Below are 51226 nucleotides of genomic sequence, written 5' to 3' on the forward strand. Positions count from 1 at the left end.
AAACTCAAGAGAAACTATGAAAGCGTCATAGCAATGGCCTGCGCTTTTCTGTGGCTACCAATGTGAAACGGGAACAGACCCTAGGGGGCTGGATCGACATCACCGAGCGTAAGCTGCTGGAACAGCAGCTCGAGGAAGCGGTACGCCTGGCGGCTCAGACCAACGAGACCAAAAGCGTCTTTCTGGCCAGCATGAGCCACGAAATCCGCACACCGATGGGGGCGATCATCGGTTTGCTGGAGCTGGAATGCGAGCACGCCTTGCGTCGGGGCGAGGCACCGTCGCAAGGCCTGCAGGTGGCTCATCGTTCCGCCACGGAGCTGGTGGCGCTGATTGGCGAAAGCCTGGACCTTGCCAGAATCGAAGCCGGTGGCATGCAGTTATCATTGGTCGTCACGCCTCTGCAGACTTTTTTCGAGGGCGTTCTCGCGCTTTTTTCAGCTCAGGCCCGGGACAAAGGCCTGGAGTTGCGACTGGAATTTGCTGAACAGGCGCGTGGTGACTACTGGCTCGACCCGCTGAGGTTGCGTCAGGTCGTGCACAACGTGTTGGGCAATGCCTTGAAATTCACCCGGCAAGGGGCGGTGGTCGTGAAGGTTGAGGTATCAGATGACTCGCCAGACTCTTCACGGGTACGCATCGGCATCATGGACAGCGGCGTGGGCATTGAGCCGGCGCGTCAGCAGCAGATATTTCAGCCGTTCACACAGGCCGCCGCCGACACGGCTGCACACTACGGAGGCAGTGGCCTGGGGCTGAGCATCACCCGGCAACTGGTGGAGCTGATGAAGGGCGATATCAGCCTGCAAAGCGAACCCGGCACGGGTACGCGGGTCACCATCGACGTGCCGCTGGCCAGGGTGACAAAACCGCTTTCGCCGCCTGCCGAGGACCTGGATACAACGCTGGCTGCCACCCCGGATACGCGCAGTCTGCACCTGCTGGTGGTCGATGACATGTCGGCCAATCGACTGGTGTTGACCCGGCAGCTCGAGTTCCTGGGGCATCGGGTGGTGCCTGTCGAAGGCGGTGAGGCGGCGCTGTCGATCTGGCGCAACGAGCACTTCGATGCGCTCATCACCGATTGCAACATGCCAGGCATCAGCGGGTATGCATTGACCGAAGCCATTCGCCAGATAGAAGAGACGGAGCAACGCCAGCGCTGTCCGGTGATTGGCTGTACCGCCAATGCGATGACTGACGAGGCTGCGCGATGTGAGCAGGCCGGCATGGACGGGCTGCTGATCAAACCGCTTTCACTGGCACGTCTGGCCCGGGAGCTGGCGGATAGGGTGCGTGAGCCAACCTTCGACATACGCACGCTGCAAAACATGACGCGCGCCAATCCGGAGCAGATGCAGCGCTTGTTGAGCGAACTGTGGAAGAACCTGCGTCATGAGCATGCCTTGCTGGAGCCCGCCGTGACGGCAAATGACTGGAAGACCATGAGCGCCAGCCTGCATCGGCTCAAGGGTGCGGCCAGTCTGATTGATGCGGTGCCTCTGGCCAGAGCGTGCGCGGCGCTGGACGACAGTGTTCGGCAGCAGCGCATGAGCGATGTGCAGGAGCGCTGGCTGGCGCTGGAGAACGCGATGACCGGATTGCGCGCTGATATCGAAATGCAATTGGTGGCAGTGCCTGAAACTGCGCGCCCTCGCGATTGAGTCCTGCAGAAAAGTATCGTGATCGCCAACGCTTTTTAAGACACGTCTTATGGGGCATGTCTGCACAAGGGACTAAAGTAAATGTATTGCTGTCCCGATGGCTCCGATTCCGTAGGCGCGACTGTGCACTCACTCAAGGTTCTGATTCTCGAAGATCACCCGTTCCAGTTGATGGCGCTGCACCAGATGCTCAACGCCAATCAGGTATTCGATGTGCTGGCTGCTGACAACGTCGAGGCTGCGAAGCAGTCCTTGCACAGCCGCGGTCCTGTCGATATCGCTATCTGCGACCTGCAGATGGACGGGCCTGACGGTCTGGAGCTGATTCGCTTTTTGGCTGAAAGCGGGCAGGCGAGGGCGCTGATCATCCTCAGTGCTTCCGCTGCGTGTGTGCTGGAGGGCGTCGCGCAACTGGCGCTCAATCAAGGGCTGACCGTGCTGGGTTATCTGCAGAAGCCCGCTTCGGCCACCGCCCTGTGCGAACTGCTCAAGGCCTACGGGCCGAGTCGTGCCGAGCTTGCGTCGCCGACGCCGGCAACGCACGCTCCGGGCGCGCTGTCTGCACGGGAGTTGTTTGCCGTGACAGGCAGCGGCCCTCAGGACGCAGCGGGCGCCCCCTCTGTCGCCGAGCAGTGGATTGCCTATTTTCAACCCAAGGTTAGCCTGCAAGGCGAGGTACTCGGCGTCGAGGCTCTGGTTCGCTGGCAGCACCCCGTGCATGGCCTGCTGGCACCTGGGCGTTTCATGGCGACCATAGAAGCCGAAGGCCTGACCGTCGCGTTGACCTGGCGTGTGCTGGATCAGGCACTGCGCTTGTCTGCGTACGTCATGCAAACACAGGGAACGGCGCTGCCAGTCGCCGTCAACATTGATCCTCAGGTGCTGCAATGCGCGGATTTCGCCGAGCAGATCATGCAGGCGCTGGACCGTCATGACGTACCGGCAAGTGCCCTGACGCTGGAAATTCTCGAGCAGGATGCCGCCCGACCTGAAACCTGGCAACTCGAAGCGCTGTTGAGGTTGTGCATGCTGGGCTGCAAATTGTCCATCGACGACTTCGGTATGGGCGCTTCGAACATCGAACGGCTTTTGCAGTTGCCGTTCAGCGAACTGAAAATACCCACCGAGTTCGTGCGCGGCATGGCTGACGATGTGCGCAAATCTGCGGTGGTGGCCGGGGCCATGCTCATGGCGCAGCGGCTGTCCATGTCAGTGGTGGTGGAAGGCGTCGAGACGATTGACGACTTCCACAGTTTGCTGGCGCTGGGCAATCCTGCGGTTCAGGGGTATTTCATTGCCCGTCCAATGGCCGCTTCAGACTTCCTGCGCTGGGTCGCCGAGCGTGATGATTCCCGTCTGCAAGATGGATTGACGGGCGCCGGGGCTCAGGACATGCCGCTTTCCTGCAAATAGATAAACAGTGCGGCGTCGTTGGCCAGGCCGAGCTTGCGCATGGCACCGACTTTCTGCGCGCTGACAGTCTGTTTGCTGCGATTGAGTTGCGCCGCGATCTGGCCAACCGTATGGCCTGCCGAGAGCAGGCGTAACACTTCCAGCTCTCTTGGGGACAAGCGTTCGGCCGCCAGCAGCGCATCAGGCCCGTATTGCTGTGCCTCTCGCAAAACCCGGCGCACGGAATCGGCGACAAAAACTTCCCCGCGCAACGCGCCCCTGACCGCAGCAGGCAGTTCTCCGGCCAGGCTGGCTTTGCTCAACAGGCCACGCACGCCGAGGTCGAACATGGACTGAAAAAGACCAGCATTGCTCAACGTCGTCACGACAATCACCGGCAGTACCGGAAAATCCCGACGCACACGCTGCAGCAGGCGCAGGCCGTCATTCTGACGCTCGACGGGCATCATGAAGTCAGTCACCAGCACATCGCATGTGTGGCTTGCGAGTGCCTGCAGCAGTGCGTCCGGATTGCCGGCTTCGGCAACCACGTGCGCCAGGTCGTCCTGTTCCAGTACCACGCGCAGGCCAATCAGGAAAATAGGGTGGTCGTCAGCCACGATGACGCGCAACGGTCGATCAGTGGAATCGCTCAAGACCGGGCTCCATCAGAAAGGGCTGTCGGGTATTGCAGACGATGAGAGCGTTTAACACAGCGATCATGATCATAGGCATCTTGTAGGACGCGTGGCTAATTTATGTCGGTTTTTCCTACAACCCCGCTTTTTCTGGTCGCCGGCCTCAGGTTTTTTCCTTGTCACATTCAGCAGGCATGCTCGAAATAACACACGGGTGCTGCGATCAGACGATAAACAGAACTTTCTCTTATCGCCAACGGTCATTAATTAGCACCTTTGCATTCAAACTGTTGAGTGGTGATCCGGATGGAAAATATCAGCTTACTGCTAAGCGAAGCGCTGGCGCCCTATCAGGCCAGTATTGGTCCGGCGGGTTCTCGGGGCGAACGTTTGGTGACTCTGAAAGATAAAGCGGGTGCCCGTGTGATCGAGCGTGAATTTGGCGCTGATCAACTGAGCGACAAACGTCAGCTGACCGACGTGGTAGACGGTCTGCGCCGGGACCTGATGGTCGCAGAAGGGCGGATCGAGCCGTGTGTCATCGCTGCAATGCGTAATGCTGCGATCAGTCGCCCGTTCGTCGGTGTTCCGTCTTTTGCTTAACAGTTGCTTAACCGCCGTCAACGGTATTTGAACCAGGGGAGACAGTTGTACTCATATTGATTACGTCAGGCTTGATCAAGTGTGCTCCGCTGATCAGGGGCTGACGAAATTACCGTCATGGTCATGTTGACCCCGGACAGCCGCCCCTCTGTTCGGGGTTTCTTTTTGCCAGATCAGTGCTGCTGGAACAGCGCCTTGACGTCTTCCAGATAGCTCGCCCGCTGGGAGGGGTCCAGCCATTGAGCATAAAAGTCCATCAGGTTGCTTTCACGCAGCTCGCGCATTTGCTGATTGATCTTTGCGATGGCCTGCTCGCCTTCGGGCGTATGGCTGCAGCTGATGTAGATGAATTGATAGGCCGGATTGCCCTGAACCGGTAAAAAACTCAACTCATCCGGTGATATGCCTTGCTGCATAGCCTGGTAGCGCGCTTCCGGCCAGAAACTGATAAAGGCCTGCAAACGGCCCAGGCGCTCCATTTGTAGAAGGCTGCCAGTGGCATCGTTACCGTAGTGCTCGATCAGATCGTTTTCGTTGACGCCTTGCAGCGTGTGGTCGATCAGCTCCCCATAACTGCGTTCGGCAACCACGCCCAATGTGATGGCATTGCTGGCCATCAGCGCCGCAAAGTCGATTTTGCCATCCGCCATATAGGGCTCGAACGTCGACATTTCTTCTTTGCGTACAATCAGGCCACTGCTGATTATGGCCACGATAGGGATCGAGAAAAGCAGGGTTTTGGCCCTTTCGGCGGTCCATAACATCGTGGGGTCGCAGTTCAGTGACGAGGCGTCGTTGAGCATTTGCAGGCTTCTGGCCCGATTGACCCGCATCAACACATGATCGTATTCGGGCATTCGTGCGGTCAGCAGAGGCATGAGCTGATCGATGGCACCTTGCCCGCGCATCGCCCCGGAGAAAATTGTCGAAGGTGGTATGTCGCGCATCAGCCAGGTCAGCGTCTCCTTTGCCTGGCTGGCACACGACAGGGCCACCAGCGACAGGGCGAGCATCAATCGAGCCGTTGTGCAGTGCGAGGCAGGAGGGGGCATTCGCGGGTGTCATCCTCGAAAAGGGGTCAACAATCTGAAGTGGGGAGGCAGGTCTTTGAGTGGCGCTGCGCCAGTGGCGTCACATTCAAATACCCCGTCAACCCCTTGCCGGGAGTCCGGTTGCTCGCTGCAGATGCCTGCATGGGCTAATTTGTATCAGGATTTTGTTTCAGACTATCGATTTTTCTGTTCCCCGCACATCAGTGCAATCACGGCGTCTGCGTGAGCAAGTTCGTTCACAGGCCCGGCATCGGTTAGACTGGCCGTCTTCCCTCCAGACTCTAGAAGCCCGTTCATGGCCCAGCCGTCCACGACCTACAAATTCGAACTCAACCTCACCGACCTTGATCGTGGGGTTTATGAGAGCGTCAAGCAGACCATTGCCCGGCATCCTTCGGAAACCGAAGAGCGCATGACCGTGCGTTTGCTGGCCTACGCCTTCTGGTACAACGAACAACTGGCGTTCGGTCGCGGTCTGTCTGATGTAGACGAGCCCGCACTGTGGGAAAAAAGCCTGGATGATCGCGTCCTGCACTGGATCGAAGTCGGGCAGCCGGATGCCGATCGCCTGACCTGGTGTTCGCGGCGCACCGAGCGCACCAGCCTGCTTGCCTACGGCAGCCTGCGCGTCTGGGAGGGCAAGGTTATCCCGGCGATCAAGAACCTGAAAAACGTCAACATCGCGGCAGTGCCGCAGGATGTGCTGGAAGTGCTCGCCAAAGACATGCCGCGGGTCATCAAATGGGATGTGATGATCAGCGAAGGCACGGTGTTCGTGACTGACGACCGTGGTCAGCATGAAGTGCAGCTGCAATGGCTGACAGGCGAGCGCGGCTGATAAAGGCCCGCGCTGACCGCCTGCCTGCCGACAAAACGTTAATCGACACCCTCAAGAGAATCAGCTGACCCGCATGCGCATTGAACCTCGTCCGTTGCCCGACACCTTGCCGTTTCTTGGCGACCTGCCGCCCTTGCTCACACGTCTGTACGCGGCCAGAGGTGTGGCCTGTGAGGCCGAGCTGGACAAAAGCCTGGCGCGACTGATCCCCTATCAGCAGCTCAAGGGTATCGATGCAGCGGTAGACCTGCTGGTGACCGCCCTGCGTGAAGGTCAGCGCATGCTGATCGTCGGCGACTTCGATGCCGACGGCGCGACCGCCAGTACCGTCGGTGTTCTGGGCCTGCGCTTGCTGGGTGCCGCGCATGTCGATTATCTGGTGCCCAACCGCTTTGAATACGGCTACGGTCTGACCCCGGAAATCGTCGAAGTAGCGCTGCAGCGCGAGCCGCAGCTGCTGATCACCGTGGATAACGGCATCTCAAGTGTCGAGGGCGTGGCGGCGGCCAAGGCGGCAGGCTTGCAGGTGCTGGTCACCGACCACCATTTACCCGGTCACGAGCTTCCGGCGGCGGACGCCATCGTCAACCCCAATCAGCCAGGGTGTACCTTTCCCAGTAAATCGCTGGCGGGCGTGGGGGTGATCTTTTATGTGTTGATGGCCCTGCGAGCACGCTTGCGCGACACCGGCTGGTTCGATCAGCGTGCCCAGCCCAATCTGGGCGAACTGCTCGATCTGGTGGCGCTGGGCAGCGTCGCCGACGTCGTGCCGCTGGACGCCAACAACCGCATTCTGGTGCACCAGGGGCTGATGCGTATCCGTGCGGGCCGCGCCCGCCCTGGGCTGCGCGCGATTCTGGAAGTCGCACGGCGTGAGCCCTCGCGCATCACCTCAACGGACCTGGGGTTCATTCTGGGCCCGCGCCTGAACGCGGCGGGGCGTCTGGATGACATGAGCCTGGGCATCGAATGCCTGCTCTGCGACGACCCGACACAGGCTCGGGAAATGGCCGTGCAACTGGAAGAACTGAATCAGGACCGCAAGTCCATCGAGCAGGGCATGCAGCGCGAAGCACTTGCGCAGCTCAAGGACCTGCCGCTGGAGTCCATGCCGTTCGGGCTGTGCCTGTTCGATGCAGAGTGGCATCAGGGCGTCATCGGTATTCTCGCCTCGCGGCTCAAGGAGCGTTACCACCGGCCCACCATCGCGTTTGCCAGGGCCGGGGAGGGCGTGCTCAAGGGCTCGGCGCGCTCGGTGCCGGGTTTTCACATCCGTGACGCGCTGGACGCCGTGGCCGCGGGTCAGCCTCACCTGATCAGCAAGTTTGGCGGGCACGCCATGGCGGCGGGCCTCTCGCTACCCGAAGAGAACTTTCCGGCGTTTGCCGAGGCGTTCGACCTGGAGGTGCGCCGCCAACTGGACGAACAGGACCTGACCGGGCGCCTGCTGTCTGACGGTTCGCTGGCTGTCGAAGAGTTTCACCTGGAGCTGGCCCGCGCCCTGCGCAATGCCGGCCCTTGGGGGCAGCATTTTCCGGAGCCGCTGTTTCATGGTGTATTTCAGCTGGTCGAGCAACGCGTCGTGGGCGAACGACATTTGAAGATGGTGCTCAAGACCGAATGTGGCAGCGTCAAGCTGGACGGTATTGCGTTCAGCGTCGACCGCGAAATCTGGCCCAATCCCACTATTCGCTGGGTCGAGCTGGCTTATAAACTTGACCTCAACGAGTTTCGCGGCAATGAAACCGTGCAATTGATGGTGGTGCACATCGCGCCACGCTGACAATCAGCAGGAACCCCTCTCGTTATCGGGTTGTCGACAACAGACTGGCTGTTAAAACCTGTTCAGAGCGTGAACAGAGTCTGGACACCTGAATTTTCATTACGAGAGGTTGCCATGAGCCTGCTGTTAGAACCCTACACGCTGCGCCAACTGACCCTGCGCAACCGCATTGCCGTTTCACCGATGTGCCAATATTCCAGTGTCGACGGCCTGGCCAATGACTGGCATCTGGTCCACCTGGGAAGTCGCGCAGTGGGCGGTGCCGGGCTGGTCATCAGCGAAGCGATGGCCGTGACGCCGGACGGTCGGATCACGCCCGAAGACCTCGGCCTGTGGAACGATGAACAGATCGAGCCGCTGCAACGCATCACGCGCTTCATCAATGCCCAGGGCGCGGTTGCAGGCATTCAACTGGCTCATGCCGGGCGCAAGGCCAGCACCTGGCGTCCGTGGCTGGGCAAACATGGCAGCGTGCCACTGAATGAAGGTGGTTGGACGTCGGTCGGGCCATCGGCTATTGCCTTCGATCCGCAGCACACCGCACCTGTGCAACTCAGCGAAATGCAGATCAAGGAACTGATCCAGGCATTCGTCGATTCCGCACGCCGCGCCCTGACCGCAGGCTTCAAAGTGGTGGAAATTCACGCCGCGCACGGCTATCTGCTGCACCAGTTCCTGTCGCCCTTGAGCAACCAGCGCACCGACCAGTACGGCGGCTCATTCGAGAACCGGATTCGCCTGACCCTGCAAGTGACCGAAGCGGTGCGCGCGGTGTGGCCTGAAGAGCTGCCCTTGTTCGTCCGTGTGTCTGCCACCGATTGGGTGGAAGACGGCTGGAACGCCGATGAAACCGTTGAGCTGGCGCGTCGCTTGAAAGCGCTGGGCACCGACCTGATCGATGTGTCGTCGGGCGGAACGTCGGCCAATGCGGAAATCCCGGTAGGCCCGGGCTATCAGACGCGGTTTGCCGAGCGCGTGCGTAAGGAGTCCGACATTGCCACGGGCACGGTGGGCATGATTACTGATCCTGCCCAGGCAGAACATATTCTGCGTACCGGCCAGGCCGATATCATTCTGTTGGCGCGAGAACTGTTGCGTGACCCTTACTGGCCGCTGCGTGCCGATGAGGACCTGGGCGGACGCCTGGCGACGTGGCCTGCGCAGTACCAACGCGCGACCCACCGCGATCAGCCGATTCATGAGTCTGATTTGCGCGACTGATCATCAAACTGACTGCTGCCGGGATGACCGTAAGCCGAGCGCCGCAAAGCGCTCGGTTTTTTGTTACTCGCCTTCCAGTAACTCGGTCACACGCCCGATCAGTTCGGCGATGGCAAACGGTTTGGGCAGCACGTGCATACCCGGTTCCAGGGTGTCGTGGGCTAACGCAGCGTTTTCAGCGTAACCGGTCACGAACAGGACTTTCAGGTCGGGTCGCACCTCTCTGGCCGCATCGGCAACCTGACGACCATTCATGCCGCCCGGCAGGCCGACGTCGGTAATCAACAGATCGATGGCCGCCTTCGATTGCAGGACGACCAGGGCGTCAGCGCCACGTTCGGCCTGCAACACGGCATAACCCAGGTCTTCAAGCAGTTCGGCGATCAGCAGGCGTACCGCCGGTTCGTCATCGACGACCAGAATGGTCTCGTCACCCGCGCTTTGCGGCGCAATCGTCAACAGACCCTCATCCAGTGCGACCGTTTCTGCATCGCCTTCGTGCATCGGCAGCAGGATGCATATGCGTGACCCTTCCCCGAGGGTCGAGCCGATGCGCACGCCACCGCCGGATTGCCGCGCAAATCCGTAGATCATCGACAACCCCAGGCCGGTGCCCATGCCCGTCGGCTTGGTCGTGAAAAACGGGTCGAAGGCGCGGTCGATAACCTCTTTCGCCATGCCGGTGCCAGTATCGGTGACAGACAACTCCACGTACCGGCCGGGGGGCAGCTCGTATTGAGTCGCCGCAGATGCATTCAGATGGCGATTGGCAGTCTGGATCAGCAACCGGCCGCCATCAGGCATCGCATCCCTGGCATTGAGGCACAGGTTGAGCAGGGAGTTTTCCAGTTGATGCGGGTCAACCAGCGTCGACCACAGGCCGCGTGACGCAACGACCTGCATGTCGATGGCCGGGCCTACGGTGCGCCTGATCAGCTCATCCATGCCGGCGATCAGCACATCGACATCAGTGGCTTTGGGGGCCAGGGTCTGGCGGCGCGAAAAGGCCAGCAGTCGATGGGTGAGTGATGCCGCGCGCTTGGAGCCCTCCAGTGCTGCATTGATGTAGCGGTCCAGTTCGGTAAAGCGTTCCTGGCGAATCCTCGACAGCAGCAGCTCCATGTTGCCGGTCACGCCCATTAGCAGATTGTTGAAGTCATGCGCCAGGCCGCCGGTGAGCTGGCCGACGGCTTCCATTTTCTGCGACTGACGCAGCGCTTCTTCGGCAATGTGCAGGGCCTCGATCCGTTGCTTCTCGTGGGTCAGGTGTTTGCCCAGCGCGAAGATGATTCCATTGCCGGGCGCAGCGGTCCAGCCGAACCAGTGGTACGTCCCGTCCACATGTTGATAGCGGTTCTCAAACAGCGGGAGCACCTGATTCACCGTGTGTTTCAGCGCGCTCCGGGTATTGCCGACGTCGTCCGGGTGCAGCAGGGTCATGATCGAGCTGCCCACCAATTCCTCTTCCGTACGCCCGAGGATCGCCGTCCAGGCTGGATTGACGCGCAGGAATATGCCGTTGAAATCGAGTATTGCCAGCGGGTCGGGCGACATCTCCCAGAATGTGTTCAGCTCCAGCGTGCGTTGTTTCAGCCTTGCAGTCTGTTGCCGTTCCTGCCTGACCAGCTTGTCGATCAACTCCAGACGCTTGCGTTCGCTGTCGCGCAGCGCGTGGTGGTCGAGAACATGCTGAGTGGTCTCGTTGGTGATACAGAAAACCCCAGCGATAACACCGTTCTCGTCGATCACCGGCGAGAAGGAAAATGACCACCACGTCTGCTCGACTTCGCCAAAACGCGCCATGCTCAGAGGCATGTCCACGTAGCGACACGGCGTATCGGCCAGCGCATCGGCGGCCAGCGGTGCGACCTGATCCCAGACGTCAGCCCACAGCTCGGCAACCGGCGAGCCGATGGCCCCACGTTGGCGCGGGCCAAGAATGGGTGTGTAAGCGTCGTTATGGAAAAACAACAGCTCCGGTCCCCAGAGCAGGTACATCGATTCCGGCGAGTTGAGCAGCAGATTCAGGGTGCTTTTCAGCGCTGCTGGCCAGTGTTGGATTGGCCCGAGTGACGTCGGGCTCCAGTCCTTTGATCGAATAATCCCGGCCGCCTTGCTTGCACCTGCCGGAAAATCAATTGGGGATATCACGTGAGGCAAGCTCCTGACGGGCTGCTTTTGGATGCCAAGGCATTCATATGACTGTGCGTACCTGGCCAAACCATCTATGCGGGTGAGTTCTGTTCGTATCTCTGTGAACACTTCTATTGACCCTGTTTTACTGGCTCCGGTTGCACACGTTTTATCGCTATGACGGACAAGGAGATGAGCGGGCGTTACGTGGGTCTGTAACATCCGGAAGCATACTGTTAGTTGGCGACAGGCCACTTCTCTTTAACCTGCGGGTCAATGACTCATCTGACTAACCTTGTAGGAGGCTCTCTGTGAATACGCGTGGTTTACTCGATCAGTTGCTCAAGTCCGGCCAAAGCATGCTGCAGGACAAAGCCAACGGCAAATCCGGCAAGCAATCCTCGGGCAGTGATTCATTGATCAATGGTCTGGGCAGCTTGCTCGGCGGCAATAAAGGCAAAGGGTCTTCTTCGGGCGGGTTGGGTGGCTTGTTGTCTGGCGCAGGAGGTGGTGCGCTGGCCGCAGGCGCCATGAGCCTGCTGCGCGGCAAACGCTCGCGTGGCATGGGCGGCAAAGTGCTGACGTATGGTGGCCTGGCAGCGTTGGGTGTGCTGGCCTACAAGGCGTACAACAACTGGCAGGCCAGTCAGGGGCTGACCGGTCAGCGCGAACCGCAGACCATCGACCGCTTGCCCGAGGCTGAAGCCGAGCAGCATAGCCAGGCCATTCTGCGCGCGCTGGTTGCTGCGGCGAAAGCCGACGGCCATGTTGATGAGCGCGAGCGTGCGTTGATCGAGGGCGAGTTCAGCAAGCTCAATAGCGACCGGGCGTTTCAGCAGTGGCTGCAGGCCGAACTGAACAAACCGCTGGACCCAGCGGAAGTGGCCCGCGCTGCGACCACGCCTGAAATGGCAGCGGAAATGTACATCGCCAGCGTGATGATGGTCGATGACGAACATTTTATGGAGCGCGCCTACCTCGACGAGCTGGCGCGCCAATTGAAACTGGATCCGGGCCTCAAGGCCGAACTGGAGGGGCAGGTCAGAGACGCCGAGTGATCTGCAGGCCTCCGGCGCCGCGCATTCAGAGCACGATGGCTTATCCAGAGCCTGGAATGCTCTCGTGTTACCGAGACAAATCTCGGTCAAGGGTGTGTTCCAGCCCTTCGGTACTGGTCAGCTCACGGATGAGGGTGGCTTGTTGCTCTTTGAACCGGGCTTCGAACTCCTGAATCCGACTTTCGTATTCCGGATTGTCCAGGCTGATGTCACGTTGCTCGAATTCGTCGGTCAGCCGGGTCAGGTCGATTCGATAGATGCGTTCGAGTGCATCGAAGCGGCCTGCATGATTTTCCCGTAGATAACTGACCCAGAAATCCTGCTGCGCCGCGTAACGCAGGAACGGCTCGCCTTGTTCGCCGGTTTGCACGCGCAGCAGGGCCGTGTCGAGTTCGCCTGGTCGAATCCGCGCATGGACCTCGAACAGCATGTTTCCCGGTGGCACCGGCAGGTCAAGCGCGCTTGCCCAGTGCATGCGATAAGCCAGACGGACTTCCGCCTCGTCTCTGTCGCCAGCCTGTTCGCGTGCAGCGGCGTCCAGTTCGGATAACCGATAAAGCCGAACAGTCAGTTGATAAAGCATGTTGCCGCGCTGCTCCTGGACGACGTTTTGCAAGGATTGGCGAGTGAAGACCAGCACTTCCATCTGGTTGAACTCCAGAAAAATGCCGTCCGGGCAGGTATCGTTGTCGCGAAGCAGCCTGAGCGGTTCCTCTGCAATGGCATTGAGGGTCATGCGTAACTGAGGGTCCTGATTCGCGGTGGCAAGCACTCCCCAGACGCGTTCCTGTAATGCTGGTCGACTGGCCATGTTGCGGTAATCGGCGCTTTGACGCAGTGAACCGATCAGGTCCAGCAGGTTGCGTGTATGCTCGCCTGCTTCCAATTGCTCCCAGATCTGGCGTCGCTCGGCGCTTCTCTGGTCGGTTTCTTCCAGCCAAGGCTCGGCAGAAACGGGCTCCGGGGTGGAGGAGCGGCTGTCTTCGGAAAACATGTAATCCGATATTGACCCGTCGGTGTCACGGCTTTCTGTCCAGTCCATGCCGCTGAGTTCGGGCGGCAGGTCCATGTCGAAGGTGAATGCGCGTCCGTGACGCTCCGACATCTGCGCACTGCGGATGGTTGCTTCGGAAAGCGGGTTGTTCAGCAGGCTTATTTCCGTGTGCGAATGCTGGCTAACGGGATTGGCCAGAATGTTTTCCGGCAAGTCAGTGATCAGATTGCCCTCCAGCAGAAGCGCTTTCAGGGGCGACGGAATCATTTCATCAACCCAGGTTGGCCATTCGCTCAGTCCGGCATTGCTCAGCGACAGCCAGTTGAGGGCGGTGTGGTTGAGGCCGGTGAGGTCGTTAATGGCACCTACGCGATTGCCATCGAGTTCCAGGCGTTCAAGCGTCGGAATACGACTGAGAAAATCGATATGCTGTTGCTCGAGAAGCAAGCCCTGATCGTTGAGGCACAACGAACGCAGTGCTCGAAGTTCCAGCAGCGCTTCCGGCAACTGGGTCAGCGGTATCACATGGCCGCTCATTTCCAGCGAGCTCACCTCAGTCATGCGCCGCAGCAACTGGTCGAGGTCAGACGCTGTGCCGGTGACTCTGCTCAGGTACAGGTAGCGCACCTGACGACAGAAGAAGTCCGGCAAGTGTCGGGGGAAATCTTTCAGGGACACGTACTGCAACCGCAGCGGCTCGAACGTGCGCCCGATCTCGGGCAGGTTGTTGAGGCGCCAGTGGCTCCAGATGGCCTCACTGATGCGCTCTCGACTGTCCACATGTGCCTGACTCATCTGTGGAAATGTAGTGACTTCATCGGTCCAGACGATAAGGCTTGCACGCAGAGTCAGCTGTTCGCCCAGCAGCGTGTTGAGCCGTTCATCAATGGCCCTGTTGTCCCAGCCTGTGTGGCGCAGGCGGTCGAGAATGTCTTCCGGGAAGGCATCTTCCAGCTCCAGCGTGCGGATCTTGTCCAGCAGGCTTTCGTCGGTCATGTGCCAGTCGACCCTGCCGCGTCCGCTCAACGGGTAGCCCAGGCGGCCGTCGGCCAGACGCATGGGCGATCTGGAGCCTGGCTTGATTGCTTGCATGTTCAACAAGGGCGCGAGTTTCTGACGGGACAAAGGATTTTCCTGAACCAGTCTCTTGAGGTCCTGACCCTGACCCTGACCCTGACCTGCATGTGGAAAACCCAACTGGCTGCGCTGGGCATCCGGCAAGGCGTGGAGTACGGACGCATAGAGGTCGTCCAGGCCATGCAGGTACTGATCGTCAGCGTCACGGACTTCATAGCGGCTGCCATCGCTGATCAGCACTTTGCGAATCGGAGCGTCCTGCGACCCGATGCTGTCGATCAGTGCACCACTGAAATAACGATTGCGGACTTCCAGCCTGACCTGTGCTGGCCATTGCGGCAGGGCCTCAAGGCTGTGAAGGGCAAGACACTCGCTGTCGGTACTGGAAACCGACGTCAGGTAGAGCCCTTCGTAGGCACGTGCCAAACGTGTCTTTTGCAGATAAGCAGTGGCTTCCTCGGCCATTCGCAACGGTACGCGGTGATCTTTTACAAGCTGAACCCGTTCCGCAGGCGATGCGTGGCTGGCAAGCTCTTGCGCAACCATGGGAGGCAGCCCGCCAAAGGCTTTCTGGAGGGTTGGAGTGCCGTCCACATCGCCGATTTTCAGTGTGCGGTAACGGGATTCGAACAGCCAGACTCTGCTCCTTCGGGCGCTGGCAACCAGGCGGGTCCGCAGCGTGGTCAACCTCGGCGACATGCCGAGCTGGCCTGCGCCGAACTCTTCATTGAGCAGGGCTCTGATCTCGTTATTGCTTAAGCCTTCAAGCGCCTGGCGCAGCGCGTCCGGCTGGTCGGCACGAATGCGCAGAACGTTATCGGGAGCAGCCTGGCGTGCCGGGGGAAATGTACCGAGGGTGTTGCCGTCGCCATCCACCAGCGCCAGCGCACGATTGCCGGGCCAGGCGGGTTCCTGGCTCAGCAAATCCAGCTGGAGGGAGGCGTCCGCGTGGATGTCACCGGCTTCCATCTGTTCGATGACGCGATCGATTTGCTGATCCAGGTTGAACCGGCGTGCAGTGTCTTCCAGCAGGGCAGGCGCGGGTTGTTGCTCATGGAGTGCGCGGCGCATGACTGATTCGGTTGTGTCACTGACGCGCAGGATGCGTCGCGCCGCGACATCGGAAAACGCTTCGCTGGAGTACCCCAGCCGTCGAAACAGGGTCAGGCCCTCCATCTCCAGTGGCCGATCAAGTTCATGCAGCCAAGCTCCCGCGCCGTTATGCCGCAAGGTCGGCTGATAGCTGTTGGTCCGGGTAGGGTGCTCGATCAGATAATCGCCGCTGGTTGCCGCCGGTTTGACCAAATAGGTCTGCCCTTCGACAGGCAACCACTGCTTGCCTTGCCAGTTGTAGAGGCCCAGTTCGTCGGGCTGCAAACCCTTCGGCAGCACGATGTCATGGGCAAACGGTGACAGGTCCGGTTTCCACAGCCGCGTCGCGCCGTCCGGCAGCTCCACCGGCTTGAGACGGCTGACGAACTCAGGCACCTGCACGGCCGCAATACCCGGACCGCCCTTAGCGGCTGCACCCAGCGCCGACATCAGCGCAATGTTCTCTACCACGTCGAACAGGTAGGCGAAAGCTTGCTGTCTCTCTCCGTGCGCCCAGCTTTGTGCGCCGTCGTAAACTTCATGGATCAGTTGCGCCGCTGTCGCTGCCAGCATGATTTCGCCCAGCACCGGGACGACGAAGGCTGCAATATTCAGCACATTGAATGCAGTGTCCTTGAAATACTGCACGCGCTCGTCGAAGGTCTTTTGATCCTCTGCCGCAGTGGGCACGCCGTGAAACAATGCGTCGTCGCGCAGGGCAGCACGCTTGCGATCGTGCAGGTTGTCGAGCAACACGCCGCCGAGTGGGGTTTCTCTCAGGTCCAGCCGGGCGTTTCGGTCTGCTTCCTGTTCTAACCACTGGCCTTCGAAGAAACCGCCTTTCTTGACCTTGGGGTGCAGGCGTTCAAGCAATTTTCCATACAACGCACTTTGGTGTCGCGCCGGAATGAAACGCTGGAAGAAGTTCAGATAGCCGTCAACGAACATCCGGTCGCGCAATGAACTCAGGAATGCTTCAGCGGAGTCATATTCTTTGAGCGGCGCAATGGGATCGTCGGGTATATAAACGACGATTTTTTCCACCTGAGTGGCCACTTCGCGGTCTTTGCCAAACACCACAATGCCGTTCAGTTCGACATCCCATAAACGCAGCACGCTGCACTTCACGGGCAGGTTATCGAGTTGAACGTTGCGCTTGCCCGCAACAATGTCCAGTACCGCGTCATGTAGCGGCTGGCTGATCAGCCCCTTCAACGTGGCTATTTGTAACTGAAGCCTGATAGATGACGACTCCAGTTGTATGAAGTTGTCGCGGATCCTGTCGGCCGTTTCTCCTGGTGTCGCAGGCGTACTGAACGCGGATTCGAGGTGCGTCTGATACTTGCCGCCCAGGTCCAGTTCACGGCACAGCGCTGCAAACCCGGTGGGGGGGATCGCTACAGACTTGCCGGTCATCTGCATACCGATGATTTCATACGCGCACAACACGGCGGCCTTGATGCTGGAGTCCGAGTCCATCGCGCCGCTTGCTGTTTCCCAGGCCTCGAAATTCTGCAGCGCCGCCTTGAGCAGGCTCTGGGTTGCAGCTCTCAAGGCGGTGTTGGCCTGAGTCATCGGGTCTTTTGAGGCCGAAATGAACGACTGGTCGACCTTTGCCCGGCCTGCATGGAACAGCCAGGTCTGGTCAACATCCACGTCCAGGCCGAAGCGCTCCTTGATGGCCGCCGTCAGCAAGGGCCTGGCAAAGTCTTCAAGCGTGGACAGGCGATCAAGCGCCGGGCGGACCTTTTGTTCGTTGTCGCGGTGTTCGGCGTACAGGCGTTGCAATGCCGCGACCTGGTCGGGGCTGGACTCGCGTGCGCTGGCCAGCCATTGCGGCGCGGCAGCGGACGCCTTGCGCAAGACCGCATGAGTGGCGGGTTCTGCCTGAAGCAGCCAGTCAGGCGAATGGTCTTTTATAAGTTGCACGTGCGAGTTTGCCGGAGCACTGCCCGCCAAGGATGGATCTAGCATTGGACTGCCTTGTCATGAATGAATAGTCGACAAAGCTTACGTTTGTGATCCGGCCTGCAAGTGTTAACTATGTATGTACGCTCAAGTAGTGTTGGCGCTGGCCGACAAAAGGGCAGCGAGGCTCGGTTATCGGCAGGCTCATGATGTTTCATCTGTGTATGGACCGCTTGCCTGCCAATGGCTGGGCTATACTCCCGCCGCTTGGACCGTTCGTCGGTCCGCTTCTTGAACACGGCCCGACGCCGTCGTTGAACTCTTGAGGGCTGACTGTGAAGAACTGGACCTTGCGCCAACGGATTCTGGCGAGTTTTGCCGTCATCATCGCAATCATGCTGCTGATGGTGGTTGTGTCGTATTCACGACTGTTGTCCATCGAGTCCAGCGAGGAAGATGTCCGTCTTGATGCGTTGCCTGGTGTCTACTACAGCACGCTGGTGCGCAGTGCATGGGGTGAAAGTTACATTCGCACGCTGGAGCTGATTGCCGAAGGGCAGGGGCGTCCGCTGACCAAGCAGGAAAAAGACCAGTTTCAGGGCTTTGACGAAAACCTGCAGACACAGATGGACGGCTACAAAAAGTCTATCTTCACTGATGAAGACAGAGACAGCTTCGCGGCCTTTGAAAAGCGCCGCGAAGACTATTCGCGCATGCTCGCCGAGGTTCACGCCAAGTATGATCGCGGCGACTACGCCGGCGCGCGCGCCGAGTTCTATAGCGATGTAAACCCGATCTGGCTCGCCGGCCGCAAACAGCTCAATGAGCTCATCGTCGCCAACAAACAGCTGGCTGACCAGGCCACCGCCAACATTGTCAACGCCGTACTGGCTGCCAAGATCAGCATGGTCCTGTCGCTGCTGGTCGCCGTGCTGGCGGCTGCGGCCTGCGGTCTGCTGCTGATGCGTTCGATAATGGCGCCGATGCAACTGATCGTGCGGATCCTCGACATCATGCGTACCGGCGACCTGAGCACGCGCTTGAACCTGTCCCGCAAGGACGAGTTCAATGCGGTCGAAACCGGCTTCAACGACATGATGACCGACCTCACCACGCTGGTCGCTCAGGCGCAGCGTTCGTCGGTACAGGTCACCACGTCAGTTACCGAAATCGCCGCGACTTCCCGCCAGCAACAGGCCACGGCCACCGAAACCGCCGCGACCACCACCGAGATTGGCGCAACTTCGCGGGAAATTGCCGCCACCTCGCGGGACCTGGTACGCACCATGACCGAAGTCACCTCGGCGGCCGATCAGGCCTCGGTGCTGGCCGGTTCCGGCCAGCAGGGCCTGGCGCGCATGGAAGACACCATGCATCAGGTGATGGGCGCGGCCAATCTGGTCAACGCCAAGCTGGCGATCCTCAACGAGAAGGCCGGTAACATCAATCAGGTGGTCGTCACCATCGTCAAGGTGGCCGACCAGACCAATCTGCTGTCGTTGAACGCGGCCATCGAGGCCGAGAAAGCAGGTGAATACGGTCGCGGTTTTGCCGTGGTCGCCACCGAAGTGCGCCGTCTGGCCGACCAGACCGCTGTCGCCACCTACGACATCGAGCAGATGGTGCGTGAGATCCAGTCAGCGGTGTCCGCAGGCGTGATGGGCATGGACAAGTTCTCCGAAGAGGTGCGCCGCGGCATGTTCGAGGTCACTCAAGTCGGCGAACAGTTGTCGCAGATCATTCATCAGGTTCAGGCCCTGGCACCGCGTGTGCTGATGGTCAATGAAGGGATGCAGGCCCAGGCCACGGGCGCCGAGCAGATCAATCAGGCCCTGGTGCAACTGGCCGATGCCAGCAGCCAGACCGTCGACTCACTGCGTCAAGCCAGCTTCGCCATTGACGAGTTGAGTCAGGTAGCGGTCGGGCTGCGCGGTGGCGTGTCGCGTTTCAAGGTCTGACACACCCATGACGGAACAATCGCCGAGGCGCAATGGCACGCCACTGACTGCAAGCAAACTCTTTCTGCTGTTCTGTATCGGCGAAGACCGCTATGCGCTGGACGCGACCGAGATCGCTGAAATCCTGCCGCGTGTGAAGCTCAAGGCGATTGCCCGGGCACCGCACTGGGTGGCGGGAATCTTCGCCCATCGCGGCGAGATCGTGCCGGTCATTGACATCAGCGCGCTTAACTCCGGTCACCCCGCGCGCTTGCGCACCAGCACGCGTATGGTGCTGGTGCACTATCGCTATTATGATGCGCACCCGGCGCAGTTACTCGGGCTGATCCTCGAACAGGCGACCGAAACCCTGCGCTGCCCGGTCGCGCAGTTCAAGGCATACGGGCTGGACAATCGCCTGTCGCCTTATCTGGGGCCGGTTCGCGAGGACGGACAGGGCCTGCTGCAATGGATTCACGTTCAGGAGTTGTTGAGCGAGCCGGTTCGCGAGTTGCTGTACCCGGTGCCACCCATCGACCTCGACCTGCTTGAGGACGCATCATGAAAGCCGATGACTCGCGCTTTTTCAGCTTCCTCAAGGACCGTATCGGCCTGGACGTGACCTCGGTCGGCGAGGCGATCATCGAGCGCGCCTTACGTCAGCGCGCGACGGCGGCCAACTGCGCTGACAGTGACGACTATTGGTACTTGCTGATCTCGTCGCCGCAAGAGCAGCAGGCGCTGATCGAAGCAGTGATCGTACCCGAGACCTGGTTTTTTCGTTACCCTGAATCTTTCGTGACATTGGGCATGCTCGCCCGTGAGCGCATCGCAAGCCTTGCCGGCGTTCGCCCGCTGCGCATTCTCAGTCTGCCGTGCTCGACTGGCGAGGAGCCTTACTCCATCGCCATGGCGTTGTTCGATGCTGGGGTTGATGCCCGGCAGTTCAAGGTCGATGCCGTCGATATCAGCCCTGTTTCCATCGCCAAGGCCGTGCATGGCATTTACGGCAAAAACTCGTTTCGCGGCAGCGACCTCAGTTACCGCGAGCGGTTTTTCAGCGTCATCGCCGACGGGTTTGAAGTTGCCGATGAAATTCGTGCCTGCGTGAATTTTCAGCCCGGCAACCTGCTTGATCCCAAGCTGACCTCGCAGGTGCCGTATGACATCGTGTTCTGCCGCAACCTGGTTATCTATTTCGACCGGCCGACCCAGCAGCGAGTATTTGAGGTTCTCAAGCAACTGACCCGTGAAGACGGCCTGCTGTTCATCGGCCCGGCCGAGGGCAACCTGCTGGCAGGCATTGGCATGCGCTCGATCGGTATCGCACAGTCATTCGCTTATCGTCACGCACCCGCTGAAGCAGCCGCCCCGGCGCCGATGCAGTCCGCAGCGCCGATTGCCCCGCGTCCAGTCGTTGAGGCCCCCGTCAGAGCGCCGACTCCACGACCTGCCGCGCGAACGTCAGCAGCCTTTGCGCCCCTCGCCAAACCGGCCGCCGCGGCTGGCAATAGCGAGGTCTCGGCGCTGCTCGACATCATTGCCGGTCTGGCCAACGAAGGCAAAAGCGCCGAAGCGCGAGCCGCCTGCGAGCGTTACCTGCAGCAGCATGAGCCGGTTGCACAAGTGTTCTACTGGCTGGGTCTGCTCAGCGAAGTGGAAGGCGCTGTGGTTCAGGCCCAAGGGTTCTATCGCAAGGCGTTGTACCTGCAACCGCAGCACCGGGAATCGCTGGCCCAACTGGCGGCGCTGCTGGCCGCTCAGGGTGACAGTGCCGGAGCCCAGCGTTTGCAGGACCGCGCCGCACGCGGCGCGAATAAACAAGGAAACCACTGATGACGGGCCTGTCCGGTTTTTCCAGCATGACCCATGATCAAGCCCTGGACATCGATGATTGCTGGAACCGCATCGGCATTCACGGTGACCGCTCATGCCCGTTGCTGGAAGAGCATATCCATTGCCGCAATTGTGCGGTTTATTCCGCGGCGGCCACACGCTTGCTGGACCGCTATTCACTGGCTCAGGAGCATCACGAGCAGTTTCAGGGGGCGGTGTTGCAGCGCGACATCAAGACCCGCTCGATTCTTGTGTTTCGCCTCGGTGAAGAGTGGCTGGGGCTGGTTTCCAGTTGCCTGTCAGAGGTCGCTCCGTACCAGACGATTCATTCGCTGCCGCATCAGCGTTCACGTGCAATGCTGGGTGTGGCCAATGTGCGCGGCGCTCTGGTCGCGTGCATTTCGCTGGTCGAGTTGCTTGGGCTGGACAGCAACCCGGTAATTGCCCAGTCGACACGTGTGGTGCCGCGCATGTTGATTGTCGCGGTCGCAGGCGGGCCGGTGGTAGTGCCCGTGGACGAGGTCGACGGCATCCATGCCATTGACGAGCGTGAGCTGGAAGCCGCTTCTGCGTCCGGCACGCACGCCAATGCCCGCTTTACCCGTGGTGTGCTGCAATGGAAAGACCGCAGCCTGCGTTGGCTGGATGAAGAACAGTTGTTGTCGGCGGTGTATCGGAGCCTTACATGACGCCAGATCAAATGCGTGACGCCTCACTGTTTGAACTGTTCACGCTGGAAGCCGATGCGCAAACCCAGGTACTTAGTGCCGGGTTGTTGGCGCTCGAACGCAACCCGACCCAGGCCGATCAGCTGGAAGCCTGCATGCGCGCGGCGCACTCGCTCAAGGGTGCCGCGCGGATTGTCGGCGTGGATTTCGGTGTCAGCGTCGCGCATGTGATGGAAGATTGCCTGGTCAGCGCTCAGGAGGGCCGGCTGTTGCTGCAGGCCGAGCACATTGACGCGTTGCTGGCCGGGACTGACCTGTTGATGCGTGTTGCCACGCCTGGTGGCACCAGCGTCGGTCAGGCCGATATCGACAGTTATGTCGAAAGGCTCAACACCCTGCTGGCCTCCGGGGCCGGCGCGGCACGTACGGTCACCAAGGCGCTGACTGATCCGTTGCTCGACCCTTTGCTGGCGAGCGCGATGCAACAACTGGAGCTTTCTTCCGCGGCGGCCGCGGCATTGACCGGCCAGACCACTGATTCCCTGGCTGCCGGTTCGCCTCCCGGCCCCGTGCCGGCCGCCGAACCCGAACCGCCCTTTACGCCATTGCGTGAGCGTCGGGTAGCCGAGGGCGGCGAGCGGGTGTTGCGCGTTACCGCCGAGCGCCTCAACGGTCTGCTGGACATGTCGAGCAAGTCGCTGGTCGAGACCCAGCGGCTCAAGCCCTTGCTGGCTGGCATGCAGCGTCTCAAACGTCTGCAAAGCAGCAGCGACCGGGCGCTTGAAGTACTTGGCGCCAGCTTTGGCGAGGACGGCCCAGGCGCCGACGTGCAAAAAGCGCTGGAAGATGCGCGCAGTCTGTTATCTCAGGCGCAGCACATGCTGGCCCAGCAGACCGCCGAGCTCGACGAATTCGGCTGGCAGTCGGCGCAGCGCGCGAAGCTGCTGTACGACACCGCGCTGGCCTGCCGCATGCGGCCGTTCGCCGATGTGTTGAATGGTCAGGCGCGTATGGTCCGCGACCTGGGGCGTGAGCTTGGCAAACAGGTCCGCTTGCAGATCGAAGGCGAGAAGACTCAGGTTGATCGCGATGTACTGGAAAAGCTCGAAGCGCCCTTGACCCACCTGTTGCGCAACGCTGTGGATCACGGCATCGAATTGCCCGAAAAGCGCGTTGCCGCCGGCAAGGAGCCTGAAGGGCTGATTCGTCTGCAGGCCTCGCATCAGGCAGGCCTGCTGGTGGTGGAGCTGAGCGATGACGGTGGCGGCGTGGACCTGGCGCGTTTGCGCCAGAGTATCGTGGACCGCAAGCTTTCACCGGCCGAAACCGCCGAACAGATGAGCGAAGAAGAACTGCTGAGCTTTCTGTTCCTGCCGGGTTTCAGCATGCGCGACAAGGTCACGCAGATTTCCGGGCGCGGTGTCGGCCTTGATGCCGTGCAACACATGGTTCGCCAGATGCACGGCAGCGTCGAATTGCAGCAATGGGCAGGCGAGGGCAGCCGTTTCAGGATCGAAATGCCACTGACCCTTTCGGTGGTGCGCAGCCTGGTGGTTGAAGTCGGCGGCGAAGCCTATGCCTTCCCGCTGGCCCACATCGAGCGCATGCGTGACTTGCAGCCTGACGACATTCTGCAACTGGAAGGGCGTCAGCACTTCTGGGAGGAAGAGCGCCATGTGGGGCTGGTCTCGGCCAGCCAGCTGTTGAACCGTCCGCCTGCGCAAAATGCCGGCGAAACCCTCAAGGTTGTGGTCATTCGTGAGCGTGATGCCGTTTACGGCGTGGCCGTCGAACGTTTTATCGGCGAGCGAACGCTGGTGGTGATGCCGCTGGATGCCCGCCTGGGCAAGGTTCAGGACGTCTCGGCAGGCGCTTTGCTCGATGACGGTTCGGTGGTGTTGATCGTTGACGTCGAAGACATGCTGCGCTCGGTGGAAAAACTTCTGAACACCGGCAGGCTGGAGCGTATCGACCGGCGCAATCGTCAGGTCGATCAGGCCACGCGTAAGCGGGTGCTGGTGGTTGATGACTCTTTGACAGTGCGCGAGCTTGAACGCAAGCTGCTGGTGGGGCGTGGTTACGACGTGTCGGTTGCCGTGGACGGCATGGACGGCTGGAATGCGTTGCGCGCCGAAGACTTCGACCTGCTGATCACCGACATCGATATGCCGCGCATGGACGGTATCGAACTGGTGACGCTGCTGCGGCACGACACCCGCCTGCAATCGCTGCCAGTGATGGTCGTGTCCTACAAGGACCGTGAAGAAGACCGACGCCGTGGCCTGGACGCCGGAGCTGATTATTATCTGGCCAAGGCCAGTTTCCATGATGATGCCTTGCTCGACGCTGTTGTCGAACTGATAGGAGACGCGCAAGGATGAAGATTGCCATTGTCAACGACATGCCTATGGCCATCGAGGCTTTGCGTCGTGCGCTGGCTTTCGAGCCTGCACACCAGGTCATCTGGGTGGCGGCCAATGGTGCCGACGCTGTGCAGCGCAGCATCGAGCAGACGCCGGATCTGATCCTGATGGACTTGATCATGCCCGTGATGGACGGTGTAGAGGCGACACGGCGCATCATGGCCGAGACGCCATGCGCTATTGTCATTGTGACCGTCGACCGCGAGCAGAACATGCGCCGTGTGTTCGAAGCCATGGGGCACGGCGCGCTGGATGTGGTAGACACGCCGGCCATTGGCGGCCCCAACCCCAGAGAAGCCGCAGCGCCGTTGCTGCGCAAGATACTCAATATCGAGTGGCTCATGGGCCAGCGTGCCGGCCGTGAGCGCGTTGTGACTGCGCCCAGGTCAGAGGTTTCAAGACGCGACAGGCTGGTCGCCATCGGTTCATCGGCGGGTGGCCCGGCGGCGCTGGAGATCCTGCTCAAGGGGCTTCCGGAAAATTTCCCGGCAGCCATTGTGCTGGTGCAGCATGTGGATCAGGTGTTTGCTGCCGGCATGGCCGAGTGGCTGTGCTCAGCGTCGGGCATGCCGGTACGCTTGGCAAAAGAGGGCGAAACGCCGCAAGTCGGTGTTGTACTGCTGGCCGGGACCAACCATCATATTCGCTTGTTGAAGGACGGCACGCTGGCGTACACCGCAGAGCCGGTCAATGAAGTTTACAGGCCCTCGATCGATGTGTTTTTCGAGAGCGTGACCCGTTATTGGAGTGGTGAGGCGGTGGGCGTTTTATTGACAGGCATGGGGCGCGACGGAGCGCAGGGGCTCAAGGCAATGCGCGAACGGGGCTTTCTGACCATCGCTCAGGATCAGGCCAGCTCTGCGGTGTATGGCATGCCCAAGGCTGCCGCCGCCATTGATGCGGCCGTCGAAATCCGCCCTCTGCACACGATTGCGCCGCGCTTGATGGAGGTATTCACTCAATGATTGTTCAGGTGAAACCACCGGCTGTCGGCGAACAGGAGACGATTCATGGATGACCTGCAGGCGGACGACATCAAAACCTCGGATGAAAACAGCGCAATGGTGCTGCTGGTCGATGATCAGGCCATGATTGGCGAAGCGGTACGGCGTGGTCTGGCCGGCCACGAGTCGATCGACTTCCATTTTTGCGCCGACCCGCACCAGGCGATTGCCCAGGCAGTGCAGATCAAGCCGACGGTGATTCTGCAGGACCTGGTCATGCCGGGCCTGGACGGCCTGACGCTGGTTCGCGAATACCGCAGCAACCCGCTGACCTGTGACATCCCGATCATCGTGCTCTCCACCAAGGAAGACCCGCTGATCAAAAGCGCAGCGTTCGCGGCCGGGGCCAATGACTATCTGGTCAAGCTGCCGGACAACATCGAACTGGTGGCGCGCATTCGCTATCACTCGCGCTCGTACATGACCCTGTTGCAGCGTGATGAAGCCTATCGCGCCCTGCGCGTCAGCCAGCAACAGTTGCTCGACACCAATCTGGTGCTGCAGCGCCTGATGAACTCCGATGGCCTGACCGGGCTGTCGAACCGTCGCCATTTCGACGAATACCTGGAGCTGGAGTGGCGTCGAGCGACCCGCGATCAGGCGCAGTTGTCGCTGCTGATGATCGATGTGGACTACTTCAAGACCTACAACGACAACTTCGGGCATCTGGAGGGCGACGAAGCCCTGCGTCAGGTGGCCAAGGCAATCCGCAACAGTTGCAGTCGCCCGTCGGACTTGCCGGCGCGCTACGGCGGCGAGGAATTCGCCATGGTCCTGCCCAACACGTCGCCGGGTGGTGCGCGTCTGCTTGCTGAAAAACTGCGCCAGAGCGTGGCCGGCATGAAGATCCCGCACATCGCTCCGGTGCCGGGTTCCAGCCTGACCGTCAGTATCGGTGTCGCCACCGTGACGCCGCAGGTGGGCCGGCACAGCAGGCAACTGATCCTCGACGCCGACAAAGGGCTGTATCTGGCCAAGAACAACGGGCGCAATCAGGTGGCTGCCGGCTGATATCACCCGCGGCAGATAAAATAGGCAGCCCGCGCGGGCTGCTTTCGCGGCGCGCCTTGGGGTATACTCGTCGGCTTTGAAAATTTCGCCTGCGAGTGCTGCCTACCATGGAAATCAACCCGATCCTAAACAGCATCAAGGATTTGTCCGAGCGCTCCGAAACCATTCGGGGGTATCTTTGACTACGATCACAAACATGATCGTCTGACCGAAGTAAATCGCGAGCTCGAAGATCCCAATGTCTGGAACAACCCGGCCTACGCTCAGGAGCTGGGGCGCGAGCGCTCGTTGCTGGCGCAGATCGTCGAAACCCTGGACGAAATGTCCTCCGGGCTGGTCGATGCCAAAGACCTGCTGCTGATGTCCGCCGAAGAAGAAGACCAGGCTGCCGTCGACGATGTGGCTGCCGAGGTCGAGCGCCTGCGTGCTTCGCTGGAAAAGCTCGAATTCCGCCGCATGTTCAGTGGCGAGATGGACCCCAACAACGCCTACCTGGACATCCAGGCCGGTTCCGGCGGCACCGAAGCCCAGGACTGGGCCAACATCCTGCTGCGCATGTACCTGCGCTGGGCCGACAAGCGCGGCTTCGACGCCACCATCATGGAGCTGTCCGCCGGCGAAGTCGCCGGTATCAAGGGCGCTACCGTGCACATCAAGGGTGAATACGCCTTTGGCTGGTTGCGCACCGAAATCGGCGTGCACCGTCTGGTGCGCAAGAGCCCGTTCGACTCCGGCAACCGCCGTCACACCTCGTTCTCGGCCGTGTTCGTATCGCCGGAAATCGATGACAACATCGAAATCGACATCAACCCGTCAGACCTGCGCATCGACACCTATCGCTCCTCGGGTGCCGGTGGTCAGCACGTAAACACCACCGACTCGGCGGTACGTATCACCCACGTTCCGACCAACACCGTGGTCAGCTGCCAGAACGAACGTTCCCAGCATGCGAACAAGGACACCGCCATGAAAATGCTGCGGGCCCGTTTGTATGAGCAGGAAGTGCAGAAGCGCAACGCAGCGTCCCAGGCGCTCGAAGACACCAAGTCGGATATCGGCTGGGGTCATCAGATCCGCTCTTATGTCCTGGATGCCTCGCGTATCAAGGACCTGCGGACCAACATCGAACGCAGCGACTGCGACAAGGTGCTTGATGGCGATATCGACGAATACCTGATCGCGAGCCTCAAGCAAGGGCTGTAAACCGTCAGCCGACACCTCAAGCCCCTCGTCGCAAGGCGAGGGCGAACCTGTGATGGAATATCTAAAGACATGAGCGACCAACAACTCGACCTGCAAGCCCTGCAACAGGAAGAAAACACCCTGATCGCCCTGCGCAAGGAAAAGCTTGCTGCCGGCCGTGCCAAGGGTCAGGCCTTCCCCAACGACTTCCGCCGCGACAGCTACTGCAATGACCTGCAGAAACAGTACGTCGACAAGACCAAGGAAGAACTGGCAGAGGCAGCGATCCCGGTCAAGGTTGCCGGTCGCATCATGCTCAACCGTGGCTCGTTCATGGTCATCCAGGACATGACCGGGCGCATCCAGGTCTATGTCAATCGCAAAACCCTGCCTGAAGAAACCCTGGCCGAGGTGAAAACCTGGGACCTGGGCGACATCATCGCTGCCGAAGGTACGCTGGCACGCTCCGGCAAGGGCGACCTGTACGTCGAAATGACCAGCGTGCGCCTGCTGACCAAGTCGCTGCGCCCGCTGCCCGACAAGCACCACGGCCTGACCGATACCGAGCAGCGCTACCGTCAGCGTTACGTTGACCTGATCGTCAACGAAGACGTGCGCGAAACCTTCCGTGTGCGCTCGCAGGTCATCGCCCACATCCGCAGCTTCCTGATGCAGCGTGACTTCCTTGAAGTTGAAACGCCGATGTTGCAGACCATTCCTGGCGGTGCGGCAGCCAAGCCGTTTGAAACCCACCACAATGCACTGGACCTGGAAATGTTCCTGCGTATTGCGCCGGAGCTGTACCTCAAGCGTCTGGTGGTCGGCGGTTTCGAGAAAGTCTTCGAGATCAACCGCAACTTCCGTAACGAAGGTGTTTCGACCCGGCACAACCCCGAGTTCACCATGCTCGAGTTCTACCAGGCCTACGCTGACTACGAAGACAACATGGACCTCACCGAAGAACTGTTCCGCGAACTGGCGCAGCTGGTGCTGGGCAGCACCGACGTGCCTTACGGCGACAAGGTGTTCCACTTCGGCGAGCCTTTCGTGCGCCTGTCGGTGTTCGATTCGATCCTCAAGTACAACCCGGAGCTGACCGCCGCGGATCTGCAGGATGTGGACAAAGCGCGCGCCATCGCCAAAAAGGCCGGCGCGAAAGTGCTCGGCTTCGAAGGACTGGGCAAACTGCAGGTGATGATTTTCGAAGAACTGGTCGAGCACAAGCTTGAGCAGCCGCATTTCATCACCCAGTACCCGTTCGAAGTGTCGCCGCTGGCCCGTCGCAACGATGACAACCCGAACGTCACCGACCGTTTCGAGCTGTTCATCGGCGGCCGCGAGATCGCCAATGCCTACTCCGAGCTCAATGACGCAGAAGATCAGGCCGAACGCTTCCAGGCACAGGTGGCCGACAAGGATGCCGGTGACGACGAGGCCATGCACTACGACGCCGACTTTGTTCGTGCGCTGGAATACGGCATGCCACCCACGGCGGGCGAGGGGATCGGTATCGACCGGTTGGTGATGCTGCTCACCGACTCGCCGTCGATTCGGGACGTGATCCTGTTCCCGCACATGCGCCCCCAAGCGTAAGCAGTGGAAAAAAAGCCGCCTTCAATGGGCGGCTTTTTTTAAAGCGTTTTTCAGGACGTTCTCAAAAAGGAAGCTGTCGTGACAATTGCAAGAGAAGGGGCTGCCGGAGTAGCGAGTGCGGTGGCCAAAAGTGTCAAGTATCAAGGCCGCAAGGCTGCTCGGGAGGGCAGTGAACAACGCAGGCAGGTGATTCTCGATGCCGCCATGCGCATCGTGGTACGTGACGGTGTACGTGCCGTGCGCCATCGTGCCGTGGCCGCCGAGGCCAGTGTGCCGCTGTCTGCGACCACTTATTATTTCAAGGACATCGATGATCTGCTGACCGATGCCTTCGCCCAATACGTGCAGCGCAGTGCCGACTACCTTGCGCGGCTGTGGCAGACCACCGAAATCATCCTGCGCGAGATGATGAGCCGCAGCTCCGGCAGCCCGACCGACCGTTTTCGGCTGGCCGACGACATCGCCCGCATGGCGATGGAGCATATTCGCCATCAATTGTTGACCCGCCGCGAGTACCTGATTGCCGAGCAGGCGTTCTATCATGAAGCACTGATCAATCCGCGTCTGACCCCGCTGGTCATGGCCCATCAGGAAATTTTATTGCAGGGTAGCTGTCAGTTCTTCCAGGTGATCGGCTCGCTGCAGCCCTATCAGGACGCTCAGGTGTTGACGGGACTGATCCGTCGCATGGAGTATCAAGGCCTGCTCCATGGTCCGCAGCGTCAGGCGGGAGACGAAATGCTTGATATCCTCACTCGCCAGTTGCGTCTGGTACTGGGTACACCGCAACCGCTTCGAGGGTAGCGACACCTTTTCTGGCGTGCTCTGGATCAAGTGTTCCCGCGGCTTGACGATCTTGCCAGATCCGATATTTTTCTACAGGTGGCACGTTATTCATGCGCCACCCTGCAGCAGGGCAAAAGCCCGCCAGCCAAGGAGTACCGGTGGACGAGTATCAACAGACTATTCGTGCTTTATCGGATCGGATCGTCGTTGCACAGACGCCGATTCGCATTCTGGATGCAGTGAAATGGGATGACACGGTTCGCAAGGACTTTCTCGCTGCCAAAGGCAAGGCGCTCCCTGCTGTAGACCGTGTCTATTACGAAAACCGCCCGTTGGGTTTCGATTCGGTGGCCCTGAAACAAGAGTTTCAGAACATCGAGCGGGACGTGACACGTCAACTTGGGCAGTTCAACCCGGTCGGGCAGATCATGCGGCGCATGTGCCGCGAGTACCGCATGGTGGTGCGCATGCTCGAAGCGCGCGGCACTCCCGATTTCGGGCTGATCTCTCAGGAACTGTACGGCGCGGCGTCCGATGCCTTTCACGCCGGTGACCCGACCCTGGCTGACCTGGGCCTGATGCTCTCGGATTATCTGAATAACATTGCCGGGCGCGGTGACCTGAAAGACGAGCCGAAAATTCTCACGGCCAAAGACGCTGTTTCGCTGCTGCAGTCGCGCCTGAACCGAGTGTTTGGCGAGGCCGAAGAAACCATTCGGGTGTTCGAGTCCGACGGTATCGTCGCCGATGCGGCGGCCGGTGCCGACTACATCAAGATCCGCTCCGATGCGATGTTCAACGAGCGGGATGTACGAGCGCTGGAGGTTCACGAAGGTCTGGTGCACGTCGGCACCACACTGAACGGGCAAAACCAGCCGATCTGCACCTTCCTGTCCAAAGGCCCGCCCTCGTCGACGGTGACGCAGGAAGGGCTGGCGATTCTCATGGAAGTCATTGCCTTTGCCTCCTACCCCAGCCGTCTACGCAAACTGACCAACCGTACGCGCGCCATTCACATGGCCGAGCAGGGCGCTGATTTTCTGCAGGTGTTCGAGTTTTATCGCGAGCAGGGTTTCGGCATGTCGGAGAGCTATGGCAACGCCAGCCGGGTGTTTCGCGGCTCGGTACCGAACGGCTTGCCGTTCACCAAAGACCTTTCATACTTGAAGGGTTTCATCATGGTCTACAACTACATTCAACTGGCGGTGCGCAAAGGCAAACTCGAACAGGTACCGCTGCTGTTCTGCGGCAAAACCACACTGGAAGACATGCGTACCCTGCGCCAACTGGTAGATGAAGGGCTTGTGGTCGCACCCAAGTACCTGCCAGAGCAGTTTCGTGACATGAACGCATTGTCGGCCTGGATGTGCTTCTCCAACTTCCTCAACCACCTGAGCCTGGACCGAATCGAAGCGGATTACTCGAATATTTTGTAGCCGTTGATCATTGTTTGCAGGAGCGGACCGGGCGACGCTTGGCTGCTAGCCGGGAACTCCATTTTTTGTAGGAGCGGACTTGTCCGCGATCTGCCGGGAACCGGCAGCAAAACCTGTGCACAGTGTGTATCAGTCACAACCAAGGTCACCGGTTTCAGGGCCGCTTCGCAGCCTATCGCAGTCGTCGTAACCTCCTGAAGCTCCTACACTCTGGGGCTGGATAGCACTGAGACTTCAAGGAACCCCCCATTTGAAACTGATCGGCATCTTCGTCCTGATCCTGAGCCTCACCGGTTGCAGCTCAATGCTGTTCTATCCGGAGCACGGCCTGCCGTTCACGCCCGACAAGGCGCGGCTGCAGTATCAGGACGTGAACCTCACCGCTGCCGACGGCACGCGCCTGCATGGCTGGTGGCTGCCGGTCAAAGAAGGTGTGCCGGTCAAGGGTACGGTGTTGCACCTGCATGGCAACGGCGGCAATCTTTCATGGCATCTGGGGGGAAGTTGGTGGCTGCCCGAGCAGGGTTATCAGGTCCTGATGATCGACTATCGCGGCTACGGCCAGTCGCAGGGCGAGCCCAGTCTGCCGGCGATCTATCAGGATGTTCAGGCGGCTTTCGACTGGCTGAACGCAACGCCGCAAGTACAAGGCAAGCCGCTCGTGGTGCTGGGGCAGAGCATTGGCGGCGCGCTGGCAGTGCATTACCTGTCGCAGCACCCGCAAGAACGCTCCAGAGTGAAAGCACTGGTGCTGGACAGCGTGCCGGCCAGCTACCGCAGTGTCGCGCAAAACTCACTGAGCAAATCCTGGCTGACCTGGCCGTTGAAAACGCCATTGTCATGGCTGATCCCCGACGCCGACAGTGCGGTGAAAGGCCTGCCGCAACTGGCCGGTACACCGATGCTGATTTTTCACAGCATGGACGACACACTCGTGCCGCTCGCCAATGGCATCGAGCTGTACAAGGCGGCACCACCCCCGCGGGTGCTGCAACTGACCCGCAGCGAGCATGCACAGACCTTTGGCGACCCCCTGTGGCGTCAGGTCATGCTGCGCTACCTTGAAGATCCCGAGCACTTCAATGGCCTGCGTCGTCTGGCCGAAGTGCCCAATTTTCCGACCCCTGAAAAACAGCCCGCACAATGAGTGATGATCTTAACGTGAACGGCATGATCCTGACCGGCGTCGGCGCAGTCATCGGTACAGTCGGCTGCCTATGGTTCTACGGCTACCTGCACTTCGCCAAACCTGAAGACGCCTTGTTGCTCAGTGAATTCACCTTGCTCAAGACCGTACCTGGCGAGGATTACAAGATTGCTGCGACGCCCGCCGCTGAAGTTGCGCAGTGCATCGACGGCGTGCTGGTGCTGTTCGATACGTCTCGCAAGGGCTTGTCCGGCGTGCTGATTGACGACCGCAGGCAGGCGGTACGCTGTGCAGGCCAGCCAACGCCGCAGCAATAACCCCGCTGAAAAGTATTCACCCATAAAAAAGCCCCGCCTGCGTACGCAGGCGGGGCTTGGGTGCAACAACTCGGTCGCTTATTTCATCGAAGAGCGTGGTGCAACAGGCTGGTTGTCGTTGGAAATGGTCACTTCCACACGACGGTTCATGGCGCGGCCCGAGTTGCTGGTGTTGTCAGCAACCGGATATTCCTTGCCATAACCCATGGTCACAACGCGCGCCGGGTCTACACCCATGCGTACCAGTGCCATGCGAACCGAATTGGCGCGGCGCTCGGACAGCGACTGGTTGTAGGAAGCCGAACCGGTGCTGTCGGTGTAGCCTTCGACAATCACTTTGCGGTCAGTGTTTTCCTGCAGGAACGCAGCCAGCTTACCGATATCGCCTTGGGCGGTCGGCTTCAGTTCGGCCTTGTTGTAGTCGAACAGCACGTCACCGAAAGTCACCAGCGTACCGCGTTCGGTCTGCTTGGCGTTCAGGCTGTTTTTCAGCGCAGCGATTTGAGCGTCACGTGCTTCCAGGCGAGCCTTGGCACGGTCGGCAGAAGCGTTCTGCAGAGCGGCTTCGGAAGTGCGCAGGGCGATGGTCTGCTTGGCCAGCTCAACACGCTGGTTGGTCAGGTAAGAAAGCTGATCGACTTTCTTGACGTCGTCATCGTTACGGAAAGCCTGTTCTGCCTTGGCCAGCCATTCGCTTGCGTCCTTGGTTTCCAGGGCGGCGACTTTGGTGGACTCAGGGTTGGTCTGCAGCGCGGTGAAGTTGCTGCGGGCCTGCTCCAGGTTAGGGTTAGGCTTGGTTGCACAGGCTGCCAACGCAACGCTCATGGCCAGCAGAGCAGGTATCATCAATTGTTTACGCATAATAAGGTCGTCCTTTAATCAGTTACGAATTCATGAAAACAGAAGGGTGGCGAGGTGCTTACTGCGCCTGACGCAGGCCTTCTTCACGGAGTTCGTTCACGCCCTGACGGGCATCCTGCACAGCCTTGTTGGCTTTGGCAGCCTGAGATTTGCGTTCCGCTACACGAGCGTCCCACTCGGCTTGTTCAGCCAGCTTGCGGGCTTCGTCGTACTTGTGATCCTGCATGGCCAGGTCAGCAGCCTTGAGTTTATCTTGAGCCGATTTCATCTCTACGGCTGCGAACTCGGTGCCACCGGCGCTGACGGCGCTGTTTACGGCCGATTGAGAAACCGCGTACTGCTCGGATGGCGGGTTCCCTGCGCAACCGGCCAGGATGAACGTGCTACCGATTGCCAGCGCAGCCAGCTTGAGCCCGCGCAGGCCTTGGAACTTGGTTTTGGCAGTAAGGGTGTTCATGGTGATCAACTCCATTGTATGACTCCGAACGTGGTTATCCATGACAGTTGTTGCATCAAGTCCGGGCATGAGGTCGTACAACGCCTGCTGCCTTTCGGGCTTTCCTGTAATGGTTAATGGCTCCGACCTGCGGGGTTTTTGAATAGTTCAGATTAATATTTTTCGAGTGGTCAGGAATTTTCAACGGCGCTCGACCGACTGCCTGTATGTCGGGCGACATCTCAAAAGGCTCTGTTGGCGAACAGGCCGGGCACGCCAACACAGCTTTTTGCGCTAAGCATTTGGCGAAATACCGCCTTTTGGTGCACTGTTGGCAACGCGGATTTGAATTCACGTAGCTCGTGTTGAACGGATACGCAACTGAGCCCAAACAATAACCGGGAGAGGGAACGATGGCCGATATCGATGCGCGTCTGCGCGAAGACGTTCACCTGCTGGGTGAGCTGCTGGGCAATACCATTCGTGAGCAGCGCGGGGCTGAATTCCTCGACAAGATCGAACGCATTCGCAAGGGCGCCAAGGCCGGCAGGCGCGGCTCCGCAGAAGGTGCAGAGCAGCTTAGTTCAAGCGTCGACGGGCTTGAGGATGACGAATTGCTGCCGGTAGCCCGGGCCTTCAACCAGTTTCTCAACCTGGCCAACATTGCCGAGCAATATCAGCTCATGCACCGGCGTGACGATGCGCAGCCGCTGCCGTTCGAGTCGCGGGTGCTGTCCGAATTGCTTGATCGTCTGAAAGCAGAAGGTCACAAGCCTGAAACCCTGGCGCGCCAGTTGAGCAAGCTGGAAATCGAGTTGGTGCTGACCGCTCACCCCACCGAAGTTGCCCGCCGCACGCTGATCCAGAAGTACGACGCCATTGCCGCGCAACTGGCGGCGCTGGACCATCGCGACCTCAACAGCGCCGAGCGCGCGCAGATTACCTCGCGCTTGCAGCGTCTGATCGCGGAGGCCTGGCACACCGAAGAGATTCGGCGTATCCGGCCGACACCGGTCGACGAGGCCAAGTGGGGCTTTGCGGTCATCGAGCATTCCCTCTGGCACGCCATTCCGAACTACTTGCGCAAGGCTGACCACGTGCTGCACGCCGCCACTGGCCTGCATTTGCCGCTGGAAGCTGCGCCGATCCGATTCGCCTCCTGGATGGGCGGCGACCGTGACGGCAACCCGAACGTTACCGCCGCCGTGACCCGTGAAGTTTTGCTGCTGGCCCGCTGGATGGCCGCTGACCTGTATTTGCGCGACGTGGACAACCTTGCCGCCGAGCTGTCTATGCAACAGGCCAGCGACGCACTGCGCGCCAGTGTGGGCGACAGCGCCGAGCCTTATCGTGCCGAGCTCAAACGCCTGCGCGAGCGTCTGCGTGCAACACGTAACTGGGCCAACGCTTCGCTGACCGAGACCTTGCCTGCGCCGGAAGCGGTGCTGCGCGACAACCGCGAGCTGCTTGACCCGCTGCTGCTGTGCTTCCAGTCGCTGCACGAGTGCGGCATGGGCGTGATCGCCGACGGGCCGCTGCTTGACTGCCTGCGTCGTGCGGTCACGTTCGGCCTGTTTCTGGTGCGTCTGGATGTGCGTCAGGACTCAACGCGGCATTGCGCGGCCATGACCGAAATCACCGATTACCTGGGGCTGGGTCGCTACGAAGAGTGGGATGAGCAGACCCGGATCGACTTCCTGCTGCGCGAATTGAATAACCGCAGGCCGTTGCTGCCGAGCTACTTCAAACCCGCAACCGATACGGCCGAAGTGTTGGCCACTTGTAGAGAAGTAGCGGCAGCGCCAGCAGCGTCCTTGGGGTCCTACGTGATCTCGATGGCCGGTTCCGCATCCGACGTGTTGGCCGTGCAATTGCTGCTCAAGGAGTCCGGGCTGCAACGGCCGATGCGTGTGGTCCCGCTGTTCGAGACCCTCGCCGACCTGGACAACGCCGGGCCGGTGATCGAGACGCTGCTGGGTCTGCCGGGTTATCGCTCACGTTTGCAGGGGCCGCAGGAAGTCATGATCGGCTACTCGGACTCGGCCAAGGACGCTGGCACCACCGCGGCCGCTTGGGCGCAGTACCGGGCGCAGGAAAAGCTGGTGGAGATCTGTCGCGAGCAACAGGTTGAATTGCTGCTGTTCCATGGCCGCGGCGGTACGGTCGGGCGTGGCGGCGGTCCGGCGCATGCGGCGATCCTGTCGCAGCCACCGGGGTCGGTCGCCGGGCGCTTCCGGACCACCGAGCAGGGCGAAATGATTCGTTTCAAATTCGGCCTGCCAGACATCGCCGAGCAGAACCTCAATCTCTACCTGGCTGCCGTGCTGGAAGCAACGCTGTTGCCGCCGCCACCCCCGAAGCCAGCCTGGCGCACAATGATGGACCAGATGGCCAGCGACGGGGTCAGTGCCTACCGGGCGGTGGTGCGCGAGAACCCCGAGTTTGTCGAATACTTCCGCCAGGCGACGCCCGAGCAGGAACTGGGCCGCTTGCCGTTGGGCAGCCGGCCGGCCAAGCGTCGCGAGGGGGGCGTGGAGAGCCTGCGCGCTATTCCGTGGATATTCGCCTGGACCCAGACGCGCCTGATGCTGCCCGCATGGCTGGGCTGGGAGGCTGCGTTGAGCAAGGCGCTGGAGCGCGGCGAAGGCGAGGTGCTGGCGCAGATGCGAGAGCAGTGGCCGTTCTTCAGAACCCGTATCGACATGCTGGAAATGGTCCTCGCCAAAGCCGACGCAGACATCGCCCGACTTTACGACGAACGTCTGGTGACCGCTGAGCTGCAAAATTTGGGCGCACATTTACGCGACCTATTGTCGCAGGCCTGCAATGTCGTGCTGGGGTTGACCGGCCAGACGCAACTGCTGGCTCATAGCCCTGAAACGCTTGAGTTCATCAGTCTGCGCAACGCCTACCTCGACCCGCTGCATTTGCTTCAGGCCGAGCTGCTTTCCCGCTCACGCAATCGCGAAGCGAGTCTGGACAGCCCTCTGGAACTGGCGCTGCTGGTGTCTGTGGCAGGTATTGCTGCCGGCCTGCGTAACACCGGTTAAGCAACCGCGTCGCTGCTGTCGTCGGGTCGTTTCGGTCCGGCGGTGGCAATACCGGCTTCGCAGGCCAGCCTGCCGGAAACGTTGATACAGATCACCCAGCTCGACAATCAAGGCACGCAAGCCGGTGCGCAGGCGGTTAATGCGACTTTTGGCGGCTTGTGCGGCCCCTGTCGGCTGTGTATCTTGATCAGCCTTTCGGCCTGTTGGCCTGATTATTTTTAGATTGGCCCCCGAGGCGAATCCGTTGATTTCACTATAAAAATTTTGAGGAGCATGACGATGCGCGTGATTCTGCTAGGAGCTCCCGGGGCCGGTAAAGGTACTCAGGCAAAATTCATCACTGAAAAGTTCGGCATTCCGCAGATTTCGACTGGCGACATGCTGCGCGCTGCGGTCAAGGCCGGCACTGAGCTGGGCCTGAAAGCCAAAAGCGTCATGGACGCCGGCAATCTGGTTTCCGATGACCTGATCATCGGCCTGATCAAGGACCGCCTGGCCGAGCCCGATTGCGCGAACGGCGTACTGTTCGACGGCTTCCCGCGCACCATTCCTCAGGCAGAAGCCCTGTTGAAGGCGGGTCTGGAAATCGACCACGTGCTCGAAATCGCCGTGGATGACGAAGAAATCGTCAAGCGCATGTCGGGCCGTCGTGTTCACGAAGGTTCCGGCCGCATCTATCACACGATCTTCAACCCGCCGAAGGTCGAAGGTGTCGATGACGTGACTGGCGAACCGCTGGTGCAGCGCAAGGACGATGTCGAAGAAACCGTGCGCCTGCGCCTGAAGGTCTATCACGACCAGACCAAGCCACTGGTAGCGTTCTACAGCAAGCTTGAAGCGCAGAATGGCAAGCCCAAGTGCAGCCACATTCCAGGCGTTGGTTCGGTTGAAGAGATTACCGCCAAAGTACTGGTAGCGCTGAGCTGAGGTGTAAAGCCTGCTTGATAAAATGGCCCGCTTGCGGGCCATTTGTCATTTATACTGCGCCACTTTTTCACCAATACGGAAACACCGATGACCACCTTGCTGGCCCTGGACACCGCCACTGAAGCCTGCTCAGTCGCTTTGCTGCATGACGGCAAGGTGCTGAGCCACTACGAGGTGATCCCGCGCCTGCACGCCCAGCGGCTGCTGCCCATGATCAAGGACCTGCTGGCCGAGGCGGGCGTCGCGATGTCGGCGCTGGACGCCATCGCCTTTGGCCGCGGCCCTGGTGCGTTCACTGGCGTGCGTATTGCCATCGGTGTCGTGCAAGGTCTGGCCTTCGCGCTGGAACGTCCGGTGCTGCCCGTGTCCAATCTTGCCGTACTGGCCCAGCGCGCGTTTCGTGAGCATGGCGTTTCCCAGGTCGCATCGGCCATTGATGCGCGCATGGATGAAGTTTACTGGGGCTGTTACCGCGAGACTGCCGGCGAAATGCGTCTGCTCGGCAACGAAGCCGTCATGGCTCCCGAACTGGCGACGCTGCCGGTGGACGCCAGCGGGCAATGGTTCGGTTCGGGGACGGGCTGGGGCTATGCCGAGCGTATTCCGGTCAGCCTGGCAGGTCACGATGCAAGCATGCTGCCCCATGCACAGGACCTGCTGACCCTTGCCACCTTTGCCTGGCACCGTGGCGAAGCCTTGCCGGCAGACGATGCACAGCCGGTTTACCTGCGTGACAAGGTCGCCACGCCGAAGGCGCGTTGATAAGTGCAGGCGCATTGATGTTCAATGCCTGGCGCAACTCCCGGAATGAGTGCCCTCAGCAGAAAACTATCAATTAGCCATCTACCGTTTGTCGTCTGAATGCTCTTAAATCTCATTTCGCGAAAACAATTTGCAATATGTGTGGTCTAGTTATTGTTAAGTAATTTGCGAACTGCCGTGCAGTGATGCTAAATTGCCACTATCGACACCGAGTATATAATCGATGCGCATAGACGGACCCTCACAACGCTCTTACCCGATCAAGCGAAAGCCGCAAAAAACGCCTTCTACCGTTGAAGGTACTTTTGAGGAAGTCGTGGTTGATGCCGAGTTGCCGCCACCTGCGGCGCAAGCTCGTCGTGAATCGGGTGATTCGCCTGTTGGCAGCACCGCCAACGTGCCTGCGCGTCCGCATGACATCATCTTTCCGCGCTCCATGAGCTCTCGTGTCGCCCATGCGCTGGCCAGCTACCTGACCACTGCCAGCTTTGTAGATTGGGACCTTGAAGTATCGGGGCTCGACCTTCACGTTTGATTGTGACTCGCCTGCCTTACTACCTCGGTTGTCCGTCATGGAGTGAAAACGCCTGGCGTGATTCGTTGTACCCCGAAGATGCCCGTCCCACTGATTTTCTGAGCTTCTACACGCAGGTGTTCAACGTCGTTGAAGGCAACACTACCTTCTATGCACGGCCCGCTGCTACGACTGTGCAGCGCTGGGCAGAAACAATGCCTGAAGACTTTCGCTTCACGGCCAAATTTCATAAAGACATCAGCCACTATGGCGACCTTCGTCAGCAGGTCGGCGCGGCAGAAGCATTCATTCGCCTGCTCGCACCGTTGGGTGGCCGGATCGCGCCGTTCTGGCTGCAATTGCCCGCCAGTTTCACCCCGCAGCGGCTTTCCGAACTGGTCGGTTTTATCGACGAGCTGAACGTGCCGCTGGCAGTAGAAGTGCGCAATATGGCGTTTTTCATGAAGGGTGACGAGGAGCGTATGCTCAATCGCCTGTTGCTTGATCGAGGTGTTGAGCGCATCTGTCTCGATTCGCGCGCATTGTTCAGTTGCGTGTCCAGCGACCCCGCCGTGCTCCACGCCCAGTCCAAGAAACCCAAGGTGCCGCCACGCCCAGCGGCGCTGACCTCGTTCCCTCAGGTCCGCTTCATCGGCGGCCCGGACCTGGAGGCCAATAATGAGTTTCTTGTGCAATGGGTGGAAAAGGTCGCCGTATGGATCGAAGAGGGCCACACGCCCTATGTGTTTCTGCACACCCCCGACAACCTCAAGGCCCCCGAGCAGGCCAGACGTTTTCACGAGCAATTGATGCTGCGCTTGCCTGGCTTGCCGGCATTGCCTGAACTGGATCGCGGGCCGCAGGTGGAACAGTTGGGCTTGCTCTGAGGTCTGCAGATACAGGCTGATAGCGCCTGACTCTGTGGAGAGCGTGCAGATGGATTCACAATTGCGCCGTTTTGACGTTTACACCGGCACTTTCAACCATGCCCTGCAATTTGCCCCTGAGGATCAGGTCAAGGACCAGGCATGCGCGTGCTGCTGATCTTCCTGCTGCTCTGTGCAGGCATGGTGTTGGCTGTCTGGCGCGGCTGGGTCGATGTGCCTGCGCGCTGGAACCCTTGGGCGCCGCTGGATGTGCGAGCCGAGCCCAACTTCCTGACCTCTTACAAATTGTCACGATTGCGCGACGACCCGGCGCTGTGCGATCAGGTGCTGAGCGCTTCGGGGCTGCGTTTCAGTCGTCAGGCCGACAGCGCCCCTTCTGTACAATGCCCGCTGGAGAACACGTTGCGTATCCAGGGGGGTGATGTGGCGCTGAGCAGCAGCTTTCTGGCCAGCTGCCCGCTGGCAGTGGCCTATGCGCTGTTCGATATTCATACCTTGCAGCCCGCCGCGCAGGCAGTCTTTGGCCAGCGGGTCGCGCGAATCGATCATCTGGGCAGCTTCGCCTGCCGCAACATCTACAACCGCGCCAACAGCCGCCTCAGCCAGCACGCGACCGCCAACGCGCTGGATATCGCGGGCTTCCGCCTTGCTGACGGCCAGCGGATCAACCTGCTCAGGGACTGGGGCGACAGTGGCGACAAAGGGCGTTTTCTGACGCTGGTCCGCGACGGCGCGTGCAAGAACTTCAGCACCGTGCTCGGACCACAGTACAACGCCGCGCATCGCGATCATTTTCACATGGACATGGGGAGGTGGCGGGTATGTAGGTAGGGCGGTTTTAAGCTTTAAGCTGCAAGCCTCAAGCTTTGATCCAAGTCGCTTCTAGCTTCCAGCTAACAGCTTGAGGCTTGCAGCTTCAAGCCGCCATCCTCAGGTTTTGCAGGATCAGTGGGCGGGCCCAGCCGTTTTCGTAGTCGAACTGGCGTTGTTGGGCGGCAATGGTCTGCTCGTCCAGTGGCAGGGCGGGCTTGTCGGCCAGGTTCCATTCAAGTTCGGCGATCGGCATGTGCAATGGGCGTGGTTGCGGGCCGGGGCCTGGTTTGACGCTGTCGTCGTAAGGGCTCAGAACGGTCGGGCGCACCCAGTGGTTCTCGAATTCCAGGCTACGTTGCTGTTCGATCATTTCCGCCATGCTGAAAGGCTCGGCAGGCGGCGGCAGCAGCTCGAGGTCAAATTCGGCGATTGGCAGAAACAGAGGTTCAGGTGGTTTGACCTCGGTGTCAGTCACCGGGCAGGTACGTTGCTCGACAATTTTGCTCAGGGTTTTTGCGCCAGCGACCGGTTCGCCTGTTTCAACATCCACTTCCACAGCCGTTGGGTGCACGGGTACGGGAGTGCTTTCACTGACCTGATCCGCCATCGCCCGGGCAAATGCATCCGACCACAGCTGCGTCACACCACCCAGTGTGCGGCTGTTGCGAACGCTAAAGTCGCCTGAGTGCGACAAATAGCCGATGGATGATTGAACAATGTCTGACATAGCGATCAGTACTGGCCTTGGGTCTGGCAAAATGCCGGATACTTGGTTATCGGCAGATTTTGCCGATCATTAACAATTTTTGAGTGTGTAAACGTAATGACCGAGCAGCAAGCAGGCAGTCGTATCCGGGTTGAAGCGCTGGCAATCGACGGGCAAGAACACGCCGCGCAATGGGCGCAGCGTCTGGGCTTGCCGTTGCAGGATGCCGACGCAGATTTTGCACTGCAAATGACCGACGATGGCCTGCAATTGCAGCAATTGGGCGACGACGTGCCGGGCGCGGTGCGGGTCGACTTTGTCGAAGGCGCGGTCGCCCATCGGCGATTGTTTGGCGGCGGCACCGGGCAGATGATTGCCAAGGCAGTCGGCATTCAGCCAGGTGTTCGCCCCAGCGTGCTGGATGCCACGGCGGGCCTGGGCAAGGATGCCTTCGTGCTGGCGAGCCTTGGCTGCGAGATGAGCCTGATCGAGCGCCAGCCGATCATCGCCGCGCTGCTCGAAGATGGCCTGGCGCGTGGGCGCAGCGACCGTGATATCGGCCCGATCATCGCCCGGATGCGCCTGCTGACCGGCAACTCTATCGAGATCATTCGAAGCTGGGCGGGTGAGCCGCCGCAGGTCATCTACCTTGACCCGATGTTCCCGCATCGGGAAAAAACCGCGCTGGTGAAGAAGGAAATGCGCCTGTTCCGGCCGCTGGTGGGCGATGACATGGACGCGCCAGCGTTGCTTGCGGCGGCGCTGGCGCTTGCCACCCATCGCGTGGTGGTCAAACGGCCGCGCAAGGCGCCGTGTATCGACGGCCCCAAGCCGGGTTACGCGCTGGACGGCAAGTCCAGCCGTTATGACATCTATCCCCGAAAAGCCCTGAAACCCAAGGCTGTCGAGCAAGCGCCGGACCTGTAGCTCAAGCGTCCGGGCGGTAGGCGCGCATGAACAACATCACGACTTCCCGGACATGCTCCTCGGCCATGTCCTGATCGGCCGGTGCAGCGCAGCCGACCAGCAGACGGAAGTTGTGCACACCCTTGATCATGTTCAGAAAATGCTCGGCGGCGCGTGTCGGGTGTTCGATGCGCAGACTGCCGTTTTGATCGATCTGAACCAGCACGCTTTCCATTTCGGCGATAAGCCGCTGCGGGCCGGCCTCGAAAAAGATCTGCGAAATGTTCGGGTCCTGGGTGCCCAGGGTCACCATCAGGCGATGCAGGTCCAGCGATTCCGGGCTGTTGAACAGGTTCTGGAAGGCGCGGGCGATGTTCAACAGCGCGGTTTCTGTGCTCAAGCTTTCGGCCCGCGTGAACAGTGCCGCAGGCATCTGCTCCTCGCAACGCGCCACCACGGCGGCTGAAAACAGCGTGTCCTTGTCGGTGAAGTGACTGTAGACGGTGAGCTTGGAGACCCCGGCTGCGCTGGCGATCGCGTCCATGCTGGTGTTCGCGTAGCCGTTGCTGATGAACAGGCTCTTCGCCGACTGCAGAATGGCTTTACGCTTCTCCGGGTCCTTGGGGCGGCCGGGGCCTGGGTTCGGGGCGTCACCGTGTTGCTGAATAGTGGGCATGGGACCTAAATAATGTACTGGTGAGTTTTATAATTTTAAATATACTCGCCAATACAAATATTCCAAGCCTGCTTTCATCAAGGTTCACACCATGTTTAGCGATGCCCGTCCTCTCGTCGTGCCGTTGTGCCTGATTGCGTTGCTCGCCGCCTGTGGTCAGGAGGTCACGGCGCCGCTGGTCGTGCGCCCGGCCATGGTGGTGCAACCGCTGCCGTCCGCGCAGTCAGTGGACAGCTTTCCTGACGAGGTGCGCGCGCGTTTCGAGCCTGATCTGGCGTTTCGCATTTCCGGCAAGGTCAGCAAGCGCCTGGTCGAGGAAGGGCAGCGGGTCAAGGCCAATCAAGCGCTGGCCGAGCTGGATGCGTAGGACGTATGCCTGCAACTGGAGGCCACCCGTGCCCAGGTCAGCGCCGCAGAGGCCAATCTGCAACTGGTCCGCGCTGATCGGGATCGCTACAAGACCCTGCTGGATCGGCAGATGGTCAGCCGTTCGCAGTACGACAACGCAGAAAACCTCTATCGGTCGGGTGAAGCGCGGCTCAAGCAGATCAAGGCCGAACTGACTGTGGCCGACAATCAGACCGGCTACAGCGTGCTCCGCGCCCCGCAGGACGGTGTGATCGCCAGACGGTCTGTCGAGGTGGGCAGGTGGTTGCCGCCGGGCAGACGGCGTTTACCTTGGCCGCCGACGGCGAACGCGAAGTGTCGATCAGCTTGCCGGAGCAGAATTTTGCGCGGCGCATACGCGAGCTGTCGCCGTCGGCGGATCCGCGCTCCCCAACCTTTGCCGCCCGTGTGGCGTTTGCCGGAGGGCAGGTGCCGGCCGACCTGGGCCAGAGCGCCCGGGTATTCATCGCCTCCGATCAGGCTGCGTCACTGGCGGTGCCGCTCTCGGCAGTCAGCGCGGAGAACGGCGTGAGTTATGTCTGGCGACTCAACCCTGACAGCACAATCAAGCGCGTGCTCGTGCAATTGGGCCCGTATGGTCAGGAATCGGTGCCTGTGCTGGACGGGCTGAAAGACACCGATTGGGTCGTTGCTGCCGGTGTACATGTGCTGCGCGAGGGCGAGTTGATTCGTCCGGTGGACCGTAACAATCGCGCTGTGAAACTGGCCGCCAGGGAGTAGGCACGATGCATTTCAATCTTTCCGAATGGGCGTTGTGTCATCGTCAGGTGGTGCTGTATCTGATGATAGTGCTGGCAATCGTGGGTGCTGTGTCCTACACCAGGCTTGGGCAAAGCGACGACCCGCCGTTCACCTTCAAAGCCATGGTAATCCGCACCCTGTGGCCCGGCGCGAGTGCCGAGGAAGTTGCCCGGCAAGTCACCGACCGCATTGAAAAGAAGCTCATGGAAACCGGTGAATATGAGCGTATCGCCTCGTTTTCGCGGCCCGACGAATTGACCGTCACCTTCGTGGCATGCGATTCGATGTTTTCGGCGTACTTGCCGGAGCTCTGGTATCAGATCCGCAAGAAGATCGGTGACATTCGCCAGAACCTGCCGCCCGGCGTTCAGGGGCCATTTTTCAACGATGAGTTCGGCACCACCTTTGGCAACATCTATGCACTGACCGGTGAGGGTTTTGATTACGCGGTGCTCAAGGATTACGCCGACCGCACTCAGATTCAGCTGCAGCGGGTCAAGAACGTCGGCAAGGTCTAACTGATCGGCCTGCAGGACGAGAAAATCTGGATCGAGCTGTCGAACGTCAAGCTGGCCACCCTGGGCCTGCCGCTGCAAGACGTCCAGCAAGCCCTGGAGGCGCAGAGCGCGGTGTCGTCGGCGGGTTTCTACGAGACCTCGAGCGAGCGCATTCAGGTTCATGTCAGTGGTCGTTTTCAGACCGTGGATGAAATTCGTAATTTTCTGCTGCGTGTCGGTAATCGCACGCTGCGGATCAGCGATCTGGCCGAGGTGCACCGTGGTTTCAACGATCCGCCTGCGCCGCGCATGCGTTTCATGAACGAAGACGCCCTGGGGCTGGCCGTGGCCATGAAAGACGGCGGCGACATCCTCGTGCTGGGGCGCGCGCTGGAGACCGAATTTGCCCGCCTGCAGAAAAACCTGCCGGCCGGGATGCAGTTGCGCAAGGTGTCCGATCAGCCAGCAGCGGTCAAGACCGGCGTCGGCGAGTTCATTCAGGTGCTTGCAGAAGCGCTGATCATCGTGCTGCTGGTGAGCTTTTTCTCGCTGGGGGTGCGCACCGGCATGGTGGTCGCGCTGGCCATCCCGCTGGTGCTGGCCATGACCTTTGCCGCCATCTACTACCTGGGCATCGGCCTGCACAAGATTTCCCTCGGTACGCTGGTGCTGGCCCTGGGTTTGCTGGTGGATGACGCAATCATCGCCGTGGAAATGATGGCGATCAAGATGGAGCAGGGCTACGACCGGCTCAAGGCGGCCAGCTTCGCCTGGACCAGCACGGCGTTCCCGATGCTCACCGGCACGTTGATCACCGCTGCCGGTTTCCTGCCGATTGCGACCGCACAATCCAGCACTGGCGAATACACCCGTTCGATCTTTCAGGTCGTGACCATCGCGCTGATCGCGTCATGGATCGCTGCGGTGATGTTTGTGCCGTATCTGGGCGACCGACTGTTGCCGGACCTGGCCAAGCGACACGCCTCCCGGCACGGCAGCGACGCCCCCGACCCTTACGCCACACCGTTTTATAAGCGGGTACGCGCGTTGGTCGGCTGGTGTGTCAGGCGACGCAAGACGGTGATTGTCGCCACGGTCGGGCTGTTTGTGTTGTCGGTGGTGATGTTCAAATTCGTACCGCAGCAGTTCTTTCCTGCTTCGGGCCGTCTGGAACTGATGATTGACCTGAAACTGGCCGAAGGTGCTTCGCTGACCAATACCGCAGAGCAGGTCAAACGGCTGGAGCAGATGCTCAAGGATCATCAGGGTATCGATAATTATGTGGCGTACGTGGGCACCGGTTCGCCGCGCTTCTACCTGCCGCTGGACCAGCAATTGCCTGCGCCCAGCTTCGCCCAGTTTGTGGTGCTGGCTCGCAGCATCGAAGACCGCGAAGCCATTCGTGGCTGGCTTATTTCCAGCCTGAATGAGCAGTTTCCGACGCTGCGCTCCAGGGTCACACGTCTGGAAAACGGCCCGCCCGTTGGTTACCCGGTGCAGTTCCGGGTAACCGGCGAGCACATCGAAGTGGTCAGGGCGCTGGCGCGCAAGGTGCAGGACAGGGTCCGTGAAAACCCTCACGTCGCCAACGTTCATCTGGACTGGGAAGAGCCGAGCAAAGTCGTGCACCTGAACATCGATCAGGACCGTGCGCGGGCGCTGGGCGTGACCACGGCGGACCTTTCGGCATTCCTGCGCAACTCGCTGACCGGCTCCAGCGTCAGCCAGTTTCGCGATGATGACGAGTTGATTGACATCCTGCTGCGTGGCACCCGCAACGAACGTGAGCAACTGGGCGCGCTGTCCAGCCTGGCGATCCCGACGCAAAATGGTACCAGCGTTGCGCTTTCGCAGGTGGCTACCCTCGATTACGGTTTTGAAGAGGGCGTTATCTGGCACCGCAACCGCCTGCCGAGCGTCACTGTACGCGCCGACATCTATGGCAAGGGGCAACCGGCCACCCTGGTCAAACAAATCCTGCCGACACTGGATTCGGTGCGCGCTGAGCTGCCTGACGGTTATCTGCTGGAAGTGGGTGGTACGGTCGAGGACTCGGCGCGGGGGCAGAACTCGGTGAATGCGGGTATGCCGTTGTTCATCGTGGTGGTGCTGACACTGCTGATGATTCAGTTGCGCAGTTTCTCGCGCATGCTCATGGTGTTCATCACCGCGCCCCTGGCGGCTGATCGGCGTCACGCTGTTCCTGCTGATCTTCAATCAGCCGTTCGGCTTTGTGGCCATGCTGGGCACCATCGCGCTGTCCGGAATGATCATGCGCAATTCGGTGATTCTGGTCGATCAGATCGAGCAGGACATCACCGCCGGGCTGGACCAATGGCACGCGATCATCGATGCCACCGTGCGCCGCTTCCGCCCGATCGTGCTGACTGCTCTGGCCGCAGTGCTGGCGATGATACCGCTGTCACGCAGCCTGTTTTTCGGCCCGATGGCCGTGGCTATCATGGGTGGTCTGATCGTCGCCACGGCGCTGACCCTGCTGTTCCTGCCCGCGCTGTATGCCGCGTGGTTCAGGGTGAAACGGGGGGATGAATAGACCGTTACCCACCCGCTGCGGCAGGTTCGCTCAAAGCGCCCCGAAGACCTTCTTCGCCAGGCCGGTGGCGGCAGCTGCCGGGTTGGCGCGGATGCTTTCTTCCTGTTTGGCGATCATTTCAAACAGCCCGTTGAGCGCTTGCTCGGTCACGTAGCTTTCGAGATTGGCGCTTTTGCTGTCCAGCGCGCCAAGTGCCGCTGCCTTGCCCGCAAATGCGTTGTACTTCTGCGCCAAGCCGACCTGATCCGTAGCCTTCTTGACGATTGGCAGGAATTTGGCGCGAATCTGCTCGCGGCTGGTGCTGTTCAGGTATTGGGTGGCCGAATCCTTGCCGCCGCCCAAAATGGCTTTGGCGTCGGTCACGCTCATCTTTTTCACTGCATCTACCAGCAGCGCCTGCGCTTGCGGAACGGCCGCTTCTGCCGCCTGGTTCATGCTGGTTTCCAGTTGGTCGACCTGAGTGCCCATGCCCAGCATTTTCATCTTTTTCGCCACCTGGCCAAGCTTCCCTGGCAGCTCGATGCGCACCTCGTCATTTTTGCTGAAACCGCCGGGAACGCCCAGTTGCTTGACTGCCACCTGCGCGCCCTGGGTCAGGGCATCCTTGAGCCCACCGGTAGCGTCCGATTGCGAAAGGTCGCTCAGCGACAGCGCGAAAACATTGGCCGACAGCAAAAGGCCGGCGCACAGGGCAGCGAAGGTAAACGAAAAACGAGGCATGAGAGCGTCCTTGTAAGAGTGGGTTCCAGTCTGGACCCGAGTCGATAATGGCGCGGTACGCAAGCAAGCGTATCAGGAAGTCGTGACAGGCACTCGAAACCCGGGGGCAAAAGGCGTCGATCGATGCCGAAGAGGATGAAACCACGCGAAACGACGACGGCGCGTTGAAAACGCGCCGTCGAAGTAAGCTTTTAACTAACGTGAAACCAATCAGCCGTTGACCTGAATGACCTTGATCTTCAAGCCGCTCTGATTCTCGTTGGTCAGTTCGATCGGGTGCACGGTGTCGTTGATCCAGATCAACCGACCTTCTTGCTCGATTCGCGCCGACAAGGCATAGCTGTGACCCGGTACAGGATAGCGGTCAACGGCATAACCGAGTTCAAACGGCAACGGCACCTGGTGGGTGACCGTTTTTTTGCAGGTATCAATTTCAATTGCCGGTGCATCCGCCAGGCTGATGTCGCTCAAGGTGATGGTCAACTCGCAGCCTGTCGGCAGCGCGATGCGGGGCAGGTAATAAACTTCGCCTTGAAGGCGTACCAGGGATTCGCTGGACATCTCAATTTCCTTATTTGATAGGCACCATTCGTTGGTACAAACCACACCCTAGCCCATGCCAGCGCGCAGAAAAACCCCGTCTAAAGATCCCTGTCAAATTGCGGAAAAGCCCTACGCGGCACCGGACTCGTCTCCTGCATTTTGCTCTTCTTCATTGCTGTGCAAGGCGACCTGGCGAATGGACAGGCGTATCTCGGCAGGCAATACGCGCTTGGCCGCACCTTCTGCCAATTCGCCCAGCATCGGGTGATAGCTCAGTTTGCCGGCGCGGTCCTTGCGCAGCACGCGCATGTCCAGCAAGGTCTGGATGAAGTGGCGGAACAGGCTCTTGTCGAAAAATTCCGGCGCATTGAGGCCATGCAGAATGGACAGGCGCTGGGCCATGACCGTGCACAGGTCTTCCAGCTCTTCGGGGTTCAGCGTGTTGGGTCCGCTGTTGAGCAACAAGGCAATAGCCATGTAAAAGCGCTGCAGGGTCTGCGCGATGGCCCGCGACAACAGGGTCAGCAACACAAATTCGCGGGAGCTGGGCTCCGGGCGCACGTAGGCATCGTTCCTCAAACGCAGCAGGCCCTGTTCGACGAACGCCGCCAGCCATTGGTCGACGACCTCGTCCAGCTCGCTCAGCGGCCAGCGGATGAACAGTTCCGATTGCAGGTACGGGTACAACGCATGCGTGTAACGCAGGATCTGCTCGCGGCTCATGCGTGACGAGCTCTGGAAGAAGCTGGCCAACAGCGAGGGCAGAGCAAAGATGTGCAGAACGTTGTTGCGGTAGTACGTCATCAGGACCGCATTCTGTTCGTTCAGGTACAGAATCTTGCCCAGCGCATCCTTTTGCTCGGCGAGCAGGTCCATGCCTTTGACGTGTTCGATCAACGAGCGGCCATTGCCTTCCGGCAATGTGGTGTGCGGCGAGTACGGCACGGCACGCAGCAGGGTGAGGTACAGGTCCAGCACACGCTCCATGGCCTGATCATCCAGCGCCAGTTTTTGCGTCGACAGCAAGGTGATGGCCACCAGATTCATCGGGTTGACCGCTGCTGCTTCATTCAGATGCTGGGCCACACGCTCGCCGAGCCGGTGCGTGGTTTCACTCAGCCAGTCGGGGCGAAATTGCGGTGCCAGCTCCTGCTCGCGCCAGTCCGGTTGTTCGCTATCCAGAAACTCGGCCAGCCTGATCGGTTCGCCGAAGTTTACCGAGACTTGGCCAAAGCGTTGTTTCAGCGCGCCGATGACTTTGAAAATATCGAAGATCGACTCTTTCTTCTTGGTCGCGCCGCGCAGTTCGCCCAGGTACGTACGGCCCTCCAGCACGCGCTCGTAACCGATGTACACGGGGATGAACACAATCGGCATTCGTGAGTTGCGCAAAAAGCTGCGCAAGGTAATGGCGAGCATGCCGGTTTTCGGTTGCAGCATGCGCCCGGTGCGCGAACGACCGCCTTCGACAAAGTATTCGACCGGAAACCCCTTGGTGAACAGCGTGTGCAGGTATTCAGTGAAAACGGCGGTGTACAGCGGGCTGCCCTTAAAGGTCCGACGCATGAAAAACGCGCCACCGCGCCGTAACAGGCTGCCGACTACCGGCATGTTCAGGTTGATGCCTGCAGCAATGTGCGGCGGCGTGAGGCCGTTGCGAAACAGCAGGTACGACAGCAGCAGGTAGTCAATGTGGCTGCGATGGCACGGAACATAAATCACTTCATGCCCCGGCGCGATTTCCTGCACGCCTTCGATATGGCTGACCTTGATGCCGTCGTAGATCTTGTTCCAGAACCAGCTGAGCACCACTTCCATGAAGCGGATAACGGAGTAGGTGTAGTCCGAGGCAATCTCGTTGCCGTAACTCAGTGCGCGTTCTCGCGCCTTTTCCTGGGTGATGTTTTCACGCTCGGCTTCTTCGATGATCGCCTGCTTGACCAGCGGCTCGTCCAGCAGGCCTTTGACCAGCGTGCGGCGGTGCGACACGTCCGGGCCGATCACGGCGCTTTTCAGGTTGCGGAAATGCGTACGCAGAAGGCGCTGGCTCATGCGCAGCGTCAGCTCATGGCCCTTGTTCTGGTCAACCAGTTCGCGCATGTGAATCGGTGCGGAAAACTGCACGAGGGTCTTGCGGCCCAGAATCAGAATGCTCACCAGGCGGCGCAGGCGACCGGTCACCGCCCAGCTGTCGGCGAAGAGCAGCTTCCAGGCGCTCGACTCATGATCGGGCGACTGACCCCAGAACACACTGACCGGAATGATCTGCGCATCTTCGGTGGGGTTCTGGCTGACCGCCGCCACCAGACGTTCGAGTGTCGGCGGCGCGCCGCGCTTGTCCTGACGCCCTAGGGTCTGTTCCCGTTTCACATTGGTAGCCACAGAAAAGCGCAGGCCATTGCTATGACGCTTTCATAGTTTCTCTTGAGTTT

The 51226-nt window shown here is 60.1% G+C and carries 37 protein-coding genes and 3 pseudogenes; 29 read left to right on the forward strand and 11 right to left on the reverse strand.

What is annotated here, in order from left to right:
* Positions 1 to 80 precede the first annotated feature (80 nt).
* A pseudogene (locus DW49_RS0103425) lies at positions 81 to 1664 on the forward strand (ATP-binding protein); the annotation flags it as partial.
* Between the two features lie 123 nt (positions 1665 to 1787).
* Complete coding sequence (locus DW49_RS0103430; protein ID WP_024420571.1) at positions 1788 to 3077, forward strand: EAL domain-containing response regulator; 1290 nt, start codon at positions 1788 to 1790, stop codon at positions 3075 to 3077.
* On the opposite strand, the gene DW49_RS0103435 is transcribed toward DW49_RS0103430, so the two are convergent.
* The gene (locus DW49_RS0103435; protein ID WP_005615878.1) at positions 3050 to 3712 is read right to left on the reverse strand and encodes a response regulator; all 663 of its coding nucleotides are present in this window, start codon (positions 3710 to 3712) and stop codon (positions 3050 to 3052) included. The two genes, DW49_RS0103430 and DW49_RS0103435, sit on opposite strands and share 28 nt — an antisense overlap.
* Positions 3713 to 4000: 288 nt before the next feature.
* Here DW49_RS0103435 and DW49_RS0103440 point away from each other — a divergent pair, with 288 nt between their 5' ends.
* Positions 4001 to 4297: a DUF3509 domain-containing protein gene (locus DW49_RS0103440; RefSeq protein WP_005615880.1), complete on the forward strand. Its 297-nt coding sequence runs from the start codon at positions 4001 to 4003 to the stop codon at positions 4295 to 4297.
* 173 nt (positions 4298 to 4470) lie between these two features.
* Here the strand turns inward: DW49_RS0103440 and DW49_RS0103445 are convergent, their stop codons facing one another.
* A complete protein-coding gene (locus tag DW49_RS0103445) occupies positions 4471 to 5310 on the reverse strand; it encodes a TIGR02285 family protein (RefSeq protein WP_005615882.1) in 840 nt (279 codons plus the stop codon).
* Positions 5311 to 5644: 334 nt separating this feature from the next.
* On the opposite strand from DW49_RS0103445, the gene DW49_RS0103450 reads away from it, so the two are divergent.
* From DW49_RS0103450 to DW49_RS0103460, 3 genes are all read left to right on the forward strand, one after another.
* Positions 5645 to 6187 carry a YaeQ family protein gene (locus tag DW49_RS0103450; protein WP_003377703.1) on the forward strand — a complete coding sequence of 181 codons (543 nt, stop codon included), beginning with the start codon at positions 5645 to 5647 and terminating at the stop codon, positions 6185 to 6187.
* 73 nt (positions 6188 to 6260) lie between these two features.
* The gene (gene recJ, locus DW49_RS0103455; protein WP_005615885.1) at positions 6261 to 7970 is read left to right on the forward strand and encodes a single-stranded-DNA-specific exonuclease RecJ; all 1710 of its coding nucleotides are present in this window, start codon (positions 6261 to 6263) and stop codon (positions 7968 to 7970) included.
* Positions 7971 to 8084: 114 nt separating this feature from the next.
* Positions 8085 to 9191, forward strand: a complete 1107-nt coding sequence (locus tag DW49_RS0103460; RefSeq protein WP_005615887.1) for an NADH:flavin oxidoreductase/NADH oxidase — start codon at positions 8085 to 8087, stop codon at positions 9189 to 9191.
* Between the two features lie 63 nt (positions 9192 to 9254).
* Here the strand turns inward: DW49_RS0103460 and DW49_RS0103465 are convergent, their stop codons facing one another.
* Positions 9255 to 11342, reverse strand: a complete 2088-nt coding sequence (locus tag DW49_RS0103465) for a hybrid sensor histidine kinase/response regulator (RefSeq protein ID WP_024420573.1) — start codon at positions 11340 to 11342, stop codon at positions 9255 to 9257.
* Positions 11343 to 11635: 293 nt separating this feature from the next.
* Between DW49_RS0103465 and DW49_RS0103470 the strand changes: the two genes are divergently transcribed.
* Entirely contained in the window at positions 11636 to 12382 is a 747-nt protein-coding gene (locus DW49_RS0103470) for a tellurite resistance TerB family protein (protein WP_005615892.1), read from the forward strand.
* A gap of 67 nt (positions 12383 to 12449) precedes the next feature.
* On the opposite strand, the gene DW49_RS0103475 is transcribed toward DW49_RS0103470, so the two are convergent.
* Complete coding sequence (locus DW49_RS0103475) at positions 12450 to 17519, reverse strand: NEL-type E3 ubiquitin ligase domain-containing protein (protein ID WP_024421095.1); 5070 nt, start codon at positions 17517 to 17519, stop codon at positions 12450 to 12452.
* Positions 17520 to 17788: 269 nt separating this feature from the next.
* Here DW49_RS0103475 and DW49_RS0103480 point away from each other — a divergent pair, with 269 nt between their 5' ends.
* The 13 genes from DW49_RS0103480 (at position 17789) to DW49_RS0103540 (ending at position 32793) form a co-directional block, all read left to right on the forward strand.
* Entirely contained in the window at positions 17789 to 19411 is a 1623-nt protein-coding gene (locus DW49_RS0103480; protein WP_024421096.1) for a methyl-accepting chemotaxis protein, read from the forward strand.
* A 7-nt stretch (positions 19412 to 19418) separates the two neighbouring features.
* Positions 19419 to 19955: a chemotaxis protein CheW gene (locus DW49_RS0103485; protein ID WP_005615900.1), complete on the forward strand. Its 537-nt coding sequence runs from the start codon at positions 19419 to 19421 to the stop codon at positions 19953 to 19955.
* The gene (locus DW49_RS0103490) at positions 19952 to 21226 is read left to right on the forward strand and encodes a CheR family methyltransferase (protein WP_005615902.1); all 1275 of its coding nucleotides are present in this window, start codon (positions 19952 to 19954) and stop codon (positions 21224 to 21226) included. Before DW49_RS0103485 ends, DW49_RS0103490 begins: the two co-directional genes overlap by 4 nt.
* Entirely contained in the window at positions 21226 to 21915 is a 690-nt protein-coding gene (locus tag DW49_RS0103495; RefSeq protein ID WP_005615905.1) for a chemotaxis protein CheW, read from the forward strand. Before DW49_RS0103490 ends, DW49_RS0103495 begins: the two co-directional genes overlap by 1 nt.
* Positions 21912 to 24275: a hybrid sensor histidine kinase/response regulator gene (locus DW49_RS0103500; RefSeq protein WP_005615908.1), complete on the forward strand. Its 2364-nt coding sequence runs from the start codon at positions 21912 to 21914 to the stop codon at positions 24273 to 24275. The genes DW49_RS0103495 and DW49_RS0103500 overlap by 4 nt, the downstream gene beginning before the upstream one ends.
* Positions 24272 to 25282, forward strand: a complete 1011-nt coding sequence (gene cheB / locus DW49_RS0103505; protein ID WP_005615910.1) for a chemotaxis response regulator protein-glutamate methylesterase — start codon at positions 24272 to 24274, stop codon at positions 25280 to 25282. Before DW49_RS0103500 ends, cheB begins: the two co-directional genes overlap by 4 nt.
* A 45-nt stretch (positions 25283 to 25327) precedes the next feature.
* Positions 25328 to 26332: a response regulator gene (locus DW49_RS0103510; RefSeq protein ID WP_005615913.1), complete on the forward strand. Its 1005-nt coding sequence runs from the start codon at positions 25328 to 25330 to the stop codon at positions 26330 to 26332.
* Positions 26333 to 26439: 107 nt separating this feature from the next.
* Positions 26440 to 27535 (forward strand): peptide chain release factor 2 gene (prfB, locus tag DW49_RS0103515; protein ID WP_096059895.1). Its coding sequence is split into 2 segments (ribosomal slippage): positions 26440 to 26511 and positions 26513 to 27535, totalling 1095 coding nucleotides; the frame shifts between segments, so codons are not numbered across the junction.
* A gap of 69 nt (positions 27536 to 27604) precedes the next feature.
* Positions 27605 to 29107, forward strand: coding sequence for a lysine--tRNA ligase (gene lysS, locus DW49_RS0103520; protein ID WP_024420662.1), 1503 nt, complete (start codon positions 27605 to 27607; stop codon positions 29105 to 29107).
* 78 nt (positions 29108 to 29185) lie between these two features.
* Positions 29186 to 29911, forward strand: coding sequence for a TetR/AcrR family transcriptional regulator (locus DW49_RS0103525; protein WP_024420661.1), 726 nt, complete (start codon positions 29186 to 29188; stop codon positions 29909 to 29911).
* A gap of 92 nt (positions 29912 to 30003) precedes the next feature.
* On the forward strand, positions 30004 to 31329 hold the full coding sequence (locus DW49_RS0103530; protein WP_005615921.1) for a flavohemoglobin expression-modulating QEGLA motif protein: 1326 nt from the start codon (positions 30004 to 30006) through the stop codon (positions 31327 to 31329).
* Positions 31330 to 31579: 250 nt separating this feature from the next.
* Positions 31580 to 32476, forward strand: a complete 897-nt coding sequence (locus DW49_RS0103535; protein ID WP_005615924.1) for an alpha/beta hydrolase — start codon at positions 31580 to 31582, stop codon at positions 32474 to 32476.
* Positions 32473 to 32793 carry a PA3694 family proteiin gene (locus DW49_RS0103540; protein WP_024420969.1) on the forward strand — a complete coding sequence of 107 codons (321 nt, stop codon included), beginning with the start codon at positions 32473 to 32475 and terminating at the stop codon, positions 32791 to 32793. Before DW49_RS0103535 ends, DW49_RS0103540 begins: the two co-directional genes overlap by 4 nt.
* 78 nt (positions 32794 to 32871) lie before the next feature.
* Here the strand turns inward: DW49_RS0103540 and lptF are convergent, their stop codons facing one another.
* Positions 32872 to 33654: a lipotoxin F family OmpA-related lipoprotein LptF gene (gene lptF / locus DW49_RS0103545; protein ID WP_003377736.1), complete on the reverse strand. Its 783-nt coding sequence runs from the start codon at positions 33652 to 33654 to the stop codon at positions 32872 to 32874.
* A 58-nt stretch (positions 33655 to 33712) separates the two neighbouring features.
* Positions 33713 to 34126 carry a DUF4398 domain-containing protein gene (locus tag DW49_RS0103550; RefSeq protein ID WP_005615927.1) on the reverse strand — a complete coding sequence of 138 codons (414 nt, stop codon included), beginning with the start codon at positions 34124 to 34126 and terminating at the stop codon, positions 33713 to 33715.
* Positions 34127 to 34503: 377 nt separating this feature from the next.
* Here DW49_RS0103550 and ppc point away from each other — a divergent pair, with 377 nt between their 5' ends.
* The 6 genes from ppc to DW49_RS0103585 all read left to right on the forward strand — a co-directional run bounded on the left by ppc (position 34504) and on the right by DW49_RS0103585 (position 41061).
* Positions 34504 to 37140, forward strand: a complete 2637-nt coding sequence (ppc, locus tag DW49_RS0103555) for a phosphoenolpyruvate carboxylase (protein ID WP_005615929.1) — start codon at positions 34504 to 34506, stop codon at positions 37138 to 37140.
* 279 nt (positions 37141 to 37419) lie between these two features.
* Positions 37420 to 38067: an adenylate kinase gene (gene adk, locus DW49_RS0103560; RefSeq protein ID WP_005615930.1), complete on the forward strand. Its 648-nt coding sequence runs from the start codon at positions 37420 to 37422 to the stop codon at positions 38065 to 38067.
* 87 nt (positions 38068 to 38154) lie between these two features.
* The gene (gene tsaB, locus DW49_RS0103565; RefSeq protein WP_003377745.1) at positions 38155 to 38829 is read left to right on the forward strand and encodes a tRNA (adenosine(37)-N6)-threonylcarbamoyltransferase complex dimerization subunit type 1 TsaB; all 675 of its coding nucleotides are present in this window, start codon (positions 38155 to 38157) and stop codon (positions 38827 to 38829) included.
* A 223-nt stretch (positions 38830 to 39052) separates the two neighbouring features.
* Positions 39053 to 39364 (forward strand): hypothetical protein, encoded by a 312-nt coding sequence (locus DW49_RS0103570; RefSeq protein ID WP_024419714.1) that lies wholly within the window; start codon positions 39053 to 39055, stop codon positions 39362 to 39364.
* A gap of 2 nt (positions 39365 to 39366) precedes the next feature.
* Positions 39367 to 40230: a DUF72 domain-containing protein gene (locus DW49_RS0103575; RefSeq protein ID WP_024419713.1), complete on the forward strand. Its 864-nt coding sequence runs from the start codon at positions 39367 to 39369 to the stop codon at positions 40228 to 40230.
* 141 nt (positions 40231 to 40371) lie between these two features.
* On the forward strand, positions 40372 to 41061 hold the full coding sequence (locus tag DW49_RS0103585; RefSeq protein ID WP_005615933.1) for an extensin-like domain-containing protein: 690 nt from the start codon (positions 40372 to 40374) through the stop codon (positions 41059 to 41061).
* Positions 41062 to 41146: 85 nt separating this feature from the next.
* On the opposite strand, the gene DW49_RS0103590 is transcribed toward DW49_RS0103585, so the two are convergent.
* A complete protein-coding gene (locus DW49_RS0103590; RefSeq protein WP_005615934.1) occupies positions 41147 to 41770 on the reverse strand; it encodes a hypothetical protein in 624 nt (207 codons plus the stop codon).
* A 96-nt stretch (positions 41771 to 41866) separates the two neighbouring features.
* On the opposite strand from DW49_RS0103590, the gene DW49_RS0103595 reads away from it, so the two are divergent.
* Positions 41867 to 42676, forward strand: coding sequence for a class I SAM-dependent methyltransferase (locus DW49_RS0103595; RefSeq protein WP_024419711.1), 810 nt, complete (start codon positions 41867 to 41869; stop codon positions 42674 to 42676).
* Between the two features lies 1 nt (position 42677).
* Here DW49_RS0103595 and DW49_RS0103600 read toward each other — a convergent pair whose 3' ends face one another.
* Positions 42678 to 43331, reverse strand: coding sequence for a TetR/AcrR family transcriptional regulator (locus DW49_RS0103600; RefSeq protein WP_005615936.1), 654 nt, complete (start codon positions 43329 to 43331; stop codon positions 42678 to 42680).
* A gap of 91 nt (positions 43332 to 43422) precedes the next feature.
* Between DW49_RS0103600 and DW49_RS01000000128010 the strand changes: the two are divergent.
* Both DW49_RS01000000128010 and DW49_RS1000000132765 read left to right on the forward strand, forming a co-directional pair.
* Positions 43423 to 44459, forward strand: a pseudogene (locus tag DW49_RS01000000128010) (efflux RND transporter periplasmic adaptor subunit).
* A gap of 5 nt (positions 44460 to 44464) precedes the next feature.
* Positions 44465 to 47531: pseudogene (locus tag DW49_RS1000000132765) on the forward strand (efflux RND transporter permease subunit).
* Between the two features lie 30 nt (positions 47532 to 47561).
* Here DW49_RS1000000132765 and DW49_RS0103615 read toward each other — a convergent pair.
* The 3 genes from DW49_RS0103615 to plsB form a co-directional block, all read right to left on the reverse strand.
* Positions 47562 to 48251, reverse strand: a complete 690-nt coding sequence (locus DW49_RS0103615; protein ID WP_003377762.1) for a DUF4197 domain-containing protein — start codon at positions 48249 to 48251, stop codon at positions 47562 to 47564.
* Between the two features lie 210 nt (positions 48252 to 48461).
* Positions 48462 to 48812, reverse strand: a complete 351-nt coding sequence (locus DW49_RS0103620; RefSeq protein ID WP_005615943.1) for a YbaY family lipoprotein — start codon at positions 48810 to 48812, stop codon at positions 48462 to 48464.
* A 111-nt stretch (positions 48813 to 48923) separates the two neighbouring features.
* Positions 48924 to 51176, reverse strand: coding sequence for a glycerol-3-phosphate 1-O-acyltransferase PlsB (gene plsB / locus DW49_RS0103625; protein ID WP_024421097.1), 2253 nt, complete (start codon positions 51174 to 51176; stop codon positions 48924 to 48926).
* Positions 51177 to 51226 lie beyond the last annotated feature (50 nt).

The organism is Pseudomonas avellanae BPIC 631 (assembly GCF_000444135.1).
Classification (GTDB): domain Bacteria; phylum Pseudomonadota; class Gammaproteobacteria; order Pseudomonadales; family Pseudomonadaceae; genus Aquipseudomonas; species Aquipseudomonas avellanae.

Excerpts from the sequence above, each read along its gene's own strand:
- DW49_RS0103530 (WP_005615921.1), top strand. The coding sequence starts at position 30,004 with ATGCGCCACCCTGCAGCAGGGCAAAAGCCCGCCAGCCAAGGAGTACCG.
- DW49_RS0103595 (WP_024419711.1), top strand. The coding sequence starts at position 41,867 with ATGACCGAGCAGCAAGCAGGCAGTCGTATCCGGGTTGAAGCGCTGGCA.
- adk (WP_005615930.1), top strand. The coding sequence starts at position 37,420 with ATGCGCGTGATTCTGCTAGGAGCTCCCGGGGCCGGTAAAGGTACTCAG.
- DW49_RS0103615 (WP_003377762.1), bottom strand. The coding sequence starts at position 48,251 with ATGCCTCGTTTTTCGTTTACCTTCGCTGCCCTGTGCGCCGGCCTTTTG.
- tsaB (WP_003377745.1), top strand. The coding sequence starts at position 38,155 with ATGACCACCTTGCTGGCCCTGGACACCGCCACTGAAGCCTGCTCAGTC.
- DW49_RS0103550 (WP_005615927.1), bottom strand. The coding sequence starts at position 34,126 with ATGGAGTTGATCACCATGAACACCCTTACTGCCAAAACCAAGTTCCAA.
- DW49_RS0103450 (WP_003377703.1), top strand. The coding sequence starts at position 5,645 with ATGGCCCAGCCGTCCACGACCTACAAATTCGAACTCAACCTCACCGAC.
- DW49_RS0103460 (WP_005615887.1), top strand. The coding sequence starts at position 8,085 with ATGAGCCTGCTGTTAGAACCCTACACGCTGCGCCAACTGACCCTGCGC.
- DW49_RS0103510 (WP_005615913.1), top strand. The coding sequence starts at position 25,328 with ATGGATGACCTGCAGGCGGACGACATCAAAACCTCGGATGAAAACAGC.
- DW49_RS0103570 (WP_024419714.1), top strand. The coding sequence starts at position 39,053 with ATGCGCATAGACGGACCCTCACAACGCTCTTACCCGATCAAGCGAAAG.
- DW49_RS0103490 (WP_005615902.1), top strand. The coding sequence starts at position 19,952 with ATGAAAGCCGATGACTCGCGCTTTTTCAGCTTCCTCAAGGACCGTATC.
- DW49_RS0103540 (WP_024420969.1), top strand. The coding sequence starts at position 32,473 with ATGAGTGATGATCTTAACGTGAACGGCATGATCCTGACCGGCGTCGGC.
- DW49_RS0103620 (WP_005615943.1), bottom strand. The coding sequence starts at position 48,812 with ATGTCCAGCGAATCCCTGGTACGCCTTCAAGGCGAAGTTTATTACCTG.
- lptF (WP_003377736.1), bottom strand. The coding sequence starts at position 33,654 with ATGCGTAAACAATTGATGATACCTGCTCTGCTGGCCATGAGCGTTGCG.
- cheB (WP_005615910.1), top strand. The coding sequence starts at position 24,272 with ATGAAGATTGCCATTGTCAACGACATGCCTATGGCCATCGAGGCTTTG.
- DW49_RS0103475 (WP_024421095.1), bottom strand. The coding sequence starts at position 17,519 with ATGCTAGATCCATCCTTGGCGGGCAGTGCTCCGGCAAACTCGCACGTG.
- DW49_RS0103485 (WP_005615900.1), top strand. The coding sequence starts at position 19,419 with ATGACGGAACAATCGCCGAGGCGCAATGGCACGCCACTGACTGCAAGC.
- DW49_RS0103585 (WP_005615933.1), top strand. The coding sequence starts at position 40,372 with ATGCGCGTGCTGCTGATCTTCCTGCTGCTCTGTGCAGGCATGGTGTTG.
- DW49_RS0103440 (WP_005615880.1), top strand. The coding sequence starts at position 4,001 with ATGGAAAATATCAGCTTACTGCTAAGCGAAGCGCTGGCGCCCTATCAG.
- lysS (WP_024420662.1), top strand. The coding sequence starts at position 27,605 with ATGAGCGACCAACAACTCGACCTGCAAGCCCTGCAACAGGAAGAAAAC.
- DW49_RS0103500 (WP_005615908.1), top strand. The coding sequence starts at position 21,912 with ATGACGCCAGATCAAATGCGTGACGCCTCACTGTTTGAACTGTTCACG.
- ppc (WP_005615929.1), top strand. The coding sequence starts at position 34,504 with ATGGCCGATATCGATGCGCGTCTGCGCGAAGACGTTCACCTGCTGGGT.
- DW49_RS0103600 (WP_005615936.1), bottom strand. The coding sequence starts at position 43,331 with ATGCCCACTATTCAGCAACACGGTGACGCCCCGAACCCAGGCCCCGGC.
- recJ (WP_005615885.1), top strand. The coding sequence starts at position 6,261 with ATGCGCATTGAACCTCGTCCGTTGCCCGACACCTTGCCGTTTCTTGGC.
- DW49_RS0103590 (WP_005615934.1), bottom strand. The coding sequence starts at position 41,770 with ATGTCAGACATTGTTCAATCATCCATCGGCTATTTGTCGCACTCAGGC.
- DW49_RS0103495 (WP_005615905.1), top strand. The coding sequence starts at position 21,226 with ATGACGGGCCTGTCCGGTTTTTCCAGCATGACCCATGATCAAGCCCTG.
- DW49_RS0103445 (WP_005615882.1), bottom strand. The coding sequence starts at position 5,310 with ATGCTCGCCCTGTCGCTGGTGGCCCTGTCGTGTGCCAGCCAGGCAAAG.